Here is a 55,752-nt window from a genome sequence, read left to right as displayed (position 1 = left end):
GTTTTTGGGGTCTTTGAGGATGCGGTAGAAATCGTCCTTGGTCAGGCTTTGCAGCTCGACGCGGATGGGGAAGCGGCCTTGCAGCTCGGGAATCAGGTCGGAGGGCTTGCTGACGTGGAAGGCGCCGGCGGCGATGAACAGGATGTGGTCGGTGTTGACGATGCCGTACTTGGTGCTCACAGCTGAGCCCTCCACGATGGGCAGCAAATCGCGCTGCACGCCCTGGCGGCTCACGTCGGGGCCCCCATTTTTACCGCCGCCGCTGGTGGCCACCTTGTCGATTTCGTCGATGAAGATGATGCCCGCGTTTTCGGCCTGGCGGATGGCTTCGTCCTTCACCTCGTCCATGTCGACGAGCTTGGCGGCTTCCTCGTCGAGCAGGATTTTGCGGGCTTCGGCCACGGTCACCTTGCGCTTGCGCGACTTCTTGGGCAGCATGTTGCCCAGCATTTCCTGCAAGCCCGAGAGGGCGGCCTCGTCCATGCCGGGGGCCCCCATCACGCCCACGCTGGGCCCGGCCTGGGCCACCTGGATTTCGATGTGGCGGTCTTCCATCTCGCCGTCGCGGATTTTTTGGCGGAACCGCTCGCGGGTGCGCTCGTTCAACTCCTGGTCGGACGTGGGCAGGGCATCGCCCACAATGTTCTCGCTGCTACCGCTGAAGCCCACGTTCACGCGGCCCGCGCCGCCGTCCTTGCTGGGGGCCCTGAGGGGCGGGATGAGGGCGTCGAGGATGAGGTCTTCCACGGCCTGGGCGGCCTGGGCTTTTACTTCTTCCTGGCGGCGCTGGCGCACGCGGTTCACGCTTTGCTCGGCCAGGTCGCGCACCATGCTCTCCACGTCGCGGCCCACGTAGCCCACTTCGGTGAACTTGCTGGCCTCCACCTTCACGAAGGGCGCATCGGCGAGGTGGGCCAAGCGGCGGGCAATTTCGGTTTTGCCCACGCCGGTGGCCCCGATCATGAGGATGTTGTTGGGCACGATTTCGGCCTGCATGTCGGCCGGGGCGTGCAAGCGGCGCCAGCGGTTGCGCAGGGCAATGGCCACGTGGCGCTTGGCCTCGTGCTGGCCGATGATGTACTTGTCGAGCTCGGCCACGATCTGGGCCGGGGTCAGGAAATTTTCTTGGAGCATGGGCAGTGGTAGGGGCCCCGGGCCGCCGAACGGCCGCCGCCCCGGGGCCCCAGGGAATAATGGTTGATAACCCGCGGGCTAATCTTTTTTCTTACCTAAAGCGTGCGCCAGGGTAAAATAGTTGCTGGCGCCGGCCGCTTGCAGGGTGGCATACGTGTAATCGAGCTGGAAGCCGCTGATGGCCACCATCGCCCCGAAGCTAAGGCCGGCCCCGCCGCTGGTGTTGGCCAGGCGCAGCTCGCGGCGCTGGAGGTGGTTGTAGCCCACACGCAGCTGCAAATTCTGGCTGAGCACCAGGGCCGCGCCCACCGTGAAGTGACGGGCCAGGTTGTCGCCGAAGCTCTTTTTAGGGGCCTGGGCGGCGCCGTTGGCATCGAGGGTGGTGGCAGCGGGGTCGAGGTACTCAATGTCCCACTGCTGCAAGTGGTGGGCCGTGAGTGAGAAGCGCAACGGCATGTGCTCGGGCTTGGCCGTAAACCCCAGCTGCACGTCGAGCGGCAGGGGGCCCCGGGCGGTGCCGTCGTAGGGCACGAACTGGTAGCCCACATTTTTGGCCACCAGGCCCAGCGTAAAATCCTGGGTGGGGTGCTTGTAGAGCACGCCGGCGTCGGCCACGCCGGCCAGCGAGCGGATGCCAGCGATGCTCGACACGGCCAGCTTGGCGGTGAGGCCAAACGTGAACTTGCCCTTGGTGTAGCTGTCGCTCACGCCGGCCGTGTACTCGTTCACTACGAACGACCCCAAGGTGTTGCCGGCCGGGTCGTAGCTGGGCTGGTCGGCGTAGTTGATGTACGTGAGGGCCAGGCCAAAGCGGCCGGCCTTGGCCGTGTTGAACACATAGGCGGCAGTGCTCTGCTTGATGTCGGCCACGTAGCCCACGTAGCTCAGGGCCAAGCGGTGGTCCATATCGGCGTTCAGCAGCGCGGGGTTGCCGAAAAGCATCGTGGGGTCGGAGCTACGGGCCGAGGGATTCATGCCGCCCCAGGCCGCCAACTGGGCCCCGGGCGGCAGGCCCAGAAACGGCAGCACCGCCCGCCCGCCCAGCTGCTGGGCCGCGGCGGGCAGGGCCCCCAGCAGGCCCAGCAGGGCAACGGCAAAACCGGCGGGCCGGCGGGCGGAAAAGTGCTTCATCAACCGAATTTAGGTAGGGAGTGCATTGAGACGGACCGTCAGGCCATCCTGCTCATCTGGCATCCGCGCAGTCGAAGCATCTCCGCCGCGCAAATAATCAATATTTACTGCTACGGTAGAGATGCTTCGACTGCGCGGACGCTAGATGAGCAGGACGTTCTAAATTTAACCAAAAACGTCCTACCCTACCTTTTAGCATCTCCCCTACTGCACCTCCACGCTGGGGCCCGGGGCGGGCACCGGCTCGTCGCGCACGGGCAGCTTTTGGGGGTGCGGCACCAATTCGTCGAGCAGGGCCACGCCCAGCACGTCCAGTACGCGGTCGACGTAGTGAATGTGAAGGCCTTGGAGGTAGTCGGGCATAATTTCCTCCACGTCCTTGCGGTTTTTGGCGCACAGCATAATGTCCGTCATGCCGGCACGGCGGGCGGCCAACAGCTTTTCCTTGATGCCGCCCACGGGCAGCACCTTGCCGCGGAGCGTGATTTCGCCGGTCATGGCCAGGCGCGGGCGCACCCGGCGCTGGGTGAAGGCCGAGGCCATGCTGGTAAAAATAGCGATGCCCGCGCTGGGCCCGTCCTTGGGCACGGCCCCCTCGGGGAAGTGAATGTGCAGGTCGTACTGGTCGAACAAGCGGTAGTCGATGCCGATTTCGTCGGCCCGGCTGCGCAGGTAGCTCAGGGCCGTAATGGCCGATTCCTTCATCACGTCGCCGAGCTGGCCCGAGAGCGTGAGCTTGCCCCGGCCGCGGCTCAAAAGGCTCTCCACGAACAAGATGTCACCGCCCACGCTCGTCCAGGCCAGGCCCGTCACCACGCCGGCCGTGTCGTTGTCCTGGTACATGTCGCGGTCGTAGATGGGGGCCCCCAGGATGCGGCGCACTTCGGCGGGGTCGAGGGCGGCGGGCACGGGTTCCTTGCCGGCCTTGCGGCGGGCCAGGTTGCGCGTCAGGGCAGCCAGCTTGCGCTCGAGGCCGCGCACGCCGCTCTCGCGGGTGTAGTCGTCGGCCACGCGGTGCAGGGCCCCGTCGCTGATTTTTACTTCCTGGGGCCCCAGGCCGTGCTCGCGCAATTGCTTGGGCCATAGGTGCTTCTTGGCAATCTGCACCTTTTCCTCCTGGGTGTAACCGGTCAGGTCGATGATTTCCATCCGGTCGCGCAGGGCGGGCTGGATGGTGTCGAGCGAGTTGGCCGTGGCAATGAACAGCACCTTGCTCAGGTCGTACTCCACCTCCAGGTAGTTGTCCACGAAGGTCGAGTTCTGCTCCGGGTCGAGCACTTCGAGCAGGGCCGAGCTGGGGTCGCCGCGGAAGTCGGCGCTCACCTTGTCAATCTCGTCCAAAATAATGACCGGGTTGCTGGCCCCAGCCTTTTTGATCTGGGCGATGATGCGGCCCGGCATGGCCCCCACGTAGGTTTTGCGGTGCCCGCGGATTTCGGCTTCGTCGCGCACGCCGCCCAGACTCAAGCGCACGTACTTGCGGCCCAAAGCCGTGGCAATGCTGCGCCCAAGGGAGGTTTTGCCCACGCCGGGGGGGCCGTACAGGCACAGAATCGGCGACTTCAAATCCTGCTTCAGCTTAAGCACGGCCAGGTACTCGAGGATGCGTTCCTTCACCTTTTCGAGGCCAAAGTGGTCGGCGTCGAGGATTTTGCGGGTTTGCTTGAGGTTGATTTTGTCCTTCGTGTACTCGTTCCAGGGCAGGTCGAGCAGAAACTCCACGTAGTTGGAAATCACCGAAAAGTCCGGCGCCATGGGATTGGTACGGGCCAGCTTTTCCATCTCCTTGGCAAAGTGCAGGGCCACCGGCTCGGGCCAGTTTTTGGTCAGGGCCCGGTCACGGTAGCGGCCGATGTCTTGGTCGGGGCCCTCCTGGCCCAGCTCGTCCTGCAGGGTTTTGAGCTGCTGGCGCAGGAAGTACTCGCGCTGCTGGGCGTCGATGCCGGTGTGGGTTTTGGTGCGGATGTCCTGCTTGATTTCGAGCAACTCCACCTGGTTCAGCAGGGCTTCGAGCAGCTGGCGGGCCTGCTGCTCGGGGTCGCTCAGTTCGAGCAGGCGCTGCTTGGCGGCCAAGTCGAGCTGCACGTTGGAGCACAAAAAGTGCGTGAGGAAGGCCGGCGACTGAATGCCTTCGAGCATGTTGCGCGCCTCCGACGGGATTTCGGGGCTCAGCTCCACCACCTTGCCGGCGGCCTCGCGCAGGCTTTGCAGCAAGGCAAAATCGGCGGGCACGTCCGTGTTGAGCGACGTTTCGGCGAAGTACTGCACCCGGGCCGTGAGGCGGGGCGCGTAGCTCAGCTCCTCCTCGATGGTGAAGCGCACCTGGCCCTGGATGATGATGGTGACCTGGCCATCGGGCTGGTCGATGAGCTTGAGGATGCGGGCGAGCGTGCCCACGGGGTGCAGCTCGGCCACGGTGGGCTCGGCGTCGTCGGGGCTGCGTTGGGCCACCACGCCCAGCAGCTTGTCGCCGCTGGCGTAGATGGCACGCACCAGCTTGGCGCTTTTCTTACGGGTGACCGTGACGGGTAGCACCACGCCCGGAAACAGCACCGTGTTGCGCACGGGCAGCAGCGGCAGCTTGGCGGGCGCGTCGTCGCCGTTGAGCAGGTGGTCGGGGTCGGCAGCCATGATGGCAATGGCCTCGGGTTGGGGGTTGGCTTCGCCACGCAGCCCCTGGGGGCGCGGCGCGGCGATGGAAACAGAAGCCAGGTGCATGGCAGAAAGGATCAAGGGACGAACGCGGCGGGTGCCAGAGTGGCAGCCCGCCGCGCATACATAACGAGCCGACAAGATACACCCGCCGGCGGCCCTGGCGGGTCAAGCGCCGTGCCAAAGCCGGGGCAATGCCAAAGCGGCGCTTACCCGGATAATTATATTTTTTTGGACAACTTGCGTTCGCTATTCAACTCTTTGTCTCCGGGCCATGCCTGTAATGTTTTGTCGGCGGGCGCTGCGGTGGCTCGCCTTTGCGTGGGGCCTGGCCCTGGGGCCCCACGCCTGGGCCCAGGCACCGCGCCCGGCCATTGCGCCCGGGGCCTACAAAGTGCGCGGCCTGAGCAGCCGCACCAGCCAGTCGCTGCGCCTGCGCCCCGACGGCACCCCCGATTTTGTGTACATTAATAAGTACCGCTTCTACGAAGACAAAAAAGCCCTGCGCGCCATCGCCCACGCCGAAAAGCGCCGCCGTTACCACCAAGCCCGGCTATTGCTCGAAGATTACGTGGCGCGGTTCGGGCCCGAAAACTTTGGGCGCGGCACCGGGCTGCTCTGGCGCATGGGCCAGCTGCTGGAGCGCGACAGCCAGCTGGTGAAGGCCAAGGCCTACTACCGCCTGGCCTTAAAACATCGCCGGACGGATGTTACCAAAGTGCAATTGTACTACGATTCGCTGGAGCAAAAAAGCACTGCCTTGTACGTGCCCCTGCAAACGTATTACGACTTGGTAGAGTACCGCAAGAACCTCAATACGTTCCACCCGCCCAAGGGCGTGTACACGAGCATGGGCGACGCCGTGAACAGCAAGGCCCCGGACTACGGCCCCACCCTGGCCGGGCGCGATTCGCTGCTGCTTTTCAGCAGCAAGCGCAAGCGCCGGGGCCTGGCCGGCACCGTCGACGAAGACTTGTACACCTCGCGGCGCGAGGGCGTGAGCTGGACCGATGCCGAGCCGCTGCCCAAGCCCATCAATTCCCCTTATAATGAAGGTTCGGCCTGCTTTAGCAAGGACGGGCGCACCATCTTTTTTGCCCGCTGCGAGTGCCCCACCTGCCACGGCAACTGCGACCTGTACACGGCCAAGCTGGGCAAAGACAATAAGTGGAGCGTGCCCCGCAGCCTGGGCCCCGCCGTGAACTCGGTGGCCTGGGACTCACAGCCCGCGCTCTCGCAAAGCGAAGACACGCTGTACTTTGCCTCCGACCGCCTGGGCGGGTTTGGGGCCAGCGACCTTTACTTTACCGCCCGCCAGAAGAATGGCCAGTGGGGCCCCGCCCAAAACCTGGGGCCCACCGTGAACACCCGCGAGAGCGAGGTCAGCCCCTTCTACCACCCCCTCTACCACGTGCTGTACTTCAGCTCGCGCGGGCAACTGCTGAACTTCGGCGACTTTGATATCTACAAAACCTACCGCGTGCAAGGGCGCTGGCAGGAGCCCCGCAACATTGGGCCCCTGGTGAACGGCAAGGGCCCGGAGTACTATTTCACCATCGACCGCGAAAGCAAGAACCTGTACTACGCCCGCTCCGAGCCCACCGACGTGGGCAACCTCGACCTCTACTCCTTCCCGCTGCCCATGGAGGCCCAGCCGCTGGCCACCACCACCGTGGCCGGCATCCTGCGCGACTCCGTCAGCAACAAGCCGCTGCAAGGCATTGTGAGCGTGATTGATACCGACAACGGCGTGGAGGTGGCCAGCAAGTACCTGCGGCCCGACGGCAGCTTCGACTTTGAGCTCATGGAGGGCTCGCACTACGTGCTGCTCATCCAGAGCCCCGATTTTTTCAGCGTCGAGAAGAAATTTGAGCTGAAGGGCGACACCGTGCTGAGCCTGCTCACCAACAGCCTGAACTACAAGCTGCCGCTGGTGTTCCGCAACATCGAATTTGAGGCCGGCAAGGCCAACGTGCTGGCGGCCATGCACCCCACCCTCGACCGGCTCACAACCTTTCTGGCCGACCACCCCACCTACCGCCTCGCCATTGCGGGCCACACCGATGCTCAAGGCGACCCTGACGCCAACCTGCTCCTCTCGCAGGCCCGCGCCGAGGCCATCCGCCGGTACATTGAGCGGCGGGGTAAAATTGCGCCCGCCCGCCTCGAAAGCGGCGGCTACGGCAGCTCCCAACCCCTGAAGGAAGAGGCCAACGAGGCCGACGCCCGCGTGAACCGCCGCGTGGAGTTCCGCATTCTCAAGCCCGAAGGCGACGCGCCGGCCGGCGGGGCATGGAAATAAGGCCCCAGCCAGGACCCTACATCATCGGCCTGTTTTACAACGCCTTGGCGAAAATGTAGGCGTTCAGCAGCATGAAGGCAAAGGCCGGCAGCGAAATTAGTAGGCCATCCTTTACCTTGATGCGAATGCCCACGCCCAGGAACATCAGTAGGGCCAAGCCGCCGGACGAGATGAGGAGGATGATGTTGTACTTCAGGCCCACCAGCAGGCCCACGGCCCCCAGCAACTCGAAGACAATGGCAATGATTCCCTCTTTTTCTAGCCCAAACCGCTTGAACTCTGCTTTCATGTTGGGCGACATGAAATAGGCGACGCCATAGCCCAGAAAGGACAGGCTTGAAACTAGAATCAGGACGGTTAGCAGGGACATTACGCGGCGGGGTGCAAGGCCGCGTAGGCAATGAACAAGCTCAGCACCAGCAGAATAAACGAAGGGGCACGCTTAACGAGCGGATTGTTCACCTTTTGGTGGAAGTACTGCGCGGCCAGCATCAGAAAGGCCATGACAAGGGCCGGTATCAGCACCAGGGCCGGGTACCAGATGCCGGCAATGAGCAGGGTGGCCAGGGCAATTTTGGTGGAGCCCACCAGCGTGCGGGTCTGGTCGCTCAGGCCGTACTGCTTGAATTCCAGCACGATGTTGTCGAAGCGGAACACCCACACGAAGATGACCGACAGGGCGACGACGAGTTGGGCGATGTGGGCGGCGGTGTTCATACTGGTTTTCGGTTAGGGCCCCGGTGGCCGGCTCCGTTGCCGCGTTGGCTCGGGTAGCTACCGGCCATGCCGCGCCAATTTCAGGGCCCGACGCAGTGCATAGGTTTGATAACAAAGCCCTTCGGCCGCCCAAATGTTTAGGCTCCAGCGCGGCTGAACGAAGTCCAACGCCGTTGCGGTGCGAACGCCGAACGGGGTATCCCATTTTATAGCCCCAGGGGCCCCAACCCAAAAAATGCCTACTCCAACTCCCACCACGGCTCCTGCCGCACCGGGTCGCCCACGGCGTAGGGCTCGCCGATGCGGGGCACCGTGACGGGCATCGCCAGGGCCCAGGCGGCGGGCAGCAGGCGCTCGATGGGCTCGTTCCAGGCGTGGTAGGCCAGCGTGAATTTGGCCCAGTGCACGGGCCAGAGCACGGCGGCGCGCAGGTCGCGGGCGGCCTGGGCCGTTTCTTCGGGCAGGGTGTGGATGGGGTGCCACAGCTCGTCGTACTGCCCGTTTTCGAGCAGGGCCAGGTCGAAGGGGCCGTACTGGGCCCCGATTTCCTGGAAGTGCGGGCCATAGCCGCTGTCGCCGCCTAAGTACAGGCGGTAGGGCCCCAGCTGGAGCACAAAGGCGGCCCACAGCGTGTTTTGGGGCGAAAAGGCGCGGCCCGACATGTGCTGCGCCGGCACGGCCGTGAGCTGCACGCCGGGCAATGGTGCGGCGGTATCGTGCCAGTTCAGCTCCGTAATTTGGTTGGCGGCGTAGCCCCAGTGGCGCAGGTGGGCCCCCACGCCCAGGCCCGTGACCACCCGGGCCACCTGGGGGCGCAACGCCGCCACGGTGGCATAGTCGAGGTGGTCGTAGTGGTCGTGGGTGAGCACCAGCACATCAATGGGCGGCAAGTCGGCCACGCCGTAGCCGTTGCTGCCCGCAAAGGCCCGCACCGAGCCCGGTACCGGCGAGGCATTGCCGCTGAACACGGGGTCTACCAGGATATTAAGCTCTTGGTATTTAATTAGGTACGACGAATGACCGAACCAGGTGAGGGTGGGCCGCGCGAAGGGCCCCGGGGCCCGCAGGTTGGTGGCCACCCACGGCAGTGGCCGGCTGGGGCGGCTGGTTTTGGGCCGGTTCAGGTAGCCCCGCAGCAGCTTGCCCATGGGCGCATCGCCGACGCTGAACCGCACGCCGCCCGGGTTCTGAAACTTGCCGCCTTCGAAGTTGGGCAGCGCCGCAAATTGCCGGGCCTGCGCCGCCGAAGGGGCTTTACCAAGGATTTTCATTCGTAAGAAGCGGGGCCCTTACCTGGCCCGCGGGGGCGCAGACGGCCGGGGCCCCGCTATGTTTTAGGGCCCCTACGAAACGGCCAGCACCTGCACCGTTTTGCCGTTGAACACGGCCGCCTCGCCGGCGCGCTTGCCCTTCAGGGCCAGGGCTACTGGCGCGGCCCCCGACACGGCGAAGCACTCCTGCCCGCCCACCACCAGCCGGCCCGCGCTGATGGCCAGGTAGAACCAGCCCAGCGAGGTGTGCGCCAGGGCCCCCGGGCGCACGGCGTCGCAGGGCGCGTCGGGGCTGATGCGGGCCAGCTCGGCGGCCAGCTGGCGGGCCTGGTGCAGCTGGCCGGCGTTGCGGTCGCGCTCCTGGGTGGCCATTTCGCGGCCGGTTTCGTACTTGTCGCCCGCGCTGCTTTTGGTGTCGGAATTGGCCGATTCCTGGGCGGCCTGCATGGCCAGGGCAGCGGCGGCCATGCGCTGCTCGATGAAGGCCTGGCAGGCGGCGTGCAGGGCGGGCTTGGAAAACGAATCGGCCATGGGAGCGAAGCGGAAACAATAAAAGTAGGCCCGGCCGGGCCCCAACACCCGCCGCGCTGCTGCGGCGGGCACCAAAATCGGGTAATTCTACGCGCTAAACAGCTGGCCGCGTCTTGGTTCTTTGCATTGCAAAATTGAACCCATGCAATCGGGCCGGCGCGGAGCTCCGCTTTTGGCCCTGCCGCGCGCCGCACCACTCTCCACCCTCGCCTTTCCTACATGAGCCCCCTGCCTGAGCTAGCGCTTGAAAATGAGGCCCCGGCGCGCCGCCCGCCGCGCTGGCAGCAGCGGCAAAAGAACTTCGACGCGGCGGGCCCCGCGGCGGCCGACGGCGCCCGCCGCGCCAATGTTATTCCTTTTCACTCCGCTCCCATGTCGCCGCGCGAACTCGCCAACCTCCCCGCCCTGAAAAGCGCCCAGCGCGCCGAGTTCCTGCGCCGGGCCCAGCAGCTGGGCCACCACCTCGACGCGCTGGCGCAGGGGCTGGAGGAACACCGGTTTTTCACCGCCGCCACCGCCGATGCGCTCCGGCTGCTGCCCGCCGCAGCCCTGCTGCCGCACCCGGTGCCGGGCTTTTACCAGCCGGCCCCGGGGCCCGGCCCGGGCAAAGGCGGCGCGCTGGTGTTTGCCGGCGGCCAGCTGGCGGTCCCCCAGGGGCCCGTGCACGTGCAGGCCGTGTCCATCGACACGAAGGTGCTGGGCCCCGGCGAGCAGTGGGACGTGAGCACGCCCGCCGCCGAGGCCTGGGCCCCCACCGCCCTGCCCCCCTACGTGGTGCTGAACGTGCGGCGGCTGGTGCTGCACCCCGGGGCCGCCGTGGTGGTGCGCGGCTCCACGTTTTCGCTGCTCTGCCAGGAGTACCACTGCCTGGGAACGGTGGGCGCCGAGGCTCCCCAGGTGGCCATCGGGCCCGCGCCGCCAGCGGCCGGCCAGCCGGCTCCCTGCCAGCTGGCCGAGCTGGTGTTCCGCGACGTGCGGGGGCCCCTGGCCGTGTACGCCCAACCAGCCGCCCCCACGCCCGGCCAGCGCGTGGTGCTGGCCCACCCTGCGGCCGGCCCCGCCTAACCCGCTCCCAATCAGGCAAAACTGGTTGGCCTTAGTTGATTACTAATTATTGATTGCTAGCTGCTTATACCTTTATAAAGTTTACCTTATTCACCCCGAATAAATGTCTGTTATTCCGAGTATTCTTACCCCCGAACAGTTCGAGCAGTACAGCGCCGAGTGGCTGAAAATTGCCGGGGGCCCCGGGGGCGACGCGCTGGCTAACTGCTTTGCCGCGCCCGGCCACGGCCGCCGCACTTATGCGAGCCTGTCCATCCAGCACCTGGTGTGGCTGGTATCAACGGTAGGCATCGTCGCCGTCAGAACCCGGTTTCTGGCCATTGCCCACCAAGGCCACCCGGCGCGCTTCGCGCTGGCCCTGTTCGCCGCCGATGCCGCCGGCCAGCGCCTGTCGGCCTATTACCTGGCCGAGACTGAAGAGTATCCTACCAGGGACGCGCTGCACGCCACCCAAGTGCCGCACGACTTGGTGAAGGCCTGGCTGCACCACTGGACCGCCGCGCCGGCCATCACGCCCGCCCTGTTTGCCACCGCCTACGGGCCCCTGCAAGGCTACACTTTCGACGCGGGCGACTTCCTGGAGCCGCTGTTCGCCGCCCAGCCCTTCGGCGACCAAACACTGCGCATTAGCTTCGGCCTGCACGAGTACTATCCCGTTGAAGGGCCCCTGGCCCAGACCTTCGGGCTGGTGCTGCGCCTCCACGACCCTCAAAAGCTGGCCGGCGGCTCCGACGACCCGTTCTTTGACATGTCGCAGCCTTGCCCGCCGCATTGCTAGGAAACCATTCCGGGGCGTAAACAGCGCTGCGGATGGCTCACCTATTCTTACTCTACCCGTAAGCGGCATGACCAGCGACGCCTTATTTGTATTCGTAGCGCGCTTCATGGAGTTCGCGCTGGCAGTCACGTTCCTCAGCGGCGTGGTGCGGTTCCGGCAGCTGCCACCGGAGCTGCGCTGCTTGGTGGTGTTTTTGGGGCTGGATGTGCTCACGGAAATTGCCTCCGATTGGCTGCACCGCCACCACCAGCCCAACCTGTTCCTGTTTCCAATTTTTGCGGCGGTGGAGATATGGTTTCTGGCGTTGGTTTACGACCGGGCGTTGCAGTGGCCGGCCTTTTCGCGGTGGCGGCCGTGGCTGGCCGGGGCTTTTGTGGCCTACTGCGTGCTCGATGGCTGGCTCTTCCCCGAAGTGGCCCGCTTTAAGCCTGCCCTACAAATTGTGGAGAGCGTACTGGTGCTGAGCTTGGTGGGGCTGTACTTTCGCAAGCTGCTTCGCGAGCTGCGCGTAACGCGCCTGGACCAGGAGCCCATGTTCTGGGTTTCGACCGGCATCGTCATCAACTCCCTGGGCAGCATTCAGATTTTTTTGTTCAGCAACTACCTGCTCACGCACTATTCCAACCAGTTGAGCACGGCCGCCTGGGCCGTGCACACGCTGCTCAACGTGGTGCTGTACGCCTGCTACTGCACCGCCCTATGGATTCGCCCCCGGAAGTAACCTTCGCCTCGTTGTTCTTCGGCGGCATTGCGTTTATGCTGCTGGCGGCGGGGGGCCTGGTGCTGTTTTTGGTGGTGTACCAGAAGCGGCTGCTGCAACAGCAACTGCGCCTGCAAGCGGCCGAGGCTACCCACCAGCAGGCGCTGCTGGCCGCCATTGTGGAGGCCCAGGAGCTGGAGCGGGAGCGCATTGGCCGCGACCTGCACGACGGCATCGGCTCGACCATTGCCACGGCCAAGCTGCTGGTGCACCGCCTGGAGGGCCCCCAGCCCCTGGCCGACCGCACCGACCTGCTCGGGCTGGTGAAGGAAATAATGGGCACCGCCGTGCAGGACGTGCGCACCGTGTCGCACAGCCTCTACCCGGTGGTGCTGGCCCGCTTTGGCCTGGCCGAGGCCTTGCAGCACTTAGTCGACGTATCGAACGAGGCCGGCACGCTGGCCGTGGCCCTGGAGGTGGAGTACCCCCGCCCGCTGGCCCTGGCCCAGGAGCTGGCCCTCTACCGCATTTGCCAGGAGCTGATGCACAACGCCTTCAAGCACGCCGCCGGGGCCACGCGCCTGGGTGTGCAGCTGCGCCAGCGCGGCACGCTGCTCACCCTGGCCGTGGACGACGACGGCTGCGGCTTTGCGCTGCCCGCGCCGGGGGCCCCCGCGCTGGCCGCCCCGGGCGTGGGCCTGCGCAGCATCGACGTGCGGGTGCAGCTGCTGCGGGCGCGCCTGCACCGGGCCTCGGGCCCCGGCCAGGGCACCCACACCCGCGTCGAGCTGCCCGCGGCCTTCGTGGTGTAGGCCCGCGCTTTCCTCCCGTTTCTGTCCTTCCTACCCATTATGCCCGCCCCCGATTTCCCGGTTCGCATTGCGCTGCTCGACGACCACCCGCTGTTTCGGCAGGGGATGCGCTACATTTTGCAGGCCCTGCCCTACGTGGAGGCCGTGGACGAGGCCGGCGCATTTCCGGAGCTGCTGGCCCTCTGCCGCCAGCGCCTGCCCGACGTGCTGCTCCTCGACCTGCAAATGCCCGGCATGGATGGCCCCGAAGTGGCCAAAACCCTGCTCGCCGAATTTCCCGACCTGAAAATCATCGTCCTCTCGATGTTTTCCGCCGACAAGTTCATCACCCAAATGTTGAAGCTGGGGGCCCGCAGCTACCTGCCCAAAGACGCCGACCAGGACCAGCTCCGCCAGGCCCTGGAAGACGTGCTCACGAGCGGCCACCACGTCACGCCGCACATGGCGCGGGCGCTGCTGCGCGGGGCCCCCGCCGCCCCGCCCGCTGTGCCGGCGCTCTCGGCCCTGGTGCAGCTTACCCCGCGCGAGGAGGAAATCCTGCGCCTCATCTGCGAGGGCCGCACGGCCGCCGAAATTGCCGACCGCCTCTTCATCAGCCGCCGCACCGTGGAAGGCCACCGCCAAAACCTGCTCGAAAAAACCCACGCCCCCAACTCGGCCGGCCTCGTGGTGTACGCCGTGCGGCACGGCCTGCTGGACACGTGAGCTAATAATTTTACTACGCCTGCAATAGGCCGTCCGCCAGGGCCCTATCGTTGCTCAGGCGCGGCACTTTGTTTTGGCCGCCGAGCTTGCCCAGGCGCTTCATGTGGCGCTGGAAGGCACCGGGCGGCAGCGGCGTGAGCTGCAAGGGCACCAATATGTTGCCTTTTCTCAGGTCGTCGTAATAGGTGTTGCGCTGGCGCAGGGCCCCGTCCAGGGCCCCGGCGAAGGCGGCGGCATCGGCCGGGGCCCTGGCAAACTCCACCAGCCACTCGTGGCGTGAGGGCTGCGCGGGGTCAGCGCTCACGAGCGGGGCCACGGTGAACTCCACCACTTCCACCGCCGGAAACTGCCGCATGGCCTCGCGCAGGGCCCCTTCAACTTCCTCGCCGATAACGTGCTCGCCGAAGGCCGAGAGGAAGTGCTTGAGGCGGCCCGTGACCACTACCCGGTGCGGGGCCAAACTCACGAAGCGCACTGTATCGCCGAGCGAGTAGCCCCACAGGCCGGCGTTGGAGGTGAGGACGACGGCGTATTGCTTGTCCAGCTCCACATCGGCGATGGTGATGCGGGGCGGATTTTCCTCAAAAAACCGTTCGGCGGGCACGAATTCGAAAAAGATGCCGCTGTTCAGCAGCAGCAGCAGGCCGGGGTTGCCGGGCTCGTCTTGAAAGGCCAGGAAGCCCTCGGAGGCCGGAAACAGCTCGATGCTGTCGATGGGCCGGCCAAGGCTTTCAAAAAGCTTGGCGCGGTAGGGCGCGAAGTTGACGCCGCCGTACACGAACAGGTTAAGGTTCGGAAAAACGTCCTTGATGGGCCGCCCAGTAATTTGGAGCAGCTTGTCGAAGTACATCTGCACCCAGGGCGGGATGCCCGAAATCAGGGTCAGGTCTTCGGGCAGCGTTTCCTCCACAATGCGGTCGAGCTTAGCCTCCCAATCCTCGATGATGTTGGCCTCGTAGCTCGGCAGCTGGTTGCGGCGCAGGTAGGCCGGCACGTGGTGGTTGGCGATGCCCGAGAGGCGGCCGGTGGCGATGCCGTGGTGCTGCTCCAGGGCCGGCGAGCCGCTGAGAAACATGAGCTTACCATCCAAAAATTGGCTGCGGCCGGTGGCGTGCACATAGTGCAGCAGCGCGTCGCGGGCCCCGCCGATGTGGTTGCCGATGCTGGCGCGGGTGATGGGAATGTACTTGGTGCCGCTGGTGGTGCCGCTGGTTTTGGCCAGGTACAGCGGTCGGCCGGGCCAGAGCACGTCGGCCTCGCCGGCCTGGGTGCGGTCAAAGTACGGCTTGAGGCCTTCGTAGTCGCGTACGGGCACTAAGCGGGCCAGGTCAGCGGGCGTGCGCAGGGCCCCCAGGCCGTGCGCCTGGCCGAAGGCCGTGGGGGCCCCGGCGGCGGCCAGCTGGCCCAGCAGCCGCAGCTGCGTGGCCACCGGCGCGCGCTGCCACTGCCGGTCGCGGTGGGCAACGTAGGTCGCCAGGGGCCGACTCAAGGCTGATTTTATTCCCATAAGCTGAACAAGCACGCCCTGTTGAACGCCCGGCGAAAGTACGCCCGGGGGCCCCGCGGCAACCTAAACCCGGGGGCTCCGTTTCCTGCCCACACCTTCACTCACTCAAAACAACCTCAACCATGGCAGACCATGCAGGCAAGGCCGTCTGGAACGGCGACATCAAAGGCAGCGGCACCCTCACCACCGACAGCGGCCACCTCGACGCCCCGTATTCGGCCGGTAGCCGCTTCGAAGGCAAGCCCGGCACCAACCCCGAGGAGCTGATTGGCGCCGCCCACGCCGGCTGCTACACCATGTACCTCACGAGTGTGCTAACCAAGCACGGCCACACCATCGAGAACATCACCACGACCAGCACCGTGACGATGAACCCCAACAACGGCCACCCAGTCATCGAGCACATCCACGTGAACACCGTGGGCAAAGTGACGGGCGGCAACATCACCCCTGAAGACTTTCAGAAGCACGCCGAAGATGCCAAGGCCAACTGCCCGGTATCGAAGGTGCTGAGCGCCGTGCCCAGCATGACGCTGGAAGCCAAGCTAGCCTAGGTTAATTGTCCTTATTTCCCGCTGCCGGTTTCGCGCCGGGGCCCCAGTTGGCGGCTCCGGCGCGAAACCGGCAGCGGGAAACTATTTTTGCCCTATGTCAACAGGTTCTACCCGCATCCGCCTCCGCCCCGCCAACACTTCCCGCGTCCCGTTTTGGGGCCAATTGGCCATTGGCCTGTTCTGGGTGGTCTACGTTTCGGCCATGGCCTGGGGCGATACGTCGGCCCACGACTACCACTTCCTGCACTGGGTGTTCCTGGCGTTCAGCCTCGTCTACATCGGCTACGTGTTGGTGAACAACGCCCCCATTTTTGGCACCCAGAGCTACCTGGAGTTCACGCCCGGCTACTTGGTGCACAAAAACGGCCTGTTCCGTCCCAAGCAAGTCTTCGCCGTCGAAAACATTGCCAGCCTGGAGCTGCTGGCCTCCGTGCTACGCGTTCGTCTGAAAGACAACGAGTTGTATGCTCTCGACCTGAAGGAAGTGAAGGGCAAGCGCCGCAAGCTCGTGTTCCGCGAGCAGGTGCGCCGCTTCGCCGCCCGCTACAGCATCAACCTGCTGGAGCCCAGCCCGCTGCGCGGGTAGTTGGGGACCTCGGCCTAAGGCCCTACGCGCGGCGCGGGGGGCCCTACTTGGCAAATTTCTTGCGCAGGTCATCGACCTGGCTGCGGAATTTCTTGTCCAGATCCACCAAGTCCGACACGGTTTGCACTGAGTGCATAACGGTGGTGTGGTCGCGCCCGCCGAAGTGGAACCCGATGGTTTTCAGCGTGTGGCTAGTGTGGTGCTTGGCGAAGTACATAGCCACTTGGCGGGCCGTCACTACTTCCTTTTTGCGGGTTTTGTCTTTCAGCAAGTCCACCGACACGTTGAAGTACGCGGCCACGGTCTTCTGGATGAAGTCGAGGTTCACCTCTGCCTCCACTTCCTCAATGATGTGGCGCAGGGCCTGCTTCACCATTTCCAAGTCGATGTCGCGGCGCGAAAGGCTGCTCTGCGCCACCAGCGAGGCAATAACGCCCTCCAGCTCGCGCACGTTGGTGTGCACCGAGTTGGCCAGGTAGTCCACCACGTGCGGGGCCGGAATGTCAATCCCGTCCTGCTCCATCTTATTGCGGATGATGGCCACGCGCGTCTCAAAGTCGGGCGTCTGCACATCGGCCGTCAGGCCCCACTTGAAGCGCGAAAGCAGCCGGTCTTCCAGGCCCTGCAAGTCCTTGGGCGGGCGGTCCGAGGTGAGCACAATCTGCTTGGCCGACTGCTGCAAGTGGTTGAAGATGTGGAAGAACATCTCCTGCGTCTTGTCCTTGTCGGCCAGGAACTGCACGTCGTCCAGAATCAGCACGTCCACCTGCAGGTAGAAGTTGGCGAAGTCCTGCACCTTGTGCGACTTCACGCTCTCGATGAACTGGTTGGTGAACTTCTCGGCCGATACGTAGAGCACGAACCGCTCGGGGCCAGTGGCCTTGATGTGGTTGCCGATGGCCTGCACCAGGTGCGTTTTGCCCAGCCCCACGCCCCCGTACACCATCAGCGGGTTGAAGCTGGTAGTGCCCGGCTTGTTGGCCACGGCAATGCCCGCCGAGCGGGCCAGGCGGTTGCAGTCACCCTCAATGTAGTTGTCGAACGTGTAGGAGCCGTTGAGCTGCGAGGGCACCAGGTTGCCGTCCACGGCGCGCGCCTGCTGGAAGGGGTTGCGCGGGGCAGCCTCGGCGGTGGCCGCGGCGGGGGCCATCACGGGGCGGTTGCTGCCGGCGGCTTGGTAGTAGCGGGGGCCGCTGGCGGGGCCGTTGCCGGGCACGGGGCGGGGCCGGGCGTCGGGCGGCGGGGCGTCGCGCTCGGGGGCCGCCTGCTTGCGGGCCGGGGGCAGGTGCAGGGTTTTGGGCTGGTCGAGGGGCGTGCCCTGGTCCACCACCACGCTGTACTCCAGCCGGCCGGCGGCCCCCAGCTCCTGGAACAGGGCCCGGCGCAGCTCGTCCACGTAGTGCTCTTCGAGCCAGTCGTAGAAGTAGTTGCTCGGCACCTGGATGGTGAGCACGTTGTCTTTCAGCTCCACCGGCACAATGGGCCGGAACCACGTCTTAAAGCTTTGCTCGCCGATTTCGGCCGCAATCGTGCGCAGACAGCCTGCCCAAACGGTGCGAAAATCTTTGAGCATGGGAGGAATCCGCCAGCAAGCCGGGCAGCATCAGACAAGGGTAGAAAGACAACCAAACCCGGCCCCAACGTGGAGGCGTTTGGGTTAGGGGGGGACAAAATTGTGGAAAACTTACCGAGAAAAAAAGTCGGTTCTTCCTTGCTTATGTCGGGCTTTTAGCAGGCCCCGCGTACGGGCACCACGGCGGCACTGGCCAGCCCGGCGCGCTTGGCTCCGGGCGCAAATTCGTAGTCGAGCCGCCCCAGGTTGATGCCCGACCAGCCCACCTGGTTGATGAGGGCGGCGTGGCCGTCGGGGCCCTGGATGGGCTCGGGCGCGTCCATGAACGTGTGGGTGTGGCCACCCAAGATCAGGTCGAGGCCGGCCACCTGGGCGGCCAGCTTGCGGTCGTCGAGTTTTTCGTTGTCGTACTTGTAGCCCAGGTGCGAGAGGCAAATCACCATGTCGCACTTCTCGGGGCCCCGCAGCTGGGCCACCATTTCCTTGGCTTTGGCTACGGGGTCGAGGTACAGGGTCTGGCCAAAATTTTTGTCGCCCACCAGCCCAGCCAGTTCAATGCCCAGCCCGAACACACCCACGCGCACGCCCTGCTTCACGAACACCTTGTAGGGCTGAAACTTGCCAGCCAGCGGCGTCTTCGAGAAATCGTAATTGGCGATGAGGAACGGGAAGCCCGCGTTGGGCAGCTGGCGCCCGAGGCCGTCGAGGCCATTGTCGAAATCGTGGTTGCCCAGGGTGCTGGCGTCGTAGCCCATGCGGGTCATTAGCTTGTATTCCAGCTCGCCGCCGAAGAAGTTGAAGTACGGCGTGCCCTGGAAAATATCGCCCGAGTCGAGCAGCAGCACGTTGGCCTCCTGGGCCCGCACATCGGCAATCAGGGCCGCGCGCCGGGCCATGCCGCCGAGGCCCGCCCACTGCCCACCGCCCTCCGGAAAGGGCTCGATGCGCGAGTGCATGTCGTTGGTGTGCAGAATGGTGAGCTTCACCGGGGCTTTGGCGGCGGGGGCGGCCACGGCCGCATTGGCCAGGGCCCCCAGCCCAGTGAGGCCGGCGGTGCCCAGCAAAGAATGGCGGAGGAAGTCGCGGCGTTGCATAGCAGGTTATTTAGGTACTTCGCTGTATCAACAAATAAATCCTTGGCTGGGGGCCCCGGCTACTGCACTTTCACCCGGCCTTCGACCTGGGCTGTGACGGGCTGGCCGGCCTTGGTGAGGTCGCGAATGTGGTCGGCGATGGCGGAGCGCAGCAGCACGCCGGTGTGGCGCGGGGCGATGTTCTTGAAAAACACCATGTTGTCGCCGCCCCCGGCCAAGTAGTCGGAAATGGCAATGGCGTAGGGCTTGGGTTGGGCAGCATCGAAAGGCTGGCCACCGATGCGAATGTCCAGGGCGTGGCCGTCGGGCGTGGCCGTGTAGGTGGCCCCCGAAACGGCCATTTTCACATGGGCAGCAAAGTCGAAAAGCTGCTGCACGGTGGCGGCGGGCGCATCGAGCACCACCAGCTCGTTCTCAAAGGGCATGAGCTCGAATACGTTGCCCAGCGTGACGGGCCCCGCGGGCAGGCCAGCGCGCAGGCCGCCGTTGGTCATCACGCCCAGCGGGATGGGCTCGTGCAGCACCGCGGCGGCGCGCTGGCGCTGCAAGTCGGCCACAAAATTGGCCAGCGGCGACTCGCCCGACTTCTTGGTGAGGGCCACCGGGGCGGTACCCAGCACACCCTGCATCTCGGCCGTCACTTTGTCGTGGTAGGGCCGGATGAGGGCGGCCACGGCGGGGTCTTCGGCCTGGGTTTTGCCCACCGGCTGGCTCGTGGCGGGCGCGAAGTGGGCAGTGGGCCGGTAGGGGCCCCGCTGGCAGCCGGCGGCGGCCACCAGGGCCAGCGCAGCGGCCATAAAACGAAGGGAACGCAGCATAAAAAGCACGGAAGCAGTGGGCGGCAACGGCGGGCAGCGGGCGGCTGCGAGGGGGCAAAGGTAGGGCCCCGGCCAGGTTCGGTGGGGCCCGGGGGCCCGGCCTTTCCCGGCCGGGGCGGTATCTTGCGGGCATCCCGCGGCCCGGCCTGGCCGCGTTTTCCCACCCCCGTTCCATGTCCGAATCCTTGCCGGCGGCGCCAGTTGCTTTCACCGAATTTCCGGCCCTCACCACCGCCGCCTGGCAAGCCCGCCTGGCCCGCGACCTGAAGGGCCAGGACCCGGCCGTGCTGCGCTGGCCACTGCCCGGGGGCCCCGTGCTGGAGCCGTTTTACCACCGCGAAGCCCTCGACGCGCTGGGCGGCCCGCCCGCGCCCCTGCCCTTCCCGGCCCGCTCCTGGCTGAACGTGCCCGCCCTGCCCGTGCCGGCCGGCGCCGACGGCCGCTTTGAGATTGAGCGCGCCGCCACGGCCCTGGAACACGGGGCCGATGGCGTGCATTTCGAGCTAACCACGGCTTCAGCGTTTGATGCCAACTACCTGGCCCAGCGGCTGCCGCTGGCGGCCACGTTCGTGGGCTACACCGTGGCCGAGGGCCCCGACGAGCTGCTGGCGCGCCTGGCCGCCGCCGCGCCGGGCGTGGCGCTGCGCGGCTTTTTGCGGTTTGCGCCGCTGCTGGGGCCCGAGGGCGGCACGCCGGCGCAGTACGCGGGGGCCCTGCGGCGCTGCGTGGCGCTGGCCGCGGCCTGGCCCGACTTCCGGGCGCTGGCCGTGAACGCGGCGTACTTCGGCAATGCCGGTGCTACCGGCGGGCAGCAGCTGGCCTACGGCCTGGGCACCGCCGCCGCCCTGCTGGCCGCCCTGCCCGATGCGGCCACGCCCCTGGCCGCCGTGGCCGGGGCCCTGCACTGGCACGTGGCCGTGGGCCCAAGCTACTTCCCCGAGCTGGCCAAGCTGCGGGCCCTGCGCCGCCTCTGGCCCACGCTGCTGCACGCCTATGGCCTGCCGCCCGCCGCAGCCGGGGCCCTGCGCGTGCACGCCGCCACCGCCACTTGGTCGCAAACCACCCTCGACCCGCACACCAACCTGCTGCGCGCCACCACCGAAGCCATGAGCGCCGTGCTCGGCGGGGCCGATTCGCTGGCTGTGGGCACGTTCGACAGCCTGTACGCCGCGCCCAACGAGTTTTCGGGACGCCTGGCGCGCAACCTCTCGCTCATTTTGCGCGAGGAGGCCCACTTTGGGGCCGTGCAGGACCCCGCCGCCGGCTCGTACTTCCTCGAAACCTTGACCGACGAGCTGGCCCGGGCGGCCTGGGCCCTGTTCCAGCAAACCGAGGCGGCGGGCGGGCTGCCGGGGGCCCGGCCGCTGGTGCTGGAGGCCGTGCACGCGGCGGCGGCGGCCACCTTCCAGCGCATCGCCGCTGGCAAGCAAGTGGTGGTGGGCACCAACCGCTTCGAGGACCGCGCCGAGCGCTTCGCCTTCAACCCCAAGCGGTTGCTGCGCTCGGCGGCCTTCGACACCACCCGCGCCACCTACCCGTCGGAAGTGCTGCGCCTGGCCACGGCCCTGCACTTCGAGCGGCGCGAGCGCAAAACCAAGCAGGCGGCCCTGGTGCTGCTGGGCGCGGGCGTCAACCGCCACATCGAAGACTCGTTTTGGCAGACGCTGCCGGCCCAGGAGCGCCCCGAGCTGGCCGCCAGCCACCCCGAGGGAACTCTCTCCTTCCTGTTCTCGTCGCCCGAGGAGGCCACGCTCATGTACGCCACGCCCGAGCAGTTTCAGCGCTTCGCCCGCTTCCTCTACCGCATTCCGGTCGAGCGCCAGGTGTTCGTACCGCCGGTGCTGCTCTCCTCCGACCTGGCCACCTTGCAGGAAGCCGTGCACGTGTTCGGCTTCCACGAAATGCGGGTGCAGGGCTACACCACCGAGGAGGTACTGGCCCGCATCCAGGGGCGGTAAGCTTCCATTAAAAATTTAAAAATGAAGAATTAAAAGTTATGAATTTCCACCCGGGCACTTGCCGAAAGACCCGGGCTAAACCAGCTGATTGGCTGATTTTTAATTCATAATTTTTAATCTTTAATTCTCTTCCCATGAAACCCGACTTTGCCGCCATTGCCTACGACGCCGCGCCGCCCCAGCCCGCCCCCGGGGCCCCCAGCGCGCCGGCCCAGTCCACGCCCGAAGGCATTGCGCTGAAGCCCGTTTACACCGCCGCCGACGTGGCCCACCTCGACCACCTGGGCTTCGGGGCCGGGCAGGCGCCCTACCTGCGGGGGCCCTACGCCAGCATGTACACCCAAAACCCGTGGACGGTGCGCCAGTACGCGGGCTTCTCGACGGCCGAAGCCAGCAACGCTTTCTACCGCCGCAACCTGGCCGGCGGCCAAAAGGGGCTGAGCGTGGCCTTCGACCTGGCCACCCACCGCGGCTACGACTCGGACCACCCGCGCGTGCAGGGCGACGTGGGCAAGGCCGGCGTGGCCATCGACTCGGTGGAGGACATGAAAATCCTGTTCGACCAGATTCCGCTGGAGCAGATGTCGGTGAGCATGACCATGAACGGGGCCGTGCTGCCGGTGCTGGCCTTCTTCATCGTGGCGGCCGAGGAGCAGGGCGTACCGCCCGAAAAGCTGACCGGCACCATCCAGAACGACATCCTCAAGGAGTTCATGGTGCGCAACACCTACATCTACCCGCCGGCGCCCAGCATGCGCATCATCGCCGATATTTTCAGCTACACGGCGGCGCGCATGCCCAAGTTCAACTCCATCAGCATCAGCGGCTACCACATGCAGGAGGCCGGCGCCACCGCCGACCTGGAGCTGGCCTATACCCTGGCCGACGGCCTGGAGTACGTGCGCGCCGGCCTGGCCGTGGGCCTGCCCATTGATGATTTTGCCCCGCGCCTGTCCTTTTTCTGGGCCATCGGCATGAACCACTTCATGGAAATTGCCAAGCTGCGGGCCGGCCGCCTGCTCTGGGCCAAGCTCATGCAGCAATTCAACCCCCAGAATCCCAAGAGCATGGCCTTGCGCACGCACTGCCAAACCTCGGGCTACTCCCTCACCGAGCAGGACCCCTACAACAACGTGGCCCGCACCGCCATCGAGGCCCTGGCGGCCGTGCTCGGCGGCACCCAGAGCCTGCACACCAACGCCCTGGACGAGGCCATTGCCTTGCCCACCGACTTCTCGGCCCGCATTGCCCGCAACACGCAGCTGTACTTGCAGCACGAAACCGACGTGACGAAAGTGGTGGACCCTTGGGGCGGCTCGTACTACGTGGAAACCCTGACCCACGAGCTGGCCGACAAGGCCTGGGCCCTCATCCAGGAAGTGGAGGCGCTCGGCGGCATGGCCAAGGCCATCGAGACGGGCCTGCCCAAGCTGCGCATCGAGGAGGCCGCCGCGCGCAAGCAGGCCCGCATCGACGCCGGCAAGGAGGTGATTGTGGGCGTGAACCAGTACCAGACCGACGAGAAAACCGAGGTCGAAGTGCTGGACATCGACAACGATGCCGTGCGCGAAAGCCAGCTGGCCCGCCTCACCCACGTAAAAGCCACCCGCGACGCCGTGGCCGTGAAAGTGGCCCTGGCCGCCCTCACCGAAGCCGCCGGCCTGCGGTTAGAAGAGTTAAAAGTTAAAAGTGACGAGTTAGAAAACGATGGGGCCCCAGAAGCTCCGAACGCTTCGCCTTTAACTTTTAACTTACTGGCCCTGGCCGTAACGGCCGCCCGGGCGCGCGCCACGCTGGGCGAAATCTCGGACGCACTAGAGGCTATGTACGGCCGCCACCAGGCCACCACCCGCACCGTGGCGGGCGTGTACTCGCAGGAAATGAGCCACAATGAAGCCTTTGCCCAAGCCCGCGCCGCCGCCGATGCCTTCGCCACCGCCGAAGGCCGCCGCCCGCGCATGCTAGTGGCCAAAATGGGCCAGGACGGCCACGACCGGGGCGCGAAAATCATCGCCACCAGCTTCGCCGACGTAGGCTTCGACGTGGACCTGGCCCCCCTGTTCCAAACCCCCGGCGAAGTAGCCCGCCAGGCCGTGGACAACGACGTGCACGTGGTGGGCGTGAGCAGCCTCGCCGCCGGCCACAAAACCCTGCTGCCCTTACTCATCCAAGAGCTAAAGGACCAGGGCCGGCCCGATATCCTGGTCATCGCCGGCGGCGTCATCCCCGCCCAGGACTACCAATTCCTCTTCAACGCTGGCGTGGCCGGCGTATATGGCCCCGGAACAGTCATTGCCAAAGCCGCCATGGAGATTTTAGGAAAGCTGGAAGGACCAGTATCTTTTCCAACTACCTGATATTCAATTTACTATCCAATGCAAAGTTACATCCCTACCCTCACCGCAGCTGCTGCCACTGCCGGTAGGTAGCGCTGCGCCACAGCCACTCCAGGGGCCCGTACCGGAAGCGGCGCAGCCAGGCGTGCGCCGCGGCGGCCTGCGCGGCGAAGAGCAGCGCGGCGGCTCCTAGCACGGCGGGCAGCGGCAGCGGCGCGGGGCCCACGTAGCGCCGGGCACCCCAGGCGAAGAGCAGCAAACAGCACGATTGCAGCACGTAGGTCGTCAGGCCCATGCGGCCCAGGGGCCCCAGCCAGGCCAGGGCCCGCCGCCCAAATGGCCGCCGGTACAAGAGCACCACGCTTGCCACGTACAAAGCCGAAACGGCGAGGCTTTTCAGGGTAAAAAAAACGTCGTAGAAGCGCAGCGGAGAACCCGCCCCGGGGCCCAAAACCAATGGCATGCAACTGTATACCAAGCGTGTGGTTATAAAAGCCACGGCTGACGCTAGCAACACCCGGCTGAAAAAAGTCCGGCTGAAAGCAGTGTCGGCAAAGGCGTTGCGGCGGCCCAGGTACAGGCCCAGCAAAAACAGGGCGGCGACGCTGAACACTCGAAACCCAGAAATCTCGCCGGCTAGAAAATTGCCCGCCGCCGCCCCAAAGGCGCGCACGAGTAGCGCCGTGGCCGGGGCCAGCCAGTAGCTAAAACCCAATCCCCCGATGAAAAGCAAAGCGCTGGCCAGCAGCAGCCACGCGTTACGCCAGTGGTGCACCAGCACCAGCAGCAGGCCCACTGCGGCGTAAATGTGCAGGATTTCGACCTCGAACAGCAGCCGGTGCAGCCAGCCCAGGGCCCCCAGCAGCACCAACCGCCACACGAAGCGCGCCGCGTAGGGCTGGCCCTTGGCGCCGGCGCTGCGCAACTGCAAGGCAAAGCCCAGCCCAAAAAGCAAAGAGAAAATGCTAAAAAACTTCCCCGCCACCAGCGCATCGACGCTCAGCCGGACGGCCGCGGTGCCGGCGCTCATGGGGCTGGAGGGCCCCAGGCCGTCGCCGCGCTGGCCCGCAAAGCTTGTCAGGAAGTGCACTAGCCAGATACCCAGCAGGGCAAAGCCCCGCAGCACGTCCACTGCTTCGAGCCGCGGCGGGGCGGCCGGCGGTGCGGAGGAAAACGGTGGGTTTGCGTGCACGCTCAAAGGAGTTGGGGCCCCACCGGCGGCGGGCCCCGCAAAACTAGCGCCCGGCGCGCCCCGGGCAGGGGCCCTAGCTTGGCCAATTGGTTGCCCGTTGCCCGTTGTCGGTTGCCCGGCAGTTGGCATCAATGAAACCAAAACCGGATAACTAGCAACTGACAACTAACCCCCTTGACGCTTATTGCAGCTGGGCCTTGAAGACGATGCGCAGGGTGCGGGCCACCCGCACCGGCGTGCCGGCCTGGCGGCCGGGCTGCCACCAGGGCATGAGACGCACCAGGCGCAGGGCTTCCTCGTCGAAGCCGTGGCCGCAGCCCTTCACTACTTCGGCGTCGCAGATGCGGCCCTGCTCGTCCACCACGAAGCCCACGTACACGGCCCCGGCCAGGTTGTCTTCCAGGGCCCGGGCGGGGTAGTGCGCGTTTTGGCGCAGGTAGGCGTGGTAGGCTGCGTCGCCGCCGGTGAAGGTGGGCAGCACTTCGGCAAAGGCCAGGGCGGCGGCGCGGGCACTGCCGCCGGCCGACACCGTGGCCCCGGTCGCGGAAGTACCGGCGTCCGAGCCGCTGCCCGTCAGGGCGTACATCGTCACGGCCAGGGGCCCCGCGGCCGGGGCCACCACCGTCTGGGCCCGGTAGCCCGAGCAGCTGAACACGAGCACTGGGTCTTCGCCGGGCGCGGGCACCAGGAAGCGGCCGTCGGAGTTGGTACTGGCCATGCTGGGCAAGCCCTGCACCACGATGACCACGCCCGGCAGGGGCGCGCCGGCCTCGTTCAGCACTTGGCCCGCCAGCGCGGCCACGGGCCGGGGGGCCCCATACTGGCGGCCCGGCCCGGCCGGAGCAGCGCTAAGCAGCGAAGCGGGCGCAAGCGCGTGGCCCAGGAGCAACAAGCTGGTGTAGAGGTGTAGCAGCATAAAAATAAGAATTGGGATGGGAAGAAACGCCGGGGGGTTGGGTCGTTTTGCGGACGGCCTTGGCCACGGCAAACCCGCAGCCAAAAGACAAGAGGACAAAGACCAATACCCGGAAAATAAAATTATCTAATACCGTGCTCATAAAATGATATTATATTTCAACAAACAGTTTTTTATTATTAATAAAGTACAAAACTTATGAAACTGCCTACTCAACCACAAATAACATAAAATCTTATTTATACAGACCTTGGCAAATTAAACCACTTTCTTTTCCAGTAGCTAATTTTTATTTTATCAAAGTTTATTGCAGCTTTTTTTAATAATAAATACGCCAGGTAAAGTATAATTTTTACAACAATACTATTTCATCAACTTGGCAGGCCAGCGGCCAGCAGCCGGCAGCTTAAGACTAGAAAATAGCCCGCGGGCGCGGACAAAGCCCCGCTATGGCAGTTATAATGCCAGCTGATTGCCCTTACTCTTTTTTTTGTCCCATGGATCTTCAACTCACCAATAAGACAGCCCTCGTGACGGGCTCTACCGCAGGCATTGGCCTGGCCATTGCCCAGCGGCTGGCGGCCGAGGGGGCCCACGTTGTGCTCACGGGGCGCACCGAGGCGCGCCTGGCGGCGGCCAAGGCCGCCATTTTGCAGCGCACGCCGGGGGCCGTAGTGCGCGGCGTGGCCGTCGATTTTGGCGACGTGGCGCAGGTGGATGCGCTGCTGAAGGCCGTGCCCACGGTAGATATTTTAGTGAACAACGTGGGCATTTTCGAGCCTAAGCCCTTCGCCGACATCGCGGATGCCGAATGGCTGCGCTTCTTCGAGGTGAACGTGCTGAGCGGGGTGCGGCTGGCACGCCAGTACTTCCCGCTGATGCTGGCCCAGGGCACGGGGCGCATCTTGTTCATTTCGAGCGAGTCGGGGCTGCAAATCCCGGCCGAGATGATTCACTACGGCACCACCAAAACGGCCCAGCTGGCCGTGGCCCGGGGCCTGGCCGAGCTCACCAAGGGCACGGCCGTCACCGTCAACTCGCTGCTGCCGGGGCCCACGGCCTCCGAGGGTGTGGAAGAATTCCTGCAAAAGCTGGCCGGCGAGGGCAAAACCCGCGAAGAAGCCGAGCACGCGTTCTTCCGCGATGCGCGGCCTTCGTCGCTGCTCCAGCGCTTCATTACCGTGGAGGAAATTGCCGACACGGCCGCCTACCTCGTCAGCCCGCTGGCGGCGGCCACCAACGGGGCCGCGGTGCGCGCCGACGGAGGCGTGGTGCGCAGCATCTAGCCGCCGGGGCCCTACTTGCTAGGTCGTTGGCTGATGGCTTTAACATCGGCCTTTCGCACCAGTACCCCCTCCGGGGCTAGTCGTCGGCTTATTTACGTAGGCTCTGCAACGTCAAGTATTTACGCTAAAAATGTTGGCGATTTACGCACGAATAAGCACTTAAAAAAGGCCCGCCGCCCCCGAATGGTATTCAGGGGCGGCGGGCCTTTTTTAGGGCCCCGGGCGGGATTTAGGCGGCGGCTTCGGGCTGGCCGCCGAGCAGCTGCTGGGCTTCGGCGTTGCCGCGCTGGCCGGCGAGGTCGAGGGCAGTGAAGCCGCGGGCGTCCTTGATGGTAGCATCGGCCCCGGCGTCGAGCAGGAGCTTGACTAGCTCGTTGCGGCCGAACATGGTGGCGAACATGAGGGCCGTGCCCCCAGTGGCGTTGGTGATGTTCAGGTCGGCCCCGCGAGCGATGAGCAGGCGGGCAATGTCGGCGTAGCCCTTGAAGCTGACGCCCATCAGGGCCGAGTTGCCGCTGATATCCTGCGTGTTGGGGTTGGCGTGGTGGTCGAGCAGGGCCCTAGCGGCCTCGATGTGGTTGTCGTAGGTGGCCAGCACGAGGGCCGAAAAGCCCTTGCTGTCCTGGGCGTTGATGTTGACGGTGGGGTTTTGCAGCAGCTGCGCGATTTGGGCCACGTCGCCCTTGCGGGCGGCGTCGAACAGCTCGTCGGGGCGGGGGGAGGAAGCTTCCATAAATGATGCGTTGAAACGGGAATGATTGGCCGCTTGGTACGGGGCAAGACAAGTTCGCGCCGGCCAGGTTTGGCGCGGGGCCATAAGAAAGCCTTTCCCTGCGGAAAGGCTTTCTTATGACGGGGCTCGCCGGCGCGGATTAGGCCGGGGGCGTCTGCGGAATGGCGGGCTCCTTGGGGTCTTGCGGTAGCACTTGGCCGGTGGCGGTGGCGGCGGGCTGGGGCGCTTTTTCGGGGGCCGGGGCGGGCTTGGTGGGCCCCGATTCTTTGACCCGAATGCCGGCGTCCTTCAGCTTGCCCCACGAGAAGTTGCCCGTGATGAGGGCGCTGGCCACGGCCAGGCCGGCGGCGGCCAGCGCCCCGGCCAGCAGCGGGCTCATCGAGGTGCGGGTGTAGTAGCTCGTCTGCACCACGTGGCCGGGGTAGTCGCTGTGGGCGTGGCCGCCCAGGCCGGGCTGCTGGAGTCCCCCGGCGGGGTTGCCGGCGGGCTTGTCGCTTTTTTCCTGGCCCACAATGGCCTTGGCGCTGATCCAGTCCATCACGCCGGGAGCCAGCTTGTTGGCCACGCTCATGGCCTTGCCGCCGCCGCCCACGTAAATGTCGCGCACGGGGTGCGTGGCCGCGTGCAAAATGGCGTGGGCCACTTCCTCGGGGGCGTACACGGGCGGGGGCAGTTGCAGCTCGTGGTCGGTGTAGTTGCGCACGTTCTTATTAAAGGGCGTGTCGATGCTGGCCGGCTTGATGAGCGTGACCGTAACCGGGGCCCCCTCGTGCTCCAGCTCGATGCGTAGCGCGTCGGTGAAGCCCTTCACGGCGTGCTTGCTGGCCGAGTACATGCCCTGCATGGGGATGGCCACGTCCGACACCACGCTGCCCAGGTTGATGAGGGCTCCACCGTGCGCCTTGAGGTGCTTGATGGCCTCGAGCGAGCCGTTGACGATGCCCCAGAAGTTGGTTTCGAACAAGCGGTGGTGGTCTTCGGAGTTGCCGTCTTCGATGCGGCCGAAAATGCCCACCCCGGCGTTGTTCACCCACGTATCGAAGCCGCCGAAGTGGCTGCGGGCGGCCTCCGCGATGCGGGCCACGTCGGCGGGCTTGGCCACGTCGGCGGCCACGGTGGTTACGTGGGCCCCGGCGTTTTCGAGCTGCTCGGCCACGGCGCGCAGGTCTTTTTCGGAGCGGGCGGCCAGCACGAGGCGGGCCCCGGCCTTGGCGGCGGCGCGGGCCGTAGCCAGGCCGATGCCGCTGGTGGCGCCGGTAATAACGATGATTTGCTGGTCGAGCGGTTTGGGTTGGTGGGCCATGGGAAAGGAGGAAATGGAGAGAACCAGAAGTGTTGGTCGCGCAGGCAACGCCCTTGCTTACGCGCCCGCGCCCCGGTTGGATATGCCGAGCTTACCCAGGGCCGGGCCACCGGCTTTCCGCCGGCAGCGCAGCACCCGCCCGGGGCCCCAGGGCACCCCAACGGCCCGGGCGGCGCGCGCGTTGCCCTGGGGGCCCAGCACCCGCCCGGGGCCCCCAGGGCAACGCGCGCGCCGCAACGAGTGGCGGGCCGCCGGCGAAAAGCCGGCCGCCCGCCCCGCCCTACCTTTGCCCAAGCTCTTTCCCATCCGTTAAATGACCCCTGATTTTACTGTAAAAGCCCTGGCCTTGCTAGGCAGCACCGGCTCCATTGGCACCCAGGCGCTGGAGGTGGTGCGCCAGCAGCCGGGCCGCTTCCGGGTGGCCGTGCTCAGCGCCCAGCGGCAGTGGGAGCTGCTGGTGCAGCAGGCGCGGGAGTTCCGCCCCGCCGCGGTGGTCATCGGCGACGAAAGCCTCCGGGGCCCCGTGCGGGCCGCCCTGGCCGACCAGCCCGAAACCGAAGTGCTGGCCGGGCCGGGGGCCCTGGCCGAGGTTGTGACGCGGCCCGAAATCGACGTGGTGCTCACCGCTCTGGTGGGCTACGCCGGGCTGCTGCCCACGGTGGCCGCCATCCGGGCCGGCAAGGACATTGCGCTGGCCAACAAGGAAACCCTGGTGGTGGCCGGCGAGCTGATTACCAGCCTGGTGCAGCAGCACGGCGTGCGCCTGCTGCCCGTCGATTCCGAGCACTCGGCCATCTTCCAGTGCTTGGTAGGCGAAGAATTGAACCCCATCGAGAAGATCATCCTCACCGCTTCCGGGGGCCCCTTCCGCGGCCGCTCGGCCCGCGAGATGGAGGCCGTCACCAAGGCCCAGGCCCTCAAGCACCCCAACTGGGAGATGGGCGCCAAAATCACCATCGACTCGGCCTCGCTCATGAACAAGGGCCTGGAGGTGATCGAGGCCAAGTGGCTCTTTGGGCTTGACAACGAGCAGATTGATGTGGTGGTGCACCCCCAGAGCATCGTGCACTCGCTGGTGCAATTCGCCGACGGCTCGCTGAAGGCCCAGTTGGGCCTGCCCGACATGAAGCTGCCCATTCAGTACGCCCTGGGCTACCCACAGCGGCTGGCCAACACGTTCCCGCGGTTCTCTTTTCTCGACTACCCCACCCTCACCTTTGAGGCCCCCGACCGGGCGGCGTTCCCCAACCTGGAGCTGGCCTTCGGGGCCATGCGCCGGGGCGGCAACGCGCCTTGTATCCTCAACGCTGCCAATGAGATAGCCGTGGCCGCATTTTTGCGGGAGGAGGTCGGCTTCCGCCAGATGTCCGACCTCGTGGCCGGGTGCCTGGCGCGGGTGTCGTACCTTGCCAATCCTTCGTTGGACGATTTAATTCAGACCGACGCGGAAACGCGGCGGGCAGCTACGGCGTTGGTAGCCGCAACGTAACCGGCGGCACGGCCGCCCTTTTTTCTACCTTCCTTTTTACTTCCTTTGGAAATTCTCGTTATGGCCGGCCAGCTCTTGCTGGGCCTGTCGCTGTTGGTGGGCTTGCACGAATTCGGCCACTTCGCCTTCGCCAAGCTGTTTAAGATTCGGGTCGATAAGTTCTACATCTTCTTCGACTTCCTGTTCCCGCTGCCGGCGGTGATGAACTTCGCCCTGGTCAAGAAAAAAATCGGCGAGACGGAATACGGCATCGGCTGGTTTCCGCTGGGTGGCTACGTCCAGATCCACGGGATGATCGACGAAACCCAGGACGCCGACGCCCTGGCGGGGCCCCCGCAGCCCGACGAGTTCCGCTCGAAGCCGGCCTGGCAGCGCCTGTTGGTGATGCTCGGCGGCATCATCATGAACGTGATTACCGGCATCGTCATCTTCTCGGCCACCACCATGCACTACGGCGAGAACTACCTGCCCGCCTCCGAGGCCCGCTACGGCATTTTGCCCAACGGCCTGGGCCGCAGCATGGGCTTCCGCACCGGCGATAAGATCGTGAAAATCAACGGCCGGCCCTTCGCCGAGTTTGACGAAGTATATAAGCCCGAGGTGCTGCTGGGCTCGCACTCCTACTTCACCGTGGAGCGCGGCAGCCAGCTGGTGGACGTGAACGTGCCCGTCAATTTCATGGATAATTTTGCCAAGCAGCAGGACAGCCTGTTTGTGCGGCCCCGCGAGCCCTTCACCGTGGGCCGCGTGGTGGCCGGCAACCCCGCCGCCGAAGCGGGCCTCAAGCCCGGCGACCGGATTACCGCCATCGCGGGCAAGCCCATCCAGTATTTCGACGAGCTGCAAGCCGCCCTGGTGACCAACGCCGGCAAGAAAACCACCCTCGCCGTGGAGCGCGACGGCCAGCCCCTGACCCTGACGGCGGCCGTGACGGCCTCGGGCAAGCTCGGCTTCGAGCCCAAGCCCACCATGCACTTCGAGCAGCGCCAGTACAGCCTGGCCCAGGCCATTCCGGCGGGCACCAGCAAGGCCTTCGGCGTCATCGGCCTGCAAGGCCGCGCCATCGCCAAAATTTTCCGCGGCGAAGCCAAGGCTTCAGAAAGCCTCGGGGGCCCCGTGGAAATTGCCCAGCAGTACGGCGGGCAGTGGGACTGGCAGCGCTTCTGGGGCCTCACCGGCGGCTTGAGCATGGTACTGGCCTTTATGAACTTGCTGCCCATCCCGGCCCTCGACGGCGGCCACGTGGTATTCCTGCTCTACGAAATGATTGCCCGCCGCAAGCCCTCCGACAAGTTCCTGGGCGTGGCCCAGCAAATTGGCACGGTGCTGATTCTGATGCTGATGGCCTACGTCATCATTCTCAAGCCGCTGCTCAAGGCCATCCACTAAGGCGAGCTTATCGCTTGTAAATCAGAACGTCTTGCTGAGCTCGTCGAAGCATCTCTACCGCACAAGTAATCATTTACTCAGCGCTGGAGATGCTTCGACAAGCTCAGCAAGACGTTCTTTATTTAACCCATCTACCTTCCCACTATGCTCTCCTTCGCCCCGCTGCTCGGTTTGGTTTTGACGCTGCTGGGGGCCCCTGCGCCCGCCCGGCCAGCGCGCCACGCCTACCACGCCAGCATCACGGAGGTGCGCTACAACGCGGCCAAGCAGCAGCTGGAACTGGCCACCAAGGTCTTCACCGACGATTTTGAGCGCGGCCTTTCGGAGGGCCGCCCGGCCCACGTGGACCTGCAAACGGCGGGGCCCGCGGGGGCCATTATCACTGCTGAATACCTGCGCCGCACTTTGGTACTGAAGACGCCCGCTGGGGCCCCGCTGCCGCTGCAATTCATTGGCATGCAGCCCGAAAAGGATTCGTATTGGCTGTACAGCAAAGCGGCCGTGCCGGGCAAAGCCACGGGCGTGCAAGTGCGCAATTCCTTGCTGCTCGATTCCTTCGCCGACCAGATGAACATCGTGAACCTGGAAGCCAACGGCAAAAAAAACAGCGCCCTGCTGCGCCAGGGCCACGAGCAGGAAACGCTGAGCTGGTAACCGGTGGGCGCGCCGCCAGTGGCTCCGCTACTGGTCCAGCGCCTCGCGCAAAAAGCCGCAGAACGGCCCCAGGGCCTCCAGCCGCGCCAGCACGAAGCCGCGAAAATCCTTTTGGGCCAGCACTTCGGCATCAGGAATTTCCTGGCTGACTACGAAGCTTTTGTGCTTCAGAAATTCAATTTCGGGGTGGGCAGGGTCGTAGCCGGCGGGGGCTTTTTTGAGGCGGTCGCCGCCCAGGCCGGCGAAGTACTGGCGGAAGCCGGGGGCCCCCAGCACGGCGCGTAGGCCGTCGGCGTTGTAGTCGATTTCTTGGCGGATGGCGGCCACCTGCACTTTGTCGGGCTGGTAGAGGCCGGCGGCCACCAGCGTGCTGCCGGGGCCCACCTGCACGTAGTAGCCCGGCGCGTCGATGTCTTTGCCCGCGCTGGCGGTGAAGTAGGCCGAAAAGTGGGTTTTATAGGGGTCTTTGTTCTTGGAGAAGCGCACGTCGCGGTAGATGCGGAACACACTGGTGCGGCCCAGGGGCCCCGCCAGCGCCGGGTCGAGCCGGTTCAATTCCTGCCGCCAAAACGCGGCATCTTCTTCAAAATCAGCCCGGAGGCGGGTGTACTCGGCCTTGCGCTCCTGGAACCAGGCGCGGTCGTTGTGCGCGGCCAGGCCGGCGAGGAAATCAAAAAGTGGGGGAAGCAGCATGGGCGTACCAACGTAAAACTGGGCCCCGTGGCCGACTGGCCGGGGCCCCGCAAAATAGCAGCGGCCGCTCGGCGTTGTAGGAAATAGTTGTGAAATACGGGTGTAATCACCAGCAACTACCTGAACGTCATGCAGAGCGCAGCGAAGCATCTTTCCCGCAGCAGTAATCATTGATTAGTTGAGCAGTAAAGATGCTTCACTGCGCTCTGCATGACGTTCTGCATTCTCACCCTGCGGCCAACCCTGGGGCCCCGCAGTTGGCCCGGTTTTCGTTCATTTGGCGTCTACGCTACTTTTTTGTGCTTATGAAGATTCCCACTTTTTCCCTGCGCCTGCTCGTGCTGCCGCTGTTGCTGCTGGCCGGCGCCGCCCGTGCCCAGCAACCCACCGACCTGTGGTACTTCGGCCAGCAGGCCGGCCTGAGCTTCGCCGATGGGGCCCCCAAGCCGCTGCTCGACGGCAAGATGGCTACTTACGAGGGCTGCGCCGTGGCCACCACGGCCAAGGGCGAGCTGCTGTTCTACACCAACGGCATCAGCGTGTGGAACCGCCAGCACAAGGTGATGCCCAACGGCCAGCACCTGATGGGCGGCACCAGCGCCACGGGCCCCGGCAGCAGCACCCAGTCGGCCCTCATCGTGCCCGACCCCGGCTCGGGCAACTTGTTCTACATCTTCACGGTGGCCCCGCAGGGCGGGCGCGACGGCCTGCGCTACTCGCTACTGGACATGACCCGCGCCGACGGCCTCGGCGACCTGCCCCGCACCAACTTGCTGCTGGTGCAGCCCGTGGCCGAGAAGCTGGCCGCCGTGCGCCACGCCAACGGCCGCGACACCTGGGTGCTGGCCCACCGCTGGAACTCCAGCGCCTTCGTGGCCTACCTCGTGACGGCCGACGGCGTGCAGGGCAACAAACCGGTGCTCAGCAGCGTGGGCAGCGTGAACTCGGGGCCCGGCCGCAACGCCATTGGGGCTCTAAAGTTCTCGCCCGACGGCCGCCACGTGGCGGCGGCGCTGTGGCGCGAAAACAACAAGTTTGAGGTGTACGACTTCGACCGTAGCACCGGCAAGGTGAGCAACGCCCACAGCTACGGGCCCTACGCCGAGGCCTACGGCGTCGAGTTTTCGCCCGACGGCAGCAAGCTGTATGGCAGCTGCAACGGCACGGGCGGCGGCGAAACCCAGATCTGGCAGTTCGACCTGGCCAAGAAAGGCGCCGCCACGCTGGTGGGCCGCTCGGCCAACCGCAAAATTGGGGCCCTGCAGCGGGGCCCCGACGGCAAAATTTACGTGGCCCGCGAAGACAACCCCAGCCTCGGCGTCGTGGAAATGCCCAATGCTGCCGGCAAAGCGTGCCAGTACGTCGATGATGGCTTCAAACTAGGCGGGCGGCGCAGTAAATTGGGCTTGCCCAACTTCGTGGTGGTGCCCTAGCTGCTGGATGGGCTGGGGCCCCACGGCCCGGCCCGCCGGTGGCTGCGGCACGCTTTTTTCTTAGGGAGAGTTATTCTTCCACGCCATTCGCACTCGTATTCGCTATGAACAAACCTTCCTTCTTCGCGCTGCTGCTGGCCCTTTCGGGGGCTTCACTGGGGGCCCAGGCCCAGTTTTCGCTGCCCAAAATCGGCGGCCTCAAGCTGCCTACGCTGGGCAAAACCACTACTGCGGCCAGCACCACCGGCGTGCCAGCGGGCGTGAGCAGCAGTGAAGCGGCCAGCGGCCTCAAGGAAGCCCTCATTCAAGGCATCAGCAAGGGCGCCGACCAGGCCTCGAAGGTGGACGGCTTCAACCTCAACAGCCTGATTCGCATCCCGTTTCCGCCCGATGCGCAGCGCGTGGCCACCACGTTGCGCAGCATTGGGCTGGGCAGCCAGGTAGACAAGTTTGAGCTGTCGCTGAACCGCGGGGCCGAGGACGCGGCCAAGAGCGCCAAGCCCATTTTTCTGAATGCCATCAAGAGCCTGTCGTTCAGCGACGTGTGGGGCATCCTCACCGGCTCGAAGGACGCCGCCACCCAGTACCTCAAGCGCACCACCACCACGCAGCTCACCACGGCCTTCCAGCCCATTGTGCAGCAAAGCCTTGACAAAGTGGACGCTACCAAGTACTACACCACCCTCACCACCCGCTACAACCAGCTGCCGCTGGTGCGGCCCGTGCAAACCGACCTCAACCAGTACGCCACCGGCAAGGCCATTGATGGCCTCTTCACCCTCATCGCCCAGCAGGAGGCCGACATCCGCGAAAACCCCGTGGCCCGCACCACCGCCCTGCTGAGAAAGGTGTTCGGGGGGTAAAAGGTGTAATTACCGGCGCAGCCCCAGCGGGGCGGTCCATCGGTAGTTTTTGTTACCGTACAGCAAGCCAAAGCCCCGGCGGGGCGACCCAACGGTTAGGGTCGCCCCGCCGGGGCTTTATCGTTTACTTACCGCCATTTACTACCGATGGGCCGCCCCGCTGGGGCTAAAAACACACAAGTCTTATGTTGTGCATAGCTAGTTGTGGCAACGAGTTAAAGCGCATTAGCCGGTAAGTTTGCAGGGCCCACTTAGGGGCCCCACTCCTACTTTGCCCGCTCCCCGCCTTTCCGCTGCTGCTTTTGTTGAAGGCTTACTGGCCGGGCAGCGCGGCGTGCTGAGCCGGGCCATTACCCTGGTGGAAAGCACGTTGCCAGGCGACCAGGCGCTGGGGCAGGAGGTACTGCAAGCCGTGCTGCCGCGCACCGGGCGCAGTTTGCGCATCGGCATCACGGGCGTGCCGGGCGTGGGCAAAAGCACGTTTATTGAGGCCCTGGGCCGCCACGTGGTGGAAAACCTGGGCAAGAAACTGACCGTGCTGGCCGTGGACCCCAGCAGCCAGCGCGGCGGCGGCAGCATCCTGGGCGACAAAACCCGGATGCCGTGGCTGGCGGCGCACCCGGCGGTGTTCGTGCGGCCCTCGCCGGCCGGCACCAGCCTGGGGGGCGTCACGCGCGCTACTCGCGAGGCGCTGCTGCTGTGCGAGGCGGCGGGCCACGACGTTATTTTCGTCGAAACCGTGGGCGTGGGGCAGTCCGAAACCGCCGTGCACGGCCTGGTCGATTTCTTCCTGCTGCTGCTGCTGGCCGGCGCCGGCGACGAGCTTCAGGGCCTCAAGCGCGGCATCATGGAAATGGCCGACGCGCTCTGCATCACCAAGGCCGACCAGGCCAACGAGCAGGCCGCCCGCCGCGCCCGCATCGACTACCAAAGCGCGCTGCACCTGTTTCCGCCCGCGCCCTCGGGCCAGGTGGTGCCGGTGCTGCTCACCTCCGCTGTTACGGGCGCGGGCCTACCCGAAACCTGGGCCACCGTCGAGGCCTACGCCGCCGCGGCCCAGGCCAGCGGCTACTTCGCGCAGCGCCGGGCCGAGCAGCAGCTCCAGTGGTTCGAGGAGGCGGTGCAGCAAGCGCTGGCGGCGCGGTTTTACGGCCGGCCCGGCGTGCGGGGGGCCCTACCGGCCGTGCGGGCGGCAGTGGCGGCCGGCCAGCTCACGCCCTGGGCCGCGGCGGAAAAGCTGCTGGAGGCGGAGTGACGGGCCGCGGCGGGGCCGGTAGAAACTTCCGGGGCCGTTCGCTAGTTCGAACCCCACGCAACCCCGCGGTTTTAGGGCCCCGGGGGCGAAAATTATCGGTGATAAAACACTGACCGGTCGCGTTTTCTCCCTGGTAAGCCCCATGCCCGTTCGCCACTACCCTACCCTGCACAACTACGTGGAGGCCAACCGCCGCACCACGCCCGAGTACGACGACGTGGCCCTGGAGCTGCTGGAGGGTGCCCTGCCGCCCGAGCTGGTGGGCACGCTGCTGCGCAACGGCAACGGCCACTTCGAGCAGCACGGCGTGCTCTACGACCACCTGTTTGATGGGGACGGGATGGTGGCGCGCTTCGTGTTCGACGGGCACACGGTGCACTACCGCAACCGCTACGTGCGCACCGACGAGTTTGTGGCCGAGGAGCAGGCCGGGCGGATGCTCTACCGCAGCTTTGGCACCAACCTGCCCGGGGGCCTGCGCACCAACTTCCTCAAAACCAAGTTCAAAAACACCGCCAACACCAGCCTGGTGCAGCACGGCGGCCAGCTGCTGGCCCTCTGGGAAGGCGGCCTGCCCCACGCCCTCGACCCCGCCACGCTGGCCACCCGCGGCCGCTTCGACTACGGCGGGGTGCTGCGCAACCCGTTCTCGTGGCTCGACCGGCGCATTACGCCCGAGCTGCCGTTTTCGGCCCACCCCAAGGTGCACCCCACCACCGGGGTGCTGCACAACTTCGGCACCGTGGCCGGTACTCAGCACCGGCTGGTGCTCTACGAAGTGAGCCCCGCCGGCGAGGCCCGGCTGGCCCACGCGCTGCCCATGCCCGAAGCCACCTTCGCCCACGACTTCGTGCTGACGGAGAGCGGGCACCAGATTTTTTTCCTAACCCCGGTGGCCTTCGACGTGCTGCGGGCCTTTGCGGGGCTGACTTCGCCGGCGGCCTCCATTAAGGTGAACCCCACTCAGCCCACGCAAATCGTGGTGGTGGGCCCCGACGGCACCGTGCACCGGCTGCACACCGAGTTCGGCTTCACCTTTCACTTCGTGAACGGCTTCCAGGACGCCGACGGCACGCTGGTGGCCGACGCGCTGCTGCTCGGCAACTACCCCGATTCGGCCAGTATGAAGGCTTACCTGAGCGGCCATTTGCCCGACGACCAGCCCCAGGCGCGCTTCGTGCGCTTCCGCCTCGACTTGGCCGCCGGCACCGTGGCCCGGCAGCCGCTGGCCGACTGCGAAGGCGAGCTGCCCGAAATCCACCCCGACCGCGTGGGCCGCCCCTACCGCTACGCCTGGACCATCGGCCGCCCCCCGGGCCACCCCCTGCCCCTGCTCGACCACCTAATCAAGCTCGACGTGCAAACCGGCGAGGTGCGCCACGCCTACGCCCCCGATACCCTGTGCAGCGAGCCCGTGGTGGTGCCCCGCCGGGCCCCCAGCGGCACCCCCGAACCCGCCGAAGACGACGGCTACCTGGTGTACTTGCGCTACTCCGCCCCCGACGACGCCACCGATTTAATCGTGGCCGACGCCGCCGACATGCGCCTGCTGGCGCGCCTGCGCCTGCCGCATAATATTCCGCTGGGGTTCCACGGCATGTGGCTGGATTAGGGCCCCGGGGGTTGACTTCTGCTTTTCGGCCCACTTGACAGGGATGCTTACAGTGGTGTAAACTTTCCCTCCAAGTGATCCAGTTAAGACTGGAGGTGGCTTGCTATTGTCTCCGCCAAACGAGTAAAAACCAGTGTTCAATATATCAGGAGCAAATCATATCCCCTACTTCCCCGCCAGCTCGTCCAAATAAACCTCCAGTATGGGGTAGCAACCGGGGCCCGGCTGGGCGCGGCTTTTGGGGCGGGCCGGGTGGTTTGCGGCCACTCCCAACCACCTGCTGCTTAGTCCTCTTCCTCGCCGGCCGTGATCTGCGCGTGGTTGAGGGCCGCCACCAGGGCCAGGCCGCCGATGATATTGCCCAGCAGCGCCGGCGCCACGAAGCCGCCCAGGGCCTCGCCCCAGCTTGCCTGGCCCATCGCGGCCAGAGTGAAGACCTCGACCGACCCCGCGATGACGTGGCTGAAGTGGGCCACGCCCACGATGTAAGTGACGAAGATGATGACCCAAAGCCGCCCCTGCTCCGCAAACGGCAGCAGCCACACCATCAGGGCAATCATCCAGCCCGCAAACACGCCCCGCACCAGGGTCGTCCAGAAATCGTGGCTGAGCGCCGTGTGCCCGATGCGGGCAAACTCGGCCTTTACTTCTGGCTCGAAAGCCGGCAAGTAAGCAATGGCAAACGCTACCATTACGCCGCCCAACAAATTGGCGAATAGCACAATGCCCCACAGCCGGCCCACGTTGCGCAGGCACGCCCAGGTGGGCTCCTGGAGCAGGGGCAGAATGGGGGTGAGCGTGTTTTCGGTGAAGAGCTGCTGCCGGCCCAGAATCACGATGAGAAAACCCAGGCTGTAGCCCAGGCTGGCCACCAGCGGCTGCCAGGTGGCGTTGGGCAGGTAGTGCATCAGCAGGCCCTCGGCAATCATGGAGAAGCTCATCGACAGGCCCGCCGCCAGGCCCGACCAGAACAGGGCCGCCGACGGGCGCTCCAGCTCCTCTGCGCCTTCCGCAACGATGGCCTTGTAGATGACTTTGCCCGAAGGCGCGCTTCGCTCCTGCGCTTCCTGCTCCTCTTTGGCTTCTTTTTGCGGCGGGGCGGGCGGGGGCCCACCGGCGGCGGCTTGGGCAAACTGGGCAGGGGGCTGCTTCATGAATGGCTTAAGGGCTGAGCCATTAGCTGATGACTATTGGCCGATGGCTAGTATTTTTAATAACAATGATTTACGCAAAAAGTAATGGCTGTTTGTTTTTGCCCAACTGCTTAAACGCAAAAGCCGAGGCCGCAGCAGCGCGGGCCCGCCGCACCGCACGCCCACCAAACCGCCGCAGCACCCGCTGCGGATGAAGCGCCCCTTCGGCCCCGGGAAACGCCAGCAGGGGCCCTGGCGCGGCCGCCGGTACCCCGGGGCCGGCCGCAGGGCCCAGCAACGCGGTGGCAATAAACAGCGCGGGGCAGAGGCCAAAGGTGAACAGCATGGGCGGGTGGAAGGAGATGGAAAGCAGCGGCAGCAAGCCTTAACAGTGGGCCCCGAACCGCCGCGCCAGTGCCCGAAATCCACCTCTATTTCCGCAAACGTTGCCGGCGGGGCGCGCGGCTTTGGGGCCCCGGGCGCACCCGCGCCGGGCCCGGGCCGTACACGGGCGCAACCACCCGCTTGCCCGCATGAAACCCTTGCCGCCCGCTTCCCTGCTCGCCGCCTTCGGCCTCGTCCTGGGCATCGTGGCCCTGGCCGGCTTCGTCGATGCCTACGCCTACGGGCATTTCCAGGGCCTGTTCGTGTCGTTCATGAGCGGCAACACGACCTCGCTGGGCGTGGCCGTGGCCCACGGCGACCACCCTAAACTGCGCGAGTTGCTCGGGGTGCTGGGCCTGTTTGTGGGCGGCGTGGTGCTGGGGGCCCTGCTGGGCCAGCGCGCCGGGCGCGGGGCCACGCCGGCCATTCTGGGGGCAGTGGCGGCGCTGCTGCTGCTGGCGCACCTGCGCCCGGCGCTGGCCGTGGGGGCCCTCACCCTGGGCATGGGCGTGCTGAACGCGGCGGTGCACGAGGTGGGCGGCGTCAAGGTCAGCCTCACGTTCGTCACGGGGACCCTGGTGCGGTTCGGCACCGGGCTGGCGGGCTTGCTCAGCGGCCAGCGCACCTCCTGGGACTGGCTGTGGCAGGCCACGCTGTGGCTGGGGTTTCTGGCGGGGGCCCTGGCCGGGGGCGGCGTGCTGGTGCAGCGGCCGGCGGCGGCGCTGCCCGCGGCAGCCGCCGGGGCCCTGGCGCTGGCCGTGGCCGCCCGCCGCGTGCGCGGCACGCAGTAGCGGGCATTGGTTGCTAGGGCCCCTGGGGGCCCTAGCTGGCCTTGCGCCGGGGCCGCAGGGTGAGGTAGTCGAGGTAGTACAGCACCTTGATGGACACGTTGTTGTTGTGCGGCGTGTTGGCGGTGTTGGTTAGGTTGTCGAAGTAGAGCGGGGTGGCCTCGTTGCCGAGCAAGTACGACGAGGTGGCGTCCTTCCACACCAGGCTCACCTGCGAGCCGGGCGCAAACCACCAGACCAGGGCCGCGTCCACGTTGAAGGCGCTGAAGCTGTTGTCGTGGTTGCGGGCGTAGTCGGGCAGGGCTTCCTCGGTGCCGCCGGGGCGCAGGCGCGCGAAGCTTTGGTAGCGCACGGCGCTCACGTAGTGCCGCAGGCGGATGGTGAACGAGAGGCGGTTGGTGAAGGTATAATTGGTCGTCAGCGTGTTGGTAAACGTGGACACGCGGCGGCCGCCCAGCAGCACGTCAGAGCCAAAGGCGGCAATCAGCGGCTGGTCGAGCGGGTTGGTGGCGTCGAGCCCGTCGTTCACGTAGCCAATCTGGTTCACCTTCAAGTTATAATCGTACGTGTAGCGGAAGTTCAGCCGGTCGTTCACGCGGTAGCGCGGGCTGAGCGTGAGGGCGTAAACGGCGCGGCGCGGGCGCTCCAGGCGCTCATCGAGGGCGTAGGAGCGCACGCCGATGTTCACGTCGTAGGCCAGCTTTTTGCGGTAGTCCGACGAGGCGAACACGCCCAGGTGGGCGCTGGTGGGCACCAGCACGTAGTAGGGCCCCAGCGGGGCGGTGCGCGGCTCGTAGTAGTCGTGCTTGGTTATGTCGAGGTCGGCGCCGGCGCCCACCGTGAGGAAGCTCTTGGTGAAGGTGGTGTTGGCGCTGCCGTACAGGCCGGCGTCCTGGTACATCAGGGGCCGGAACAGCAGCGACTGGTAGGCCCCCAGCGAGGAGGAAAAGTTGTTTACCTTCCAGAAGGCCTGGTACTTGTTGTAGCTCACGGTGGCCGTCTGCGTGATGTTGTTGTTGCCGAACAGGATGCCCAGGTCGTTGGGGTTGTAGGTATCCGACTCGATGCCGTGGTCCACGTTCCAGGTCCAGTTGCCCGAAATCTTGCCGTAGTTCAGGTAGTACTTGTAGCCGCTGCGGTCGCTCACGGGCGCGTCCGAGTTCAGGCCCTGGCCGCGCCGCTGCGAGTAGTTCACCTGGCCCTTGAGGGCGTACTGGTTCGATTTATTCACGAACCGGAACAGGCCGGCCGTCACGTTGGCGTCGTAGGCCTGGCCGGCGCGCGTCACGTTGGTGTTGATGAGCGAGACGTAGGAATTGTGGGGCAGGCTTTGGTCGAGCACCAAGATGTTGTAGTTGGTGAGCGGCTGCGTGAGCACCTCGCGCCGCGCGCCGCCCACCGAGTCCTCCACCGTGGCGTAGCTGGCCGCCGACACGGCGTTGAACACCCCGATGCCCAGCCCTTTGCTGGTGCGCCCCGATACTTTGGTGGCGTTGATGAGCCGCGTCACGCCCGGGTTTTGGTACACGAACTCGCCCTTGCGCAGCTGCCCGCCCACGTCGTCGAAGCCGATGGGCTGGGCCCCCACGCGCCGCGAATAAAACAGGCCGCCCTTGTTGAACAGCTCGGTGCCTTCGGTGAAAAAGGTCCGGTTTTCCTGGTACTGCACCTCAAAGGGCGAGAGGTTGAGCACTTGGTTGTCGCTGATTACCTGGCCGAAGTCGGGCACGAGCGTGGCGTCGAGCGTGAAGCTCTCGTTGATGCCCCACTTCACGTCGGCGCCGCCGTTGAAGCTGGTGCTGTAGTTGCGCTTGCCCTGCTCGTTGTAGGGGTAGTGGTTCACGTAGCTGCTCACGTAGGGCGTGAGGGAGAGGCGCAGCGGCGGGTGCAGGTTTTCGAGGGCCGTGAGCTCGCCCCACTGGTTCACGAAGCCGTCCACGGCGGGCTTCACCTCGTTCCAGAAGAGCTGTTGGTTGTCCTTCTTGCGCTGGCGCATGAAGTTGACGCCCCAGGACTGCACCGGGGCCTGGGCGAAGCGAATGGCCGAGTACGGAATGCGGATTTCGACGCTCCAGCCCTTGCCGTCGGGCAGCGGGGCCACGCGGCTGTCCCACACGGCGTTCCAGGTGTCGTCTTCGCCGTTGGCGGGCGAGTAGCGGGCGTCGAACTGCACGCCGGTGCTGAGCACGATGAAGCCGTAGCCGTTGAGGTGGTCGCGGTAGGGGTCGAGGAACAGGCCGAAGAAATCGGTGTTGCCGATGCCGTCGCGCTGCGTCAGTTCGCGCCGGATGCTGTCGGGGCTGGCTTCCACCATTTTGGCGCCCACGTACATGGCCGCGTCGTCGTAGAGCACGCGCACCTCGGTGGGCAGGCGCTCGGGGCGGCCCGGGCGGGGCTGCTGCTCCGTGAACTGGCCGGTTGCCGGGGCCTCCGCCCAGGCCGCGTCGTCGAGCAGGCCGTCGAGCTTGATGGGCGCCGCCGTGCGGTGGGCGGCCAGCTGGCGGCGCGGCGCGGCCACCGCGGCGGGCTTGGCCGGGCTTTTTTGGGCCGCGGCCCGGGGGCCCCAGCTCAGCAAAAGGGCGCAGGCAAACAGGCGCGGCAGCCAGCGCAGGGCCAACGAGGAGAACATGAAGGTTGGTTGGGGAGAGGTTTCGGTGGGGCAGAGACGCCGGGAAAGCGCGGCCGTTGCCGGGGAAGCAGATTATTTTTTTGGGCCCCGGGGCCCCGCTACGGGCAAGGCTCAGCCGGGCCACCGCCACGGGCAGATATGCGCGGCCGGGCCGCATAAGGATACCCAGAAGCGTTATTGCTTGCGGAAGAAAACATCGCCGCTCACCGACTCAATTTGCACCAGCGGGCCGCCGCTGCCCAGGGTGCCCTTCAGGGTGTAGCCGATCAGCGAGTGCGCCCGGCGGTTGCTGAAGGCCACGGCCGGGTCGGCGTACACCTCGCCCGTTATTGAGCGCAGGTTCAGGTCGGCGCCTTCGGCGGCGGGCCAGCGCACGTCCACGTCGCCGCTCACCGAGGCCACGTCGGTAGCGCTGCTGTTTTCGGTGGTCAGCTTCACGTCGCCGCTCACCGTTTTCACGTTCACGGCGCGGGGGCCCCGGTGCGCCACGTTGGCGTCGCCGCTGATGGTGCGGGCCGTTACGGCGCCGCTCAGGCCGGCAAATTGCAAGTCGCCGCTCACCGTTTTGGCCGTGATTTCGCCCGTCAAGTCCTGCAAATCCAGGTCGCCCGTGATGGTGGACAGGCGCAGGGCCGTGCCCGCGGGCAGCGTCACCTCGTAGTCGATTTGCAGACAGTAGCGGTAGCCCTTGCCCCCGTCGTTCCAATTGTAGGTGCTGCCGCTGTTGTCGCCGCCGTTGCTATTACCGCTGCCGTTGCACTCGCCCGAGAACTGAAACTTGCGCAGCAGCGCTTCGTCCAGCGTTTCCACAATGCTTACTTCGGCGGCCGACTGCTCTAGCTTGAGGCTCACGGCGTCGTTGCGCTCGTTGTTGTTCACCACCACCGTGGCTTTCACCGTCAGCCCCGTCCCGCCCGGCCGTACCCGGATGCGGTGGGCGTGCTTGAGGTCGAGGGACACGCTTTGCCCACCGCCCAAGGCCGCCGTTTGGGTGATGATGCGCTGGGCCAGGGCCGGGGCCAAGCTGCCGAGCAGCAAGCCGGCGGCAAGTAAAAAACGGTTCATGGGCGAAGGATTTAAGGGTGGAAATGAATGGAAGCTAACTACTTGCCTTTGCGGACGAAGACGTCGCCGCTCACCGTTTTTAGGCTGAGGGTGGTGCCGCCGCCGTTGGTGCGGCCGTCCACGGTGTTCATGCCGCCGCCGGAGCGCTGGCCCTTGTCGCCGCCAAAGCCCAGGTCGAAATCGGTGTAGATTTCGCCCGACACCGAGCGCATCGAGAGCGTGGTTTTGGCGGTGGCCGGCAGGGTAATGTCCACGTCGCCGCTCACCGTCGACACGGCGCTGGGCTCGTCGGGCGTGATGCTGAACACCACCTTGATATCGCCGCTGATGGTGTTGGCCACCACGGGGCCCCCGATGTTCAGCAGCCGGATGTCGCCCGATTTCAGGCTCACCTCCACCCGCCCCGCGATGTCGCGCACCGTCAGGTCGTCGGAGCCGCCCCAGGCGGCTTGCGAAAACACCACGTCGGTGCGGCGGGGCAGGCGCACGGTGTAGTGGCCGTCGCTGCGCGAGGTGCGCGTCACGCGCAGGGTGTTGTCGCCGGCCGGCGTCACGGCCAAGCCCATGCGGGTGTTGTCTTCGCCGCCGCCGCTGTACACCGCTCGCAGGCCGTTGGATAATACTGGCGGCGGGGTGTAGCCGCCGCTGCCGCGCACCACCAGCTCGTCGCCGTCGTAGCCCTCCACCGTCACGTCGCTGCCGTGCATGTCGAGCACCACCTTGCGGTGCTGGGCACTGGCAAATTTGGCGTGGAACTCCTGGGCCCGCAGGCCGGTGGGGGCCCCCAGCAGCGCCAGCAGCAGGAGCGGCGCGGCCACCCAGGGGCCCCAGCGCGTGGCCGGCGCGGCCGGCGCAACGGCCTCTGTATTGACGGTATTCATTTGAAAATCAATCATCTTATTACGTATTTATCAATTGTTATTTTAGATAAGCTGCCCGATGCCGGCTTCGGCCTGCTGGCGCACGGCGCGCAGCACTTCGGGCTGCTGGCTGAGCTGTTCAAGTTGGGGCACGGCGCGCTTTTCGCGCAGCGCCACGAGGGTTTCGATCAGGGTGATTTGCACGTTGGGGTCGGTTTGCATGGGCAGGGCGGCCACCAGGGCGGGGCCCACGCGGGGGTCGGCCCGCAGGCGGTACAGGGCCTCGCAGGCGGCCAGCCGCACGTTGGGGTTGGGGTCGGTGCTGAGGGTGTTGATGAGGGCGGCCACGGCCGGGTCGCCGGGGGCCACCACGGCGGCGGGGGCCTCGGCCACCAGGCGCAGCCGGTCGGTGGCGGCGGCGGGGCGCTGCACGGCGGCGGCCAGCTGGGTGGCCAGGGCTGGGGCCTGTTGCACCGGGGCCACCGCTACTTGGGCGGCCGGCTGCCCGCCGCGCAGCAGCAGGCCCAGCATGGCCCCCACTGCCACCAGCGCCACGCTGGCCGCAATGCGCAGCCACTGCTGGGTGCCGGCGCGGGCTTCCGCCACGGCGGGCTTTGGGGCCGCGGCCAGGGGCTGGTCGCCGCGCTGGGCCGTCAGGCCGGGGGCCGGGGCAGCGGCGGCCAGCGTGGCTTTTTCCGCGGCCAGCATGGCCAGGAAATTGTCGCGCAGGGCCAGCGGGGGCACTTCGGCGGGCAGGGCGTCGAGGTCGGCAAACAGGGTGCGCAGCTCGGCCAGCTCGGCCTGGCAGGCGGGGCACCCGGGCAGGTGGGCGGCCAGGGCCTCGGCCTCGGCGGGCAGCGGCAAGCCGTCGGCCAGGTCGGGCAACCAGGGCCGCAGGGCCGCGCAGGCGGGGTCAGAAGAAGAATGGCGGTTAACGGGATTCATGTTAGTGGACTATTATCTTATCTAGTAATTTATTAGCTCAGGTAGATGCGGCGCAGCGCGTCCAGGGCCCTGTGGGCTTTTACGCGGGCGGCGCCGGCGGTGCAGCCCAGCTGCTCGCCGATTTCGGCGTAGTCGAAGCCCTGGAAGCGGTGCAGCACCAGCACTTCGCGCTGCGGGGCGGGCAGCAGGGCCAGGGCTTCGTGCAGGGCCTGGTGCTCGTCGGCGGCGGCGCGCTGGGCGTGGGCGGCGCGGCCGTGGGAAGCAGTTTTTTCTACGTCTTCCAGGTCGTCGGTGGGGCGCTGGCGCTGGTAGTGGTCGGCCCACACGTGGCGGGCCATTTGGTACACCCAGGCCCGGAAGGGCTGCCCGGGCTGGTAGCTGGCGCGGTAGCGCAGCACCCGCACAAACACGTTCTGGGTCAGGTCCTGGGCCACGTCCCGGTCGCCGTTGGCCAAGCGGGCCAGAAACCCAAACAGGGGCCCCTGGTACCGCTCAAACAACGCCGTGAGGCAGTCCAGCTCGTCGGCCCGCACGCGGGCCATCAGGGCTTCGTCGCTCGGGGGGGCATCAACTACGGCAACCGGCATACACAGGAAAGCAAACGGCGGAAAGAAAGGGTTTGGAAGGAGTACCGCCGGGCGGGCGGTTCGTTACGGGGACCCGGAAAAATATTTTTGCAGGCATGACAGTAGCCACCGGCAAAGGCGGCGTTTGGGTCAAAAAAATGGGCCAGCTTCTTGGCGTGCAAGAAACTGGCCCGGAACTAACCGTCAATACTCAAGCGCTACCGCTCGTCGACGTTGATGCTTATGGCAGACTTGTTTTTGCCCGCCCCCGTGGCGGCGGGCAAAAACAGCCGGCGGTACTTCTCGAACTGGGCCGGCGTTAGGGCCCGGCCGTTCACGCGCCCGCCCTTGTCGTTGAGCTGGAACGAGAAGTTCTTCTCGGTAGCGCCGATGAGGCCGTCGCGGCGCAGCTCGTCGCGCACTTTGGTAGACGACGTGGATGCCGGCGGCGCGGGCGGGGCCTGCGGCGCGCGGGGCCCCCGGGCCGAGCCGGCGGCGCTGCCGCCACTCATCGCCTCTTCGCGCTGTAGCTGGGCCAGCTCGCGCTGGGCGTCGCGGATTTGCGCTTGCAGCTCGCGGCGGCGCTCCCGCACGTCGTCCGCCGGTTCTTCGTCCCGCTCCTGGGCGTCGCGGCGGCGCACCTCCGCGTCGATGCGGCGGGCGTTGGCATCGGCACGCCGGCCGTTTGCGTCGGCTTGCCGGGCATTTGCGTCGGCACGGCGCGCGTTGATATCAGCCTGCCGGGCGTTTGCGTCGGCACGGCGCGCGTTGCTTTCCGCTTGGTTGTTGTTGCGGCTGATGCGGCGGTTTTCCAACGATGCCAGCGCTTGCTCGGTGGCGCGGCGGTCGTCGTCGCTCAGGGTGGGGCTTTGCAGCGATTGGCGCAGGCTGCGCTTGGCCGATTCCACCGCGTCGCGCTCAATGGCGTCGGTGTCCAGGTCCAGGTCCAAGTTCACGTTCGGCCTGATGAGGGTGAGGCCGTTGAGCTGCTTGTTCTGCAAGCGGAACAACTGCTTTTGCTCCTGGAACATTTTGTCGCGCTGCTTGAACAGCTTCTCCTGCTCCCGGAACAGCTTGGTTTGCTGGTCCAGGTTGGCTTCCGGCCCGAAGGTTTGCACCAGGGGCCCCAGCGTCCAGCCGCGCAGTGGGGCCCCAATTACGCCGGGCCCGGCCCAAGCGCCCGTCATAGGCACCTGAATTACCTCCACTTGGGTCTTTTTATTCTTCTTGATTTTCTTGCCGGGGTCCTGGGTTGCCACCGGCTGCCCGTCCACAATTAGCTGGGTGAGGCGGCCTTTCTTGTCCTTCTCAATAATGATGGTGCTGCCTGGGCCCTGCTGCCCACTGCGCAACCGGCGCAAGCGCGGCGGCCGTGGGGCCTGGGGCGCTTCCGGAGCCTGGGGCGCCTCAGGTGCTTCGGGCACATCGGCCACCATTGGTACGGGCGGCAACGGGGGGCTGGCGGGGGCCGATGGGGGCACGGGTGGCACTGTGGCCAAGCGTTTGGCGGTGTCGGCGGGGCTAAACATTGATTGCCAAGCCACCGGGGCAGCGGGCACCAGCTGGCGCAGGCGCTGGCCGGCGGGGGCCAGGGCAGCGGGCGCGGCCAGGGCCACGCCGGTGCCCAGCAGGCCCAGGCCGCCCAGCAGCAAGGCCACGGCGGCCAGGCTTTCGCCGCGGGTGGGCCGGGCCGGGGGGCCCTGCACCAGCCGGCGCACCCGGCTCAGCAGCGAGCCGCGGCTACCGGTGGCGGCCAGGGCCAGGTGCGGCACGGGGGCCAGCACGGCGGTTTGGCTCCACTCAGCCAACGCGGTGAGTGCCCGGGCCAGCCGCAGCGGGTCGCCGCCCACAAGATCGGTGGCGAGGTCGTCGCAGCAGTTTTCGCGCTCGTCGCGCAGGCACTGGCCCAAGTACCACACGGCCGGGTGGTAGAAAAATACGGTTTCGGCCACGGTTTGCAGCAGGTTCACGAGGTAGTCGCGGCGCAGCACGTGGGCCAGCTCGTGGGCCAGAATGGCTTCTACGCACGCCACCGGCAGGCCCGCCACGGCGCCCAGCGGCAGCAGCACCAGGGGCCGCAGGTGCCCCACTACCAGCGGCGCGGCCACCAGGCCCGACTCCAGCAGGGCCACTGGGCGGCGCAGGCCGGCCCGCGCCACCAGGGCCCCCAGGCGGGCTTGCCACACCGCCGGCAGCGGCCGGGTGCGGTGGCGGCGCAGCCGCTGCACGTACAGCAGCCCGCCCAGCAGGCGCACGCTCATTACCAGCAGGCCCAGGCCCCAGGCCAGCACCAACCAGGGCAGGTTTTGGTCAAAATGCTGGCGGGCCGTGGCCAACCAATTTGCGTGCAGCGGCGCAGCCGTGGCCGTTGCGGCAGGCGCAAAGCTTGCAGCAGTGGCCACCACAACCGCGGGCGCAGCAACGGCAGACGTCGATTCAACAACGCCATGGATGGGCGCGGCTAGCGTTTCGGGGGCCCCGTAGTAGTACCCGAAGGTGCCCACCGATAGCAGCACCAGGGCCCCCAGGGCCCCGGCCGCCACCCGGTAGCGCACCGCCGCCGGGCGCCGGCGCAGCACCAGCAGCGCCACGGCCACCACGGCCGCCGCCAGCGCGCCCTGCCACAGCGAGTGCAGCAGCGTCCAACCCAGCGCCCGCAGCACGGCGGGCGACAACATTTGCTCAAGCGCGGTCATGGTCGTCGTCGGTAGTAGAGGTGGAGGAATTTTGAATCTCGATGTCGTTCAGCAGCCGGCGCAGCTGGGCCAACTCGTCGGCCGAGGTTTGGCGGTTGCCCAGGGCCTGCATCACCAGCTTCAGGGCCGAGCCGCCGAAAGTGGCCGCCACGAACTTGTCGAGCAGCAGGTTTTGGGTGTCTTGCTCGCGCACCGCCGCCCGGTACACGTGGCTGCGGCCCTCGTCGTCGCGCCGCACCAGGCCCTTGTCGAGCATCAGCTGCAGCAGCTTCAGGGTGGTGGTGTAGCCCACCTCGGCTTGCCGGCGCTGGCCCAACTCGTCGTTCACGGCGCGCACCGTGGCGGGGCCGTGCGTCCAGAGCACGTGCAAAATTTCCAGTTCGGAATCAGTAGGTTTGGGCGGGGCTTTGCTCATGCGGAAATAGCTAAGCGCTACGAATCATTTCGTAGGACAGAACAAATATGCTACGAAGGAATTCGTACTTACAAGCCCGTCATACGAATTATTTCGTATGACGGGCTCTATGCCCGTTAACAGCTTGCTAATTAAGCAAATATTTTTCTATAAATATTGCTTCCTTTCCTTTTTTGGAACGTCTAGCGCTTTCGCTTCAGCGTGACGCGCGCCCGGTGGCAAATGCCCCCCAGCGGTGGGTTGAACTTGCTGACGCTGATTTTCACCTGTTGCACGTGGGGCAGTTCAGCCATTACGCGGTCGAGCACGCGGTGGGCCACGTGCTCCAGCAGCCGGGCGGGGGCCCGCATTTCCTCGGCCACCAAACGGTACAGCACCTCGTAGTTCACGGTGTTATCAAGCTTATCCGACGCGCCCGCGGCCAGCAAATCGGTGCGGATGTACAGGTCCACGCCGTACTTATTGCCAATGCGCTGCTCCTCGTCGTAGTAGCCGTGGAAGGCAAAAAACTCCATCCCTTCGAGTGCAATCTGGCCCACGGTTTTTAGGTTAATGGTTAATTAAAATTCTTCAGCCGAGGGCCCCAAGCGGCGGCACAAACCTTGGCTGTGGTACAAAGCCAGCCCGCTGCCGCAAAAGTGGCACAAAAAAAGCCCGCGCCAGGCGCGGGCTTTTTAGAAGAGCGAATCGGCCACAAAATCCGGCCAATCCGTGGTCTAGATTTCGTCGAAAAACGATTTCTCAGCGGCCGCGGCTCCCATGGGCTGGCCGGGGTGCGTTACGGGCGAGGGCTGGCCAATTTCGGGCCGGTCGGGGCCGATGGGCTGGATGTCGGGCGCGGCGGGCTCCACGTAAGGCGGGGCCGGATCGGGCACTTGCGACGGGGCGGGCTGCTCGATGTTGGGCGCGGGCGCGATGCCGGGGTTTTCGGCCGGGGCGTTGGGGCGTTCAATGTCGGGGCCCGGGGCCTGGCCCGGGTCGGGCTGCTGGCCGGGCTTGGGGTTATAATCGGCCGGCGCGGGCACCAGGGCAGGGCCCTGGTCGGGGCGGTCGACGAACGACGACGGGCTGTGCGCGGGGGCGGCCGGCGCGGTTAGCACAGAAGCGGAAGCAGTGAACATGGCGGGTGGGGTTTCGGAGGCGGCCGGTTCGGTGGGCCGCTCCACCTTTACGCTGGCGGCCCGCGAAAGGATGGCCGCCGCGCCGCCTTTGGGCCGCTGGTCGGCTTTGTTGGCCTTCTCGGCAGCGTCGGCGGCCAAGCGCTGCAAGTCGCGCACCAGGCCGTCGAACTGCTGCTCCAGCTGCTGGCACTCCTGGCCCAGGCCGCTGGCTTGGCGCTGCATGTCGGCCACGGTTTTTTCGGCCGTTTGGTAGGCCTCGTCCACGATGGCGCGGGCGCGCTGGCGGGCTTCGGCCAGCGTGTGCTCGGCCTGCAACTGGGCCTCGCGCCGGTGCAGGGCGGCCTCGCGCTGGGCCTGCTCGGTGATGCTGTGGCCGGTATCCTCAGCCGTTTTCAGGGTGCGGTAGAGGCTGCTTTCCACCTCGCGCATCTTCTGCACGTCCAGCTGGGCATGCTCCAGCTTGAGGCGCAGCTCGCGGTTTTCGTCGCCCAGCCGCTCCCACTGCTGCGACACGGTGGTGAGGAACGCCTGCACTTCGTCGCGGTCCACGCCCCGGAAGGACTTTTCAAACGTTTTCTGCCGAATATCGAGGGCGGTAAGTTTCATCTTAGTTGTCAGTTATTAGTTGCTCGTTGTCAGGTACCGGACGCTTGCCCGTCATCAGTCCAAACTAACAACGGACAACTACCAACTGACAACTAAATGCCCACCTGCCACACGGCCAAGCTGCGGTCGTCGCTGCACGAAACTAGCCGGTTTTCGGTACCCGGCCAAACCAGGCGGTTCACCGACGTGCCGTGGCCCGCGGCCCGCGCCCGGTCAAGCACGCGCAGCAGGGTGCGGTCGGCGGCGTCCCATATTTTGATGCTTTTGTCGAGGCTGCACGAGGCCAGGTAGCGGCCGTCGGGGCTGAAGGCCAGGTGGTTGATGGTGTACATGTGGGCCCCCACGGTTTGGACCAGCGCGTAGCCCGCGGCCACGTCCCAGGCCCGGATCTGGGCGTCGCGCCCGGCCGTGAGCAACGTGCCGCCGTCGGGCGAATACGCTACCGAGAACACCGAGTTGGTGCTCTCGCCCAGCTCGTATTTCAGGGCCAGCGAGTCGAGGTCGAGGATGCGGGTGCGGGCGTCGGAGCTGCCCACGGCCAGTTCGGCGCGGCCTTCGTGCAGGGCCAGGCAGCGCAGGCTTTTGCCCTGGGCCACGCGCAGCAGTTGTTCGAGGCGCAGGTCGGGCAGCGTGAGCACGGCCAGTGTGCCGTCGGCCAGGCCCGCGTACAGGCGCTGGCGGCTTTCGGACACCACGATTTCGAAGATGGCCACCGGCGGCAAAGCGGCGGCGCGCACCAGCGTTTTCTGGCCCAAGTCGATGGCTTGCACACCCTGGAAATTGTGGCCCAGCACCAGCCAGTTCAGCGCCGGCACGTGGCGCAGGGCGTACACCGAGTTCTCGACGCGGGCCAGCACCTCGCCGTCGCGGGCGGGGTCGGCGGCGTCCCAGCCCACCACTAAGCCGTCGGCACCCGACGAATACACGGCGCTCCCGGGGCCCCCGGTCATGGCGTACACCGCGTCGCGGTGGCCGGTGAGGGCAGCAATTTTGTGGACTTCCGGGCGAACCATACCGCGAAGGTACGGCCCGCCCCTACCTTCGCGGCCCGCCCGCCGCACCTGTTTATGCCCCTGCACCGCCTGCTGCGCCTCTCCCCCACCGCCGTGCTGGGCCTCTGGCACCGCACCGAGACCGCCGCGGCCCTGGGGGCCCTGCTGCCCGCGGGGGCCCCCTACGCCGCCCTGCTGCCCCCCACCGCCGGCTCCGAGCGCCAAGGCCAGTGGCTGGCCGGCCGCGTGCTGGCCCACGCCGCGGCCGCCGCACTGTGGCCCGGGGCCCCCGGGCTGCTGGTGCGCAACGACGCGGCCACCGGCCGGCCCTACCTGGAGGGGCCCGGCGTACCGGCCAGCGCGGTGGTGTCGCTGTCGCACTCGGGGGAGTGGGCCGCGGCGCTGCTGGCCACCGGCGGCCAGGTGGGCGTCGACGTGGAGCTGGTGCGCGACAAAGCCCGCCGCATTTCCACCAAATTTTTGGCAGCTGACGAGCTAGCGGCGGCCCAAAGGGTGGGTACCGACGCGTATTTTACGCTACTTTGGAGCGCCAAGGAAACGCTCTATAAGCTGGCGGAGCGCCGGGGCCTTATTTTTAAAGAACAATTGCTGCTGGAGCCGTTTACCCCGGCTTCGGCGGGCGAAATCCCGATGGTGCTGCGCCTGGCCGAGGGCCAAAGCCGGCACCGCATTTGCTATTCTCAACCGGCTGCCGGCTACGTGCTTACGCATTGCTGGGAACCCGGGGCCCCCACTGCTACCCCCTAGCGCTCCGCTTATGCCTTTCTTCTACCCGCTTACCATGTCGATTCGACGCCTTTCCATCATTGCCGCCGCGGCGCTGCTCTTTTGCACGGTGGCCGTGGGCGCGGCCCGGGCCCAGAGCACCGTGGCCGATTTCAGCCTGCAAACCGCCAACAATGCCACCGTGTCGCTGAAAAGCTACGCCGGCAAAAAGGCCGTGGTGGTGGTATTCCTCAACCCCGCCTGCGCCTACTCGCGCCTCTACCAGGAGCGCCTGGCTTCGCTAAGCAGCAGCTTCGGCGGGCGCGGGGTGCAGTTCCTTTTCGTCAACGTGCCCATCAACCTCGACGCGCCCGGCGGGGCCGCCCCCGGCGAGGTTGACCTGCCCACCCTCACCGACGCCAGCCAGCAGGTGAGCGGTCAACTGGGCATCAGCAAAACCACCGAGGCTGTGGTGCTCCAGCCCGAGGCCGGCGGCTTTGTGGTGCGCTACCGCGGGGCCATCGATGATAACCCCCAGGTGGCCAGCGGCGTGCAGCAGCCCTACCTGCGCCAAGTGCTGGACAACCTACTGGCCGGCCGCTCCGCCGGCGTGGCCGACAAGCGCGCCGCCGGTTGCTTAATCAAGCGTTAGTCAGTAGCGTGGACGCTGCGAGTCCGCGCGTGGGGCCCCTGGCTAGAAATGCAACCGCGCGGACTCGCAGCGTCCGCGCTACATAAAAAAGGCCGACCCTGGTTTTGCAGGGTCGGCCTTTTCGTTTCAGTCGGATCCTTAATCCTCGTCGTCTTCCTCCTCTGGCGCTTCGTCGGTCAGGATTTCCAGGAGCTTAGCTACTTCGGTGGCTTTGGCGGGCTCCTGGAGCTTTTCGAAGCTCATTTGCAGGTTGCGCAAGGCGCGGCACACAATGTCGAGGTTGGAGCAGGGCTCGAAGAAGATATCGTTGGGCGAGAGGTTGAGCTGGCTCACGTAGTGGGCGATGTCGGTGCGCGAGAGCACCAGGCCCCGGTTGTAGCAGTTGAGGTAGAACGGCACGGCCCCTGGCAGCTCGGGCCGGAAAGTGAGCACGAACAAGTTGGGTAGGTTCACGCCGAACACGGGCAAGTGCAGCCGCTGGGCCACCAACAGGTAGATCACGCAGAGCGCCAGCGGGTTGCCGCGCTTGGTTTCGATCACGCGCTGGAGCATGGAGTTGGCCGGCGAGTGAAAGTGCTGGGTGTTGGCCGCGAACTTGTGCGAGCGGAACAGCACGTAGTTCAGCACCTGCACCTGGTCGGCGGGGTGCATTTCGGGCCGCATCAGCGTCCACGCCTCGAAGCGGAGCTGCTCGATGGCGCGGTTCAGGGCCTGGTAGTCGGCGTCGGGGTATTGATAGGTGTTCAGCAGCCACATGCCCTCGAGCAAGTCGGTGGCGCCGGCCTCGCGCCACACGCGCAGGCGCTGCTGCAAGCCCTCGAACTGGAGGTGGTGGATGAGGTCTTCGAGACGTTGCTGTTGCTGAGGGTCAAGGGTTTCCTCCCAGCTTTCCTCCAGAAACGGGATGATGGTTTCGCCCAGGTTCTGGATTTCGCTGTGGACCTGCGGGGCTATTTCCGGGTCGTCGAGCAGCGAGATAAGGGCTTTGATTTCTTTGTTCGTCATCGGGTGCAAAAACGGCCGCCGCTGCGGTGGCGGGGCCGAATTTAACAGCCAAGGGCAGGCTTTGTGTTCCGTCACAGCCAGGAATAAAAAAATGGCGCGCCGGCCCAGGGGGCCAAGCGCGCCATTG

50 protein-coding genes (1 of these 50 cut by a window edge) are annotated in these 55,752 nt (G+C 66.1%); 21 read left to right on the top strand and 29 right to left on the bottom strand.

Annotated elements, in window-relative coordinates; translation table 11 throughout:
• The 3 genes from hslU to lon form a co-directional block, all read right to left on the bottom strand.
• Positions 1–1,134: the 5' portion of an ATP-dependent protease ATPase subunit HslU gene (gene hslU, locus EAH73_RS06710; protein ID WP_140465709.1), read on the bottom strand. Its footprint begins 291 nt before the window's first position; only the first 1,134 of its 1,425 coding nucleotides appear in the window; its start codon is at positions 1,132–1,134; its stop codon lies beyond the left edge, outside the window.
• 78 nt (positions 1,135–1,212) lie between these two features.
• Entirely contained in the window at positions 1,213–2,265 is a 1,053-nt protein-coding gene (gene porQ, locus EAH73_RS06705; protein WP_140465708.1) for a type IX secretion system protein PorQ, read from the bottom strand.
• A 204-nt stretch (positions 2,266–2,469) separates the two neighbouring features.
• Positions 2,470–4,896, bottom strand: coding sequence for an endopeptidase La (gene lon, locus EAH73_RS06700; protein ID WP_140465949.1), 2,427 nt, complete (start codon positions 4,894–4,896; stop codon positions 2,470–2,472).
• Between the two features lie 295 nt (positions 4,897–5,191).
• Between lon and EAH73_RS06695 the strand changes: the two genes are divergently transcribed.
• Complete coding sequence (locus tag EAH73_RS06695) at positions 5,192–7,219, top strand: OmpA family protein (protein WP_240047163.1); 2,028 nt, start codon at positions 5,192–5,194, stop codon at positions 7,217–7,219.
• A 34-nt stretch (positions 7,220–7,253) separates the two neighbouring features.
• On the opposite strand, the gene EAH73_RS06690 is transcribed toward EAH73_RS06695, so the two are convergent.
• The 4 genes from EAH73_RS06690 to EAH73_RS06675 form a co-directional block, all read right to left on the bottom strand.
• Positions 7,254–7,589, bottom strand: coding sequence for a DoxX family protein (locus EAH73_RS06690; protein WP_140465707.1), 336 nt, complete (start codon positions 7,587–7,589; stop codon positions 7,254–7,256).
• The gene (locus EAH73_RS06685; protein ID WP_140465706.1) at positions 7,589–7,936 is read right to left on the bottom strand and encodes a DoxX family protein; all 348 of its coding nucleotides are present in this window, start codon (positions 7,934–7,936) and stop codon (positions 7,589–7,591) included. Before EAH73_RS06685 ends, EAH73_RS06690 begins: the two co-directional genes overlap by 1 nt.
• 239 nt (positions 7,937–8,175) lie before the next feature.
• Positions 8,176–9,207: an MBL fold metallo-hydrolase gene (locus tag EAH73_RS06680; RefSeq protein ID WP_140465705.1), complete on the bottom strand. Its 1,032-nt coding sequence runs from the start codon at positions 9,205–9,207 to the stop codon at positions 8,176–8,178.
• A gap of 72 nt (positions 9,208–9,279) precedes the next feature.
• Positions 9,280–9,738: a 3-oxoacyl-ACP synthase gene (locus tag EAH73_RS06675; RefSeq protein ID WP_140465704.1), complete on the bottom strand. Its 459-nt coding sequence runs from the start codon at positions 9,736–9,738 to the stop codon at positions 9,280–9,282.
• Positions 9,739–9,957: 219 nt separating this feature from the next.
• On the opposite strand from EAH73_RS06675, the gene EAH73_RS06670 reads away from it, so the two are divergent.
• The 5 genes from EAH73_RS06670 (at position 9,958) to EAH73_RS06650 (ending at position 13,798) form a co-directional block, all read left to right on the top strand.
• Positions 9,958–10,803, top strand: coding sequence for a hypothetical protein (locus EAH73_RS06670; protein ID WP_140465703.1), 846 nt, complete (start codon positions 9,958–9,960; stop codon positions 10,801–10,803).
• A 103-nt stretch (positions 10,804–10,906) separates the two neighbouring features.
• Entirely contained in the window at positions 10,907–11,581 is a 675-nt protein-coding gene (locus EAH73_RS06665) for a hypothetical protein (protein WP_140465702.1), read from the top strand.
• A gap of 67 nt (positions 11,582–11,648) precedes the next feature.
• Positions 11,649–12,302 (top strand): hypothetical protein, encoded by a 654-nt coding sequence (locus tag EAH73_RS06660; protein WP_140465701.1) that lies wholly within the window; start codon positions 11,649–11,651, stop codon positions 12,300–12,302.
• Positions 12,281–13,093 carry a sensor histidine kinase gene (locus tag EAH73_RS06655; RefSeq protein WP_140465700.1) on the top strand — a complete coding sequence of 271 codons (813 nt, stop codon included), beginning with the start codon at positions 12,281–12,283 and terminating at the stop codon, positions 13,091–13,093. Before EAH73_RS06660 ends, EAH73_RS06655 begins: the two co-directional genes overlap by 22 nt.
• A 39-nt stretch (positions 13,094–13,132) precedes the next feature.
• Complete coding sequence (locus tag EAH73_RS06650) at positions 13,133–13,798, top strand: response regulator (protein ID WP_140465699.1); 666 nt, start codon at positions 13,133–13,135, stop codon at positions 13,796–13,798.
• A gap of 13 nt (positions 13,799–13,811) precedes the next feature.
• Here the strand turns inward: EAH73_RS06650 and EAH73_RS06645 are convergent, their stop codons facing one another.
• Positions 13,812–15,305, bottom strand: coding sequence for a GH3 auxin-responsive promoter family protein (locus EAH73_RS06645; RefSeq protein ID WP_140465698.1), 1,494 nt, complete (start codon positions 15,303–15,305; stop codon positions 13,812–13,814).
• Positions 15,306–15,427: 122 nt separating this feature from the next.
• Here EAH73_RS06645 and EAH73_RS06640 point away from each other — a divergent pair, with 122 nt between their 5' ends.
• Positions 15,428–15,859: an OsmC family peroxiredoxin gene (locus EAH73_RS06640; protein WP_140465697.1), complete on the top strand. Its 432-nt coding sequence runs from the start codon at positions 15,428–15,430 to the stop codon at positions 15,857–15,859.
• A 94-nt stretch (positions 15,860–15,953) separates the two neighbouring features.
• Positions 15,954–16,445 carry a hypothetical protein gene (locus EAH73_RS06635; protein ID WP_140465696.1) on the top strand — a complete coding sequence of 164 codons (492 nt, stop codon included), beginning with the start codon at positions 15,954–15,956 and terminating at the stop codon, positions 16,443–16,445.
• A gap of 43 nt (positions 16,446–16,488) precedes the next feature.
• Here the strand turns inward: EAH73_RS06635 and dnaA are convergent, their stop codons facing one another.
• The 3 genes from dnaA to EAH73_RS06620 form a co-directional block, all read right to left on the bottom strand.
• Positions 16,489–18,018: a chromosomal replication initiator protein DnaA gene (gene dnaA / locus EAH73_RS06630; protein ID WP_140465695.1), complete on the bottom strand. Its 1,530-nt coding sequence runs from the start codon at positions 18,016–18,018 to the stop codon at positions 16,489–16,491.
• 155 nt (positions 18,019–18,173) lie between these two features.
• Positions 18,174–19,112 (bottom strand): bifunctional metallophosphatase/5'-nucleotidase, encoded by a 939-nt coding sequence (locus tag EAH73_RS06625; RefSeq protein ID WP_140465694.1) that lies wholly within the window; start codon positions 19,110–19,112, stop codon positions 18,174–18,176.
• Positions 19,113–19,171: 59 nt separating this feature from the next.
• Positions 19,172–19,930: a 5'-nucleotidase C-terminal domain-containing protein gene (locus tag EAH73_RS06620; protein WP_140465693.1), complete on the bottom strand. Its 759-nt coding sequence runs from the start codon at positions 19,928–19,930 to the stop codon at positions 19,172–19,174.
• Between the two features lie 173 nt (positions 19,931–20,103).
• Here EAH73_RS06620 and EAH73_RS06615 point away from each other — a divergent pair, with 173 nt between their 5' ends.
• Both EAH73_RS06615 and scpA read left to right on the top strand, forming a co-directional pair.
• Entirely contained in the window at positions 20,104–21,888 is a 1,785-nt protein-coding gene (locus EAH73_RS06615) for a methylmalonyl-CoA mutase family protein (RefSeq protein WP_140465692.1), read from the top strand.
• Between the two features lie 134 nt (positions 21,889–22,022).
• The gene (gene scpA / locus EAH73_RS06610; protein ID WP_140465691.1) at positions 22,023–24,245 is read left to right on the top strand and encodes a methylmalonyl-CoA mutase; all 2,223 of its coding nucleotides are present in this window, start codon (positions 22,023–22,025) and stop codon (positions 24,243–24,245) included.
• 40 nt (positions 24,246–24,285) lie between these two features.
• On the opposite strand, the gene EAH73_RS06605 is transcribed toward scpA, so the two are convergent.
• Together EAH73_RS06605 and EAH73_RS06600 are read right to left on the bottom strand one after the other, a co-directional pair.
• Complete coding sequence (locus EAH73_RS06605) at positions 24,286–25,416, bottom strand: DUF418 domain-containing protein (RefSeq protein WP_161599463.1); 1,131 nt, start codon at positions 25,414–25,416, stop codon at positions 24,286–24,288.
• Positions 25,417–25,597: 181 nt separating this feature from the next.
• Positions 25,598–26,332, bottom strand: a complete 735-nt coding sequence (locus EAH73_RS06600; RefSeq protein WP_140465689.1) for a TonB family protein — start codon at positions 26,330–26,332, stop codon at positions 25,598–25,600.
• Positions 26,333–26,829: 497 nt separating this feature from the next.
• Between EAH73_RS06600 and EAH73_RS06595 the strand changes: the two genes are divergently transcribed.
• A complete protein-coding gene (locus tag EAH73_RS06595) occupies positions 26,830–27,618 on the top strand; it encodes an SDR family NAD(P)-dependent oxidoreductase (RefSeq protein WP_140465688.1) in 789 nt (262 codons plus the stop codon).
• A gap of 229 nt (positions 27,619–27,847) precedes the next feature.
• On the opposite strand, the gene EAH73_RS06590 is transcribed toward EAH73_RS06595, so the two are convergent.
• Positions 27,848–28,351 carry an ankyrin repeat domain-containing protein gene (locus tag EAH73_RS06590; protein ID WP_140465687.1) on the bottom strand — a complete coding sequence of 168 codons (504 nt, stop codon included), beginning with the start codon at positions 28,349–28,351 and terminating at the stop codon, positions 27,848–27,850.
• A gap of 139 nt (positions 28,352–28,490) precedes the next feature.
• A complete protein-coding gene (locus tag EAH73_RS06585; RefSeq protein WP_140465686.1) occupies positions 28,491–29,654 on the bottom strand; it encodes an SDR family oxidoreductase in 1,164 nt (387 codons plus the stop codon).
• Between the two features lie 313 nt (positions 29,655–29,967).
• On the opposite strand from EAH73_RS06585, the gene EAH73_RS06580 reads away from it, so the two are divergent.
• The 3 genes from EAH73_RS06580 (at position 29,968) to EAH73_RS06570 (ending at position 33,186) form a co-directional block, all read left to right on the top strand.
• Positions 29,968–31,143 (top strand): 1-deoxy-D-xylulose-5-phosphate reductoisomerase, encoded by a 1,176-nt coding sequence (locus EAH73_RS06580; protein ID WP_140465685.1) that lies wholly within the window; start codon positions 29,968–29,970, stop codon positions 31,141–31,143.
• 45 nt (positions 31,144–31,188) lie between these two features.
• Entirely contained in the window at positions 31,189–32,532 is a 1,344-nt protein-coding gene (gene rseP, locus EAH73_RS06575; RefSeq protein WP_140465684.1) for an RIP metalloprotease RseP, read from the top strand.
• A 144-nt stretch (positions 32,533–32,676) separates the two neighbouring features.
• Positions 32,677–33,186 (top strand): DUF6702 family protein, encoded by a 510-nt coding sequence (locus EAH73_RS06570; protein ID WP_140465683.1) that lies wholly within the window; start codon positions 32,677–32,679, stop codon positions 33,184–33,186.
• Between the two features lie 27 nt (positions 33,187–33,213).
• On the opposite strand, the gene EAH73_RS06565 is transcribed toward EAH73_RS06570, so the two are convergent.
• Positions 33,214–33,879, bottom strand: coding sequence for a DUF2461 domain-containing protein (locus tag EAH73_RS06565; protein WP_161599462.1), 666 nt, complete (start codon positions 33,877–33,879; stop codon positions 33,214–33,216).
• Positions 33,880–34,184: 305 nt separating this feature from the next.
• On the opposite strand from EAH73_RS06565, the gene EAH73_RS06560 reads away from it, so the two are divergent.
• The 4 genes from EAH73_RS06560 to EAH73_RS06545 all read left to right on the top strand — a co-directional run bounded on the left by EAH73_RS06560 (position 34,185) and on the right by EAH73_RS06545 (position 39,042).
• Positions 34,185–35,312 (top strand): PD40 domain-containing protein, encoded by a 1,128-nt coding sequence (locus tag EAH73_RS06560; protein ID WP_140465681.1) that lies wholly within the window; start codon positions 34,185–34,187, stop codon positions 35,310–35,312.
• A gap of 104 nt (positions 35,313–35,416) precedes the next feature.
• Entirely contained in the window at positions 35,417–36,175 is a 759-nt protein-coding gene (locus tag EAH73_RS06555; RefSeq protein ID WP_140465680.1) for a DUF4197 domain-containing protein, read from the top strand.
• Positions 36,176–36,446: 271 nt separating this feature from the next.
• Positions 36,447–37,430 carry a methylmalonyl Co-A mutase-associated GTPase MeaB gene (gene meaB / locus EAH73_RS06550; protein ID WP_140465679.1) on the top strand — a complete coding sequence of 328 codons (984 nt, stop codon included), beginning with the start codon at positions 36,447–36,449 and terminating at the stop codon, positions 37,428–37,430.
• 142 nt (positions 37,431–37,572) lie between these two features.
• The gene (locus EAH73_RS06545) at positions 37,573–39,042 is read left to right on the top strand and encodes a carotenoid oxygenase family protein (protein WP_140465678.1); all 1,470 of its coding nucleotides are present in this window, start codon (positions 37,573–37,575) and stop codon (positions 39,040–39,042) included.
• Positions 39,043–39,326: 284 nt separating this feature from the next.
• Here the strand turns inward: EAH73_RS06545 and EAH73_RS06540 are convergent, their stop codons facing one another.
• Positions 39,327–40,196, bottom strand: coding sequence for a formate/nitrite transporter family protein (locus EAH73_RS06540; protein ID WP_140465677.1), 870 nt, complete (start codon positions 40,194–40,196; stop codon positions 39,327–39,329).
• A gap of 70 nt (positions 40,197–40,266) precedes the next feature.
• The gene (locus EAH73_RS06535) at positions 40,267–40,521 is read right to left on the bottom strand and encodes a hypothetical protein (RefSeq protein ID WP_140465676.1); all 255 of its coding nucleotides are present in this window, start codon (positions 40,519–40,521) and stop codon (positions 40,267–40,269) included.
• A 187-nt stretch (positions 40,522–40,708) separates the two neighbouring features.
• On the opposite strand from EAH73_RS06535, the gene EAH73_RS06530 reads away from it, so the two are divergent.
• The gene (locus tag EAH73_RS06530) at positions 40,709–41,350 is read left to right on the top strand and encodes a YoaK family protein (RefSeq protein WP_140465675.1); all 642 of its coding nucleotides are present in this window, start codon (positions 40,709–40,711) and stop codon (positions 41,348–41,350) included.
• A 31-nt stretch (positions 41,351–41,381) separates the two neighbouring features.
• Here EAH73_RS06530 and EAH73_RS06525 read toward each other — a convergent pair whose 3' ends face one another.
• From EAH73_RS06525 to EAH73_RS06480, 10 genes are all read right to left on the bottom strand, one after another.
• Positions 41,382–43,976: a DUF5916 domain-containing protein gene (locus EAH73_RS06525; protein WP_140465674.1), complete on the bottom strand. Its 2,595-nt coding sequence runs from the start codon at positions 43,974–43,976 to the stop codon at positions 41,382–41,384.
• A gap of 174 nt (positions 43,977–44,150) precedes the next feature.
• Positions 44,151–45,041, bottom strand: a complete 891-nt coding sequence (locus EAH73_RS06520; protein ID WP_140465673.1) for a DUF4097 family beta strand repeat-containing protein — start codon at positions 45,039–45,041, stop codon at positions 44,151–44,153.
• Positions 45,042–45,079: 38 nt separating this feature from the next.
• Positions 45,080–45,937: a DUF4097 family beta strand repeat-containing protein gene (locus EAH73_RS06515; protein WP_140465672.1), complete on the bottom strand. Its 858-nt coding sequence runs from the start codon at positions 45,935–45,937 to the stop codon at positions 45,080–45,082.
• 27 nt (positions 45,938–45,964) lie between these two features.
• Positions 45,965–46,846 carry a HEAT repeat domain-containing protein gene (locus EAH73_RS06510; RefSeq protein WP_140465671.1) on the bottom strand — a complete coding sequence of 294 codons (882 nt, stop codon included), beginning with the start codon at positions 46,844–46,846 and terminating at the stop codon, positions 45,965–45,967.
• 32 nt (positions 46,847–46,878) lie between these two features.
• Positions 46,879–47,433, bottom strand: coding sequence for an RNA polymerase sigma factor (locus tag EAH73_RS06505; RefSeq protein ID WP_140465670.1), 555 nt, complete (start codon positions 47,431–47,433; stop codon positions 46,879–46,881).
• 197 nt (positions 47,434–47,630) lie between these two features.
• Positions 47,631–50,108 (bottom strand): M56 family metallopeptidase, encoded by a 2,478-nt coding sequence (locus EAH73_RS06500; RefSeq protein WP_140465669.1) that lies wholly within the window; start codon positions 50,106–50,108, stop codon positions 47,631–47,633.
• Entirely contained in the window at positions 50,095–50,523 is a 429-nt protein-coding gene (locus tag EAH73_RS06495) for a BlaI/MecI/CopY family transcriptional regulator (RefSeq protein WP_070743480.1), read from the bottom strand. The genes EAH73_RS06500 and EAH73_RS06495 overlap by 14 nt, the downstream gene beginning before the upstream one ends.
• Before the next feature lie 182 nt (positions 50,524–50,705).
• Complete coding sequence (folB, locus tag EAH73_RS06490; protein WP_140465668.1) at positions 50,706–51,062, bottom strand: dihydroneopterin aldolase; 357 nt, start codon at positions 51,060–51,062, stop codon at positions 50,706–50,708.
• Positions 51,063–51,239: 177 nt separating this feature from the next.
• Positions 51,240–52,250 carry a DivIVA domain-containing protein gene (locus EAH73_RS06485; protein WP_140465667.1) on the bottom strand — a complete coding sequence of 337 codons (1,011 nt, stop codon included), beginning with the start codon at positions 52,248–52,250 and terminating at the stop codon, positions 51,240–51,242.
• A gap of 92 nt (positions 52,251–52,342) precedes the next feature.
• Complete coding sequence (locus EAH73_RS06480) at positions 52,343–53,263, bottom strand: WD40 repeat domain-containing protein (protein ID WP_140465666.1); 921 nt, start codon at positions 53,261–53,263, stop codon at positions 52,343–52,345.
• Between the two features lie 54 nt (positions 53,264–53,317).
• Here EAH73_RS06480 and EAH73_RS06475 point away from each other — a divergent pair, with 54 nt between their 5' ends.
• On the top strand, positions 53,318–54,010 hold the full coding sequence (locus EAH73_RS06475) for a 4'-phosphopantetheinyl transferase family protein (RefSeq protein ID WP_140465665.1): 693 nt from the start codon (positions 53,318–53,320) through the stop codon (positions 54,008–54,010).
• A 10-nt stretch (positions 54,011–54,020) separates the two neighbouring features.
• The gene (locus tag EAH73_RS06470; RefSeq protein ID WP_240047162.1) at positions 54,021–54,620 is read left to right on the top strand and encodes a redoxin domain-containing protein; all 600 of its coding nucleotides are present in this window, start codon (positions 54,021–54,023) and stop codon (positions 54,618–54,620) included.
• A gap of 138 nt (positions 54,621–54,758) precedes the next feature.
• On the opposite strand, the gene EAH73_RS06465 is transcribed toward EAH73_RS06470, so the two are convergent.
• Positions 54,759–55,625 (bottom strand): transglutaminase-like domain-containing protein, encoded by an 867-nt coding sequence (locus tag EAH73_RS06465; protein ID WP_140465664.1) that lies wholly within the window; start codon positions 55,623–55,625, stop codon positions 54,759–54,761.
• Positions 55,626–55,752 lie beyond the last annotated feature (127 nt).

It is taken from the genome of Hymenobacter nivis (assembly GCF_006439025.1).
Lineage (GTDB): Bacteria > Bacteroidota > Bacteroidia > Cytophagales > Hymenobacteraceae > Hymenobacter > Hymenobacter nivis_A.
The sequence above is the reverse complement of the archived record's forward strand: the minus strand, read 5'-3'. Positions and strand labels throughout refer to the sequence as shown.

Coding starts and splice junctions, on each gene's coding strand:
- porQ (WP_140465708.1), bottom strand. CDS start 2,265: ATGAAGCACTTTTCCGCCCGCCGGCCCGCCGGTTTTGCCGTTGCCCTG.
- lon (WP_140465949.1), bottom strand. CDS start 4,896: ATGGCTGCCGACCCCGACCACCTGCTCAACGGCGACGACGCGCCCGCC.
- EAH73_RS06695 (WP_240047163.1), top strand. CDS start 5,192: ATGCCTGTAATGTTTTGTCGGCGGGCGCTGCGGTGGCTCGCCTTTGCG.
- EAH73_RS06690 (WP_140465707.1), bottom strand. CDS start 7,589: ATGTCCCTGCTAACCGTCCTGATTCTAGTTTCAAGCCTGTCCTTTCTG.
- EAH73_RS06685 (WP_140465706.1), bottom strand. CDS start 7,936: ATGAACACCGCCGCCCACATCGCCCAACTCGTCGTCGCCCTGTCGGTC.
- EAH73_RS06680 (WP_140465705.1), bottom strand. CDS start 9,207: ATGAAAATCCTTGGTAAAGCCCCTTCGGCGGCGCAGGCCCGGCAATTT.
- EAH73_RS06675 (WP_140465704.1), bottom strand. CDS start 9,738: ATGGCCGATTCGTTTTCCAAGCCCGCCCTGCACGCCGCCTGCCAGGCC.
- EAH73_RS06670 (WP_140465703.1), top strand. CDS start 9,958: ATGAGCCCCCTGCCTGAGCTAGCGCTTGAAAATGAGGCCCCGGCGCGC.
- EAH73_RS06665 (WP_140465702.1), top strand. CDS start 10,907: ATGTCTGTTATTCCGAGTATTCTTACCCCCGAACAGTTCGAGCAGTAC.
- EAH73_RS06660 (WP_140465701.1), top strand. CDS start 11,649: ATGACCAGCGACGCCTTATTTGTATTCGTAGCGCGCTTCATGGAGTTC.
- EAH73_RS06655 (WP_140465700.1), top strand. CDS start 12,281: ATGGATTCGCCCCCGGAAGTAACCTTCGCCTCGTTGTTCTTCGGCGGC.
- EAH73_RS06650 (WP_140465699.1), top strand. CDS start 13,133: ATGCCCGCCCCCGATTTCCCGGTTCGCATTGCGCTGCTCGACGACCAC.
- EAH73_RS06645 (WP_140465698.1), bottom strand. CDS start 15,305: ATGGGAATAAAATCAGCCTTGAGTCGGCCCCTGGCGACCTACGTTGCC.
- EAH73_RS06640 (WP_140465697.1), top strand. CDS start 15,428: ATGGCAGACCATGCAGGCAAGGCCGTCTGGAACGGCGACATCAAAGGC.
- EAH73_RS06635 (WP_140465696.1), top strand. CDS start 15,954: ATGTCAACAGGTTCTACCCGCATCCGCCTCCGCCCCGCCAACACTTCC.
- dnaA (WP_140465695.1), bottom strand. CDS start 18,018: ATGCTCAAAGATTTTCGCACCGTTTGGGCAGGCTGTCTGCGCACGATT.
- EAH73_RS06625 (WP_140465694.1), bottom strand. CDS start 19,112: ATGCAACGCCGCGACTTCCTCCGCCATTCTTTGCTGGGCACCGCCGGC.
- EAH73_RS06620 (WP_140465693.1), bottom strand. CDS start 19,930: ATGCTGCGTTCCCTTCGTTTTATGGCCGCTGCGCTGGCCCTGGTGGCC.
- EAH73_RS06615 (WP_140465692.1), top strand. CDS start 20,104: ATGTCCGAATCCTTGCCGGCGGCGCCAGTTGCTTTCACCGAATTTCCG.
- scpA (WP_140465691.1), top strand. CDS start 22,023: ATGAAACCCGACTTTGCCGCCATTGCCTACGACGCCGCGCCGCCCCAG.
- EAH73_RS06600 (WP_140465689.1), bottom strand. CDS start 26,332: ATGCTGCTACACCTCTACACCAGCTTGTTGCTCCTGGGCCACGCGCTT.
- EAH73_RS06595 (WP_140465688.1), top strand. CDS start 26,830: ATGGATCTTCAACTCACCAATAAGACAGCCCTCGTGACGGGCTCTACC.
- EAH73_RS06590 (WP_140465687.1), bottom strand. CDS start 28,351: ATGGAAGCTTCCTCCCCCCGCCCCGACGAGCTGTTCGACGCCGCCCGC.
- EAH73_RS06585 (WP_140465686.1), bottom strand. CDS start 29,654: ATGGCCCACCAACCCAAACCGCTCGACCAGCAAATCATCGTTATTACC.
- EAH73_RS06580 (WP_140465685.1), top strand. CDS start 29,968: ATGACCCCTGATTTTACTGTAAAAGCCCTGGCCTTGCTAGGCAGCACC.
- EAH73_RS06570 (WP_140465683.1), top strand. CDS start 32,677: ATGCTCTCCTTCGCCCCGCTGCTCGGTTTGGTTTTGACGCTGCTGGGG.
- EAH73_RS06565 (WP_161599462.1), bottom strand. CDS start 33,879: ATGCTGCTTCCCCCACTTTTTGATTTCCTCGCCGGCCTGGCCGCGCAC.
- EAH73_RS06560 (WP_140465681.1), top strand. CDS start 34,185: ATGAAGATTCCCACTTTTTCCCTGCGCCTGCTCGTGCTGCCGCTGTTG.
- EAH73_RS06555 (WP_140465680.1), top strand. CDS start 35,417: ATGAACAAACCTTCCTTCTTCGCGCTGCTGCTGGCCCTTTCGGGGGCT.
- EAH73_RS06545 (WP_140465678.1), top strand. CDS start 37,573: ATGCCCGTTCGCCACTACCCTACCCTGCACAACTACGTGGAGGCCAAC.
- EAH73_RS06540 (WP_140465677.1), bottom strand. CDS start 40,196: ATGAAGCAGCCCCCTGCCCAGTTTGCCCAAGCCGCCGCCGGTGGGCCC.
- EAH73_RS06535 (WP_140465676.1), bottom strand. CDS start 40,521: ATGCTGTTCACCTTTGGCCTCTGCCCCGCGCTGTTTATTGCCACCGCG.
- EAH73_RS06530 (WP_140465675.1), top strand. CDS start 40,709: ATGAAACCCTTGCCGCCCGCTTCCCTGCTCGCCGCCTTCGGCCTCGTC.
- EAH73_RS06525 (WP_140465674.1), bottom strand. CDS start 43,976: ATGTTCTCCTCGTTGGCCCTGCGCTGGCTGCCGCGCCTGTTTGCCTGC.
- EAH73_RS06520 (WP_140465673.1), bottom strand. CDS start 45,041: ATGAACCGTTTTTTACTTGCCGCCGGCTTGCTGCTCGGCAGCTTGGCC.
- EAH73_RS06515 (WP_140465672.1), bottom strand. CDS start 45,937: ATGATTGATTTTCAAATGAATACCGTCAATACAGAGGCCGTTGCGCCG.
- EAH73_RS06510 (WP_140465671.1), bottom strand. CDS start 46,846: ATGAATCCCGTTAACCGCCATTCTTCTTCTGACCCCGCCTGCGCGGCC.
- EAH73_RS06505 (WP_140465670.1), bottom strand. CDS start 47,433: ATGCCGGTTGCCGTAGTTGATGCCCCCCCGAGCGACGAAGCCCTGATG.
- EAH73_RS06500 (WP_140465669.1), bottom strand. CDS start 50,108: ATGACCGCGCTTGAGCAAATGTTGTCGCCCGCCGTGCTGCGGGCGCTG.
- EAH73_RS06495 (WP_070743480.1), bottom strand. CDS start 50,523: ATGAGCAAAGCCCCGCCCAAACCTACTGATTCCGAACTGGAAATTTTG.
- EAH73_RS06485 (WP_140465667.1), bottom strand. CDS start 52,250: ATGAAACTTACCGCCCTCGATATTCGGCAGAAAACGTTTGAAAAGTCC.
- EAH73_RS06480 (WP_140465666.1), bottom strand. CDS start 53,263: ATGGTTCGCCCGGAAGTCCACAAAATTGCTGCCCTCACCGGCCACCGC.
- EAH73_RS06475 (WP_140465665.1), top strand. CDS start 53,318: ATGCCCCTGCACCGCCTGCTGCGCCTCTCCCCCACCGCCGTGCTGGGC.
- EAH73_RS06470 (WP_240047162.1), top strand. CDS start 54,021: ATGCCTTTCTTCTACCCGCTTACCATGTCGATTCGACGCCTTTCCATC.
- EAH73_RS06465 (WP_140465664.1), bottom strand. CDS start 55,625: ATGACGAACAAAGAAATCAAAGCCCTTATCTCGCTGCTCGACGACCCG.